We start from the raw sequence: 57,671 nt of genomic DNA on the forward strand, positions 1-57,671 counted from the left end.
CAGACACTATTGCGGTGCTTGACTTCGGCGCGTGCCGCAGCTTAGAAAACAGCATTTCGAATGCTTACAAGAATATAGCGCACGCTATGCTAGACCAAGACACTGGCGCTATTCACAAGGCTTTAAAGGAGCTTGGTTTAGTCTACGAAAAAATGCCCGACAGCATCACCAATACAATTATAAATGCATGTTTAATAGCAAGTGAGTGCTTGCAAACCGATAGTTATAACTTCAAAGCAAGCGCACTGATACAGCGTCTATTTGATGCAACAAAAGTATTAACCGAAAACCGAAAAGAGATCGAGCCGCCGAATTTCGATGTTGCATTGGTGAACCGAAAAGTCAGCGGCATGGTCTTACTTGCAAATAAATTACAATGCAGCATACCGCTGCGCGCGCTTGTAATGAGCGCTTTGAAAAAAGGTACATAGGCCTTACCTAAATATGCTGACCCTTTACCAAACTTCAAAAGCACTAAATAACTTGAACACACAATTAAATAACGTCTCAAATTTCTTTTTATTCAATGCGCTGAGCGCAAAAGTACTCATCGCTATAGTCGCATGTTTTTTGCTCAGCGCCTGCGCCTCAGACGATTGGCGAAGTGCTTCCAGAGAGCCGGCTGGTATCGCACCATCCCCGCTTGAGAATAAGCAAGCCGTAATCGAGTTCTACGCTGCAGATGCATTTAGCTGGCGCGGCTGGTTTGCGGTCCACACGTGGGTGGCACTTAAAAGTGAAAATGCTGAAGAGTACGAAGTGTATGAAGTTGTTGGTTGGCGTGTAGAAAGCGGCTTGCCTGCCCTTCGTCAGTATTCGACGAGCACGCCCGACCGCTATTGGTATGGCGCAAAGCCACAAAAAGTGCTGTCGATACAAGGGCAAAAAGCATCTAAGCTCATACCAGAGCTAGAAGCCGCCATAGCACGATACCCCTACGCCAACGAATACACGCTGTTTCCTGGTCCTAACAGCAATACTTTTCCAGCTTGGTTAGGTAAACAAGTACCTGAGCTTGAACTTAACTTGCCGTTTAACGCCATTGGCAGTGGATATGCTGACTAGAGCGTGTTGATCTTTTCCAGAGTTGCAGTTAATTAATCCGCTTTGCGTAGCGTCTTTGCTAGCTTTTTATGAATATTTTTGTAGTCCTTGTTCTGAGGGATGTTGATACTGGCGAATGTGGCTCTTGCCCGCTCAATATTTTTCGCGTCCAATAAAAGCTCACTTAAACGCAGTTTTGCCCATGCAGGACTTGGCAAGCCACGAGAAGAATATTCAAAGCGCTCATACGCATGTAAATACTGCTCCAAAAAAGCGATACCTTTAGCTGTTTCTGCATCCGCTAGCAGCGCTACTCGCCCCACATTATATTTTGCATAAAGCTGGCGCCATCGTGCACTCTCATATGCATCTTTTGCCTGCCTTGAATCCGCCGCAGGCGCTTGCAAAAGATTGACTTGCGCGGCTTTTTCAAAATGTGCAATAGAGCGGTCATAATCTTCACTTGAGCGGTAATGGTTACCCAATAAATAATGCGCTCTGAGTAAAGTGCTTGGCTGAGCAGCCGGAGTTTGCTCAATCATGCTCAGTAGCAACGCTTCTCCTTTTTCGCTTTGATCATCAGCAAAGTAAACGCGCGCTTGATTAAATTTCCCTTCGATTTCATCCAGGATTGATATTTGATCCACCAATTGTTGCGCTTTCTCCATGTCGCCACCGGCTATTGAGGGAGCTGCAATGTAAAAGCTAATCAATGCAGATAAGGTCTGAGGATTGTTTGGCTCAATAGATACCGCCTTTTCCAGACTATTAAGTGCTTTTTCAGCGTAACCCAAAGCGCTAAAAATACTGTCAGAGGCTTGTGCTCCCATCACGCTGGCATGGGATAGATACATTCGGTAATCGCTTGGATAAGCATCGATAGCCCGCTGAGCTGCATCTTCGGCATCATCTAAATCAACATTAAGATAAGCATCAATAAGATACTGATAATCTTTCGGTGAGAGAGCGTCACGCGATTCTAAGGTATCTATCGCGCTTTGATACTCAGCATCGCTTAACAGTTTATCAATGGCTTTGTAAGCTTGCTCAATATTGCGCTGAGCATCTCGATGTTGAGATTCTTGAGCAATGGCTGAATTGGCAATAAGCGTGGTCGCAATCACGCTCAGTAAAATAGTGTTAAGTAGCCTCAAAGTAAACATCCCTATCTGATGTCAAAACAGGATTGTAACGTTAGCATGTCGCTTAAGTAATGGAATATGGCAAAAGTAACAAGCTGTGTCAGTTGTAAGTGGGAGCGCTAGTAAGGCTGTTGCATAGAAAACGGCATGGCCATGGCTTTTTCAGCTTTGTTTGGGTTGCCGATCATTTCATCATAGGGGGAGTCGTGCACCATCACAGCCTCTTTCACTTGGCAGCGTTCAAAGGTATCGCGGATGCTTTGTGAGTTGTGAAAGCGCATGGGTTTGTCTTTGTCGTCGTAAACAAAACCCTCTTCGTCTTGGGTGAACAGTTTGACCAAATATACATTCATTTCAAAAGACTGTACTTCTAAGCGCTCAATGATCATCGGCGTCTTTTTTACATCGCTAATGCTAAATTTGTACATGTGCTGAAACTCTCTTACTCACTCATTAACATGCTTACGCGGCTTCTCAAAATTAGTTCAAGCAAACGAGAAGTACCTAAGAAGCTAGGTTCACGTGTTGAATTATTTGATTTTTTTACAGTCAACTCCATGTAGCTTATAGTGATGCAGAAATACTGTTGACGCAGCGGAGAGGGATATGAGCACTAATACGAGTCAAATTCAACAAATGAAACCTTACATTGTGGTTGCGGCCGTTTTGTTTATTCTCTTACTCGTCGTGCTATTTTGGCCAAGCACTGACGACGAAAGCGATGCTGGTAGTGACCCTTCGCTATCAGGTGAAGTGACACTTCCAATCTCAAATGCTCCCACTAGTGAGTCTGACGCGCCGGATGATAGCACCGAGGTTTTCCAACCCCCACAAATGCCAACGTCGGTGGTGATAGGGGAGGAACAGCAGTCTCCCGAGCTACTCGAGCCTGTTACCCAGTTGCCCGATACCATGGTGGATCCCGTGGTAGAAAGCCCCGAAGAAGCGCAACTGGATTTGAGCGACCTTGCGGTAAAGGCGGCCGTTGTGCAAGCAATACGCTCGCCTGAATTGACGCAATTGTTAGTAGATGATGCGTTGCTAGACAAATTCGTGATCAACGTCAGTAACCTTGCCAATGAAGAACTCACACTTAAAGACAATTTGTTATCGCCGCCTGAGCAAAACTTTGCCGTATACAATCAAGCCGAGCGCATGTGGATAGACCGCAGCAGCTTTCAGCGCTACACGCCTTATGTTGATGCCTTTGAAAGCGTTGATACCGAAGAACTGTTAAATTTATTTGAACAGTACAGACCCGTTTTAACAGAAAAGTTTGCCGAGATCTCCAGACCTAATGAAAGCTTAGAAGACGCGATAATCGTCGCAATAGACGAACTTCTTAACACACCGCAAGTGCCTGTTCCCATCGAAGTATATTCCGATAGCGTGATGTACAAGTTTGCTGATCCGAAACTTGAGAGCCTTTCTGCTCCCCAAAAACAAATGATTCGTATGGGACCAAGCAATATGCGTCGTCTGAAGGACGTGTTGCGCGATGTGAAGGCTGAATTGATAAATAGAAGTGAAGACTAGGCAAGCAATTGGATATACGCACGCTGCAGGATCAAATTGCTGAAACAACAGAAGCCGGGGCTATGCCGCCGGTAGAAAAGTGGCACCCTGATTTCTGCGGTGACCTAAATCTTGTTATCAAAAAAAACGGACAGTGGTGGCATGAAGGTACACCATTTACACGCGCCTCATTAATAAAGCTTTTCGCAAGTGTGATTAAAAAAGAAGGCAACGATTACTTTTTGGTAACGCCTGTGGAAAAGTTAGGCATTGTGGTTGAAGATGTACCTTTCATTGCGATTGATGATGATTTTGTTGCTCAGCCCAATGGCGACACTTTCATCGAAATTACGACTAGCTGCGGCGACAAAGTACGCATTGGTAAAGACCATCCCATTGAACTGCGCGAGTTTGATAACAACCCCGTTCCCTATTGTTTAATTCGACGGAACTTGTGGGCGCGCGTGCATCAGAATGTTTTGTATCGATGGGTTGAAAATGCACATGCGCTGACCATAAATCATGAAAATGCGCTCGTACTGAACAGCGGCGATTATGAGTTTGTGATTGGATATTATTAAAGCGCATCAAAAGCTTTGAAATCGTCATGGCTTTAGCCTAATGTTATGGACCTAACGCTACGTTCTCATAAAATCACATATATGCAGGCGAAACCCTCCGGTTTGGCTCACTAGGACTCACGAATGAAGGTATTTACTTCAATGCTCAACACTCCGCTTTTGACGAAACATACTCGCAGCCCATTGGCGATTTCTCTCATAGCCGCTGTAATGATCAGTCTTGGTCATAGCGCATACGCCGCAACCTATGTTTACGCTGGAAAACTCATTACGGCAGAAGACGGCAAGGTAAGGGAAGACAAAACCTTGCTGATAGATAAAGGCCTCATTCAAGACATCATGGATGGTAAGGTTGAAGGCAACGAACAAGATAGCTTTTACGACCTCAGTGAATATACCGTGATGCCTGGCTTTATGGATATGCACACCCACATTACTTATCAAAATGAGGGCACCGCGGGATATTTAAAACGCTTTAGTAACAACGAGGCCGATTATGCTCTTGCTGGTGTGGGCTACGCGGAAAAAACCTTGATGGCTGGCTTTACCACCATTCGCAACCTAGGCGATAGCTACAATGAAACTGTTGCTCTTAGAAATGCCATCAATCGCGGAATCGTTGACGGACCTCGTATTTATACTTCAGGCAAGTCCATCGCTACCACTGGCGGGCACGCTGACCCAACAAACGGGATGCGCCGCGATTTGATGGGCAGCCCGACTCCACGAGATGGCGTGATTAATGGCGTTGCTGAAGCGCGAGAAGCCGTTAGACAACGTTATAAAGATGGCGCAGACTTAATCAAAATAACCGCCACTGGCGGCGTGCTGTCGGTCGCAAAAAGCGGTCGCAATCCTCAGTTTATGACCGACGAACTGGAAGCTATTGTACAAACCGCCCAAGATTATGAAATGACAGTGGCGGTGCACGCCCACGGTAAAGAAGGTATGAAACGCGCCATTTTAGCGGGCGTTGATTCGATTGAGCATGGCACCTATATGGACGATGAGATTTTCCAGCTTATGCGCAAGAACGAAGTCTACTATGTGCCCACCATTTCCGCAGGTAACTTCGTGGCTGAAAAGGCCAAAATCGACGGTTATTTCCCAGCTATTGTACGTCCAAAAGCAGCCGCGATCGGACCATTGATTCAAGATACCTTTTCTAAGGCGCACGGTAATGGTGTGATGATTGCGTTCGGGACGGATTCAGGTGTCTCACCACACGGAGAAAACGCCCTTGAATTTCAGCTGATGGTTGATGCAGGGATGTCTGAAATGGATGCGATAATTAGCGCCACCTACAATACTGCAAAGCTATTAAAAATAGAGGACACGCTTGGTACTTTGCAAAGCGGTAAAATAGCCGACATTGTTGCTGTGAAGGGTGACCCACTAGAGGACATTCGCTTGTTGCAAAACATTGATTTTGTAATGAAAAACGGTGAAGTATACAAGCATAGCGCTGAATAAACACGATTCAATGAAACTGCCGCGCTTGCAATAGGTCAACGCGGCAGTTTTTTTATGTCATATAGGTTCGTTCGCGAAGCGTCTAACGCGTTCCCATTAATTTAACAGATGAGACTATTGCCCAAGTGAAAAAGCGCATCAAAAAACGCTTTAAAAAGATGGTTCGCTCAAAATACATGCTGAGCAGCGTTGGTATCGCCTCGTTTTTGGAATCAACCGTTGTGCCCATCCCCTTGGAGACTTTATTAATACCGCTGATGCAGGCACGGCGAGACAAAATATGGCTGATTGCGCTAATCACGCTGCTTGGATGCGTAGCTGGCGCGCTATGCGGTTACTTTATTGGTATGTTTTTGTTTGAAGCGCTGCGTGAACCCATCATGAATTACATTACAAGCGAGTCGCAGTTTGAGGCCTTGACTCAGCAAATACATGATCATGGCTTTTGGTTTGTATTTAGTACCGGCGTAACACCTATCCCGCTTCAAGTTGCCATGATTGTAGCGGGGGTCAGTCAGTATTCAGTAACGCTGTATATGATTGCAGTGGTAACGAGTCGAACCATCCGCTATTTAGGCTTGGCGCTATTGGTTTACTTTTTTGGCAATAAAACCGAAAAAATCATCCGGCGGTATAAATGGCAAACGATGGGCGTGGTATGTATTGCATTGATTGCAATTGTTAGTTACAAGATATTCGTTGCACCTTAGGCACAAGGGTGAGTTAATGAAATCAGCTACGACAGACCATACATAATAAGTACAAATACGACAGGAGAAAATTATGAAAAGATTAGCAGCACTTAGCATTGCCTTGACCTGCCTTGTTGGTTTTTCGTCTTCACATGCAAATGTGGAAGATAAGCTCAAGTCAGCTATGTCATCGGACTTGCGAACCCAAGCGGAAGTGGAGCGCGATCGCAATCGCAAGCCGGTTGAAACGCTTTCTTTTTTCGGAATAAAAGACGATATGAAAGTGGTTGAGCTTATACCTGGCGGCGGCTGGTATACCAAATTGTTAGTACCGCTGCTTGCAGAAAACGGCGCATACTACGGCGCGATTGGCACCACTCGAATTGAAAATTCACTATCGGATGCGCCCGGTTTTGAGCGCATGAACGTGCTTGCCAAAAATGCGAATTTGTTTAGAGAAGAAGGCTCTCGCTTTTATTCACTTGAGCTTGGCAGCTTAGGCATTGATGATGCCGACATGGTGCTTACCTTCAGAAATTACCATAACTTTGGTGATCAAGGACGCGCTGCCATGAATAAAGCCGCCTTTGATGCATTAAAGCCCGGTGGCATCTACGGCGTAGTTGACCATACAGCCCGCCACATGGAGCCAATGACCCCAAGTAATCGACGCCGCTTTGACCCTGTTAAAGCAATCAAAGAAATTCAGGATGCTGGTTTTGTATTAGTTGACTACAGCACGCTTCACTATAAAGAAGATGACGAGCTTGAATATGAAGTAGGTGCGCGTTCTGTCAGCGGCAATACAGACCGGTGGACGCTTAAGTTTATAAAGCCTGAATAAAGAACAAGTTTCTTATTCGCGATTTGTAAATCGTTTATTGCCTCAAAATATTGGTTAAAAAAGTATGGAGCTGCGGCAAGTGTCAAACAAAGTATGTATTGTTTTTGTATGTCAAGCAGGCGAACTGGAGTTAAAGGCCTTGCTTTTTGCCGCCTCTTTACGGTGCAATGCCGAACTATCCAGTATTGACTTGGTTGCTGCGGTTCCCCAGCCAAGTATGTGGGGCGCACTTTCGAATGACACTGAAGCCTTAATCACTTCTCTATCAATAAGAAAAGTCTATATCGATTCTCCTTTTGGCAAAGCATATCCAATTGGCAATAAACTGGCGGCAATTGGAGTTAAAACAGACGCACCCGTTACCCTATTTGTTGATAGCGACATTCTGTGTTTAGGCAAGGTTCCACTTGAGGAGTTGCTCACTTCCAATATGAAGGCCAAACCAGCAGACTTGGTTAGCTTTACCAGGAATATTGAGCAATGGCGTCATGCATATCGTCAGGTTGGTGCTCAACTTCCCTCTGAACGCGTGCTATCGACGGTATCACATGAATTAATGCCGCCTTACTTTAACGCAGGTTTTGTCGCTGTGCGCGACGGAAAAGCGTTTTCAAAAACCTGGATGCATACTGCTAAAAAAATTGATAACTGCAAAGTGATTCGCAATAAACGCCCTTGGCTTGATCAAATAGCGCTTCCAGTTAGCGCCAAGGCCATAAACTATGCATTCGAAATGTTTGATGAGCGCTTCAATTACCCTGCCCATCTAAAGCGCTTAGCCGTTACGACTCTTCCAATGTTTTGTCATTACCATTCGCCTGATATTATTGCACAAGAGCCCGTATTGAGTCTCGAAGTGGATAAGCTTTGCCATCGCTATTCCAGTTTACGGTCACTGTTGGCAAAATTTGCGGCGTGGCAGGATGTATTAACACGTGCCAGCATTGAAAAAACGGCCTTATGTAAACCCGCGCGTGTAGACCAATGTGGCTCGACCGTATCAACCAAATCATATAGCCAGAAACAAAGCAACCCTCGAGACTTTATCATAACGGGTATGCCGCGTTCAGGCACCAGTATGCTGTGTAAGCTCTTGAACAAAGCTTCCGATATCGTAATCGTGAATGAACCAAAAGAAATATTTGGCGCGCTTAAAGACGATCATCAGTGTCACAAGCTGGGCTTGCTTTATCGGGATTTACGGTCCCGCGTCGTGTTAAATCGTGGCATTAACAACAAAGTTGATGATGAAGGTGAAGTGATTGAAGACACGCGTTTTGATGACAAACGACGACCTTATTTTCCAAATACGCACTCGCCGAATTTCGCACTTGCCACGAAAAATCCCTTGGCATACTTAACTCGATTACGGGTGATACTCGACTCATGCCCCAACATGCCTGTGATAGTAATGGTAAGAAACCCATTAGACCTCGTTACTTCATGGAAATCTAGTTTCGAACATCTTCGTGATATTGACTTCAGGCAGTTGCCTTTTACAGATGCAAACGACCCACTGCTCGACGGTACCCAGTTAAGAACCTTAGCCATGATTAGCAATGAACCCAATATTGCCAACAGGCGCGCGCTTTACCTGAGATATTTAGGTTATTTGATAAACCGAGAACGAGATCGTATTCACATGATACGTTATGAAGACTTGATAGCATCACCTCAATCAGTGCTGAGCAAAGTTACTCGCTTAATGAATCAAGCTCCCTTGCCAAATGAGGTATTTGAAAGTATTCGTGCACAAACTAAGCGCAAAACCCATGATAGTGAGGATATGACGGCCATTAAAAATATCTGTGCAGACCTTGCTCTTGAATGGGGCTATGAGGTTTAAAGCCGCTGATTTGTTCATAGCGGCTTATTTAGCGCTGCGTAATCCACAGCGCAAAAATGCTAACTGCTATGTTCGTCTGGATGATCGACGCTGAAGCCGTCAAACGCTTTTAACTTCATGTAATCAGCCATTTCAAAAAGCTGAGACACTTCGTAAATAAATTTTTCTTCATCGTAAATGTCGGTTTTTTGAATGTGTAGCCAATAGGTATCGCCATTAATATCACTCTCTAGAGCGACCGGCCAAAAGCCAAATCTATGAGCTAATTGTGCGAAATTCTCCAACGATGGCATCACCGCGCCTGTGAACCGAAATTCCCATTTGTATTTTTTAGACAAATCTAAGCCATTCGCACTAAGGTCGGCATACTGCTTTTTAAGAGCTGCTTCATCCATATATCCATCGAGCGTGATCACTTGAAGCTCTTGCTTCTCGTCTTTGACTTGCTGTTCTGCAAAGCTCTCGCTAGCACTAAGCGAAACGGAAAGAACTAAAGCTATCAGCGCTAAGGTACGCATTAGAAACCTCCTTTTGAAAATCATGTTAATAAACCTAATTTGATTCTTCTTCATCAGAGTGAAGCGTAAGCTGTTTTTTGAAAGCATCCGTCACAGCGTCTGCATCTTTATCGTCGCTAACGATGTAGGTTGATATTAAGATCATCAGCTCACTACGGGTGCTGCCGCGTGACTGTGACCCAAACAAGCTACCTAAAAACGGAATATCTCCCAGAATGGGAACTTTGCTGTCACTGCTGTTTTCGTTGTTACTAATCACGCCTGCTACCAACACTGAACCACCATCTTTGATGCTCAGCGAAGTAGACACTCTTCGGTTACTGATTGTGGGTGACAGGGTTGGGTCATCCGCATCAGCGGTTGAATTACTCGTTTCTTGCGTAATTTGCAAGTCAACTTCACCACCTGCATAAATGACAGGCTTAACTGACAACAGAATACCTGTATTTCGATAAACAACCTGTTGAATAAGCGCTCCACCCTCCACACTTGATTGAGAAGATGAAAGTAGCGGAATCTCATCACCCACCGTCACAGTCGCTTCTTCTCCGCTTTTCACCAAAATCCGAGGCGTTTGTAAAATTTTGACCTGATTGTCTTCCGCCAGAGTACTCAACACAGCTCGCGTGTATCCTGACGAGCTAAGTGGTGTGAACGTAAAGGCGCCACCTTGAACGTTTATGACGTTTCCAAGCGCTTCGGTAAATAGGTTCGAACTAGAACTGTTATTGGGGTTATTAATAGACCAGTCCACTCCAAATCGGAAAGAATCACTGAGCGTTACATCTGCAACAATCACTTCAATCAATACCTGCAAAGGGCGCTGATCAAGACGCTCAATTGCTGGGAGCATAGTCACCCATTCATTATTGGATCCGTAAAACAGAATAGCGTTTCGGCCTAAATCTACCACCAAGTTACCTCGGCGATTCTGCGTCGTTGCGCTGCCCGGCTGAATTGGCCCAGCGTCGTTTGTGGCTGCCTGATTACCTTGACCTTGTTGCTGAGGTTGCGCCGCTGCGCCGCCCCCTAAGAGTTCATTAATCGCATCAGCCACATCTTGAGCAGAGGTATTTTTTACCTCATAGTAAAACACGCTATCACCTTTAGTCTGTTTTAAAGGCTGATCAAGGTCTTTTACCCATTCTTCAACATACGCGAGTACATCTTCGTCGTTAGCGAACACAATAATGCTGTTAGTTTCTTCAATGGTGAATAAACTCACGGCGCCAGGCCTGCCTATTTGTGCATAATACCCTTGCGCCTGAAGCATTTGAGCCAGTCTTGCAGAAAGCGCGTCTGCACCTAAATATCTCGGCTCAATACGCATGCTCTGTCGACCGCGCATTAAGGGTTGGTCTACGAGTCTAACTACCTCTGCGGCCTGCTTGACGATGTCTAATGAGCCGCGTAACCACACAGCATTTCGCTCAGGATCAGAACTAAATTTTGCGTTTTGTCCTTCAAACGCTTGTGCAAGCCAACCGACGGCTCGTTGCGCTTGAACAACGTTCAAATCCATCAGGAAAAATACCGGGCGATGGGTCGATGGCACAGACGGAAGGGCTTCACCACTTATGAGAATGGGAGGCTCTGTACTTGTGCCTGTAGGAGAAAATTCAACTTGGATTAAGCCATTATCGTTTCGTAACGCTACGCCGTAGGCTTGCAGTACCGTTTGCACCGTTCGATAGAGTTCTTGAGGTGGTAATGGATCATTGATGTTAAGCGTCACTAAATCCTGTTTGTCTTCAAGCCTGGGATCAAGGTAAAAAGAAAGACCCAGTTGATTTCCCAATACCTCGTTAATAAACTGAGGCAGTGGAAGACTCGCTACATTAATCGCAATAGAGTCGCCTTTAAGCTCCATGGCTTCGTCGAAACTCAGCGCTGTATTGCTCTGGTTTTTTTGAGGTGGAGAAGGTAGATCACGTTTAATTCTGGGTGACCCATCATCTGCTTCTTCAGATCCGCCTAATTCAACTGAACCATCATTTGCTAAAGCTTCCTTGTTTACCTCTAAAGGTTGAGGCGTTAGATCGTATTCACGAACCATAGAACATGATGCAAGTGAGGCTATCATTAAAAAGACAAATGAATGTTTAATCCATATTTGTTTCATTTTTCACACTACTTATTAATTTTTATTCGAACTAAGGCGAGTTTAGGCATTAGTCACTGATAAAGGCGTTTTGTTTCTTTCACGCCATCCATTTCATAGTCCACGCTGTCTTTATTAATACTTACTATGGTTGCTCCATCAGGTAATGCTTGCCCCACTGAAAATCTCACAAATCTATCTCTCATGTTTTTTTGTGCGTCAAGGTCAAGCTCAATTAGCGCGATATACGCTCCCCCTTCTATAATAACGCCTTTTAACGACCATGGAATTGAATCTTTATCATTCTGAGCCTGTGTGTCGTCAATACCCCAAAGCAGCGCATAGTTGGTACCATCTTGTGCGCTCGCTTTATAGTTAAAATTAGCCAGTCGCCAGTTTTCAGCGCGTTCATCCAATACCAAAGTATCAGTGGACGGTTTCGCTAGAAGAGTAGCTAAAATAACCACTGTGACGACCAAAATAAGCACCAGCCATAACCATTTGGAACGCAAAACACGTTTTGTTATGACAGCATTAGTCATTATCAATCCTAAAATATGCTGCAATAACCAGTTTGTGGACAGGTCTCACTCTTTGAGAAATTTCCATCTGCTCTACCACGACACGTTGGCCATTGAGTTCTAAATCTTTAATAAACGCCATACTGTTATTTGCATCAAATGTAGCATCGATTTGTCCCGCCACCCTAAACACATTGTTCATACTCTCCACCGCAAGCGGCTCTTCTAACCGAATTTGAACACGCTGTAAATCGTGATTTTGCGCCCAATCAGTTAAGGACTGGTGCAAAGTGGCTTTGGCAATACCGACCGATGGGGCCTCCCAAAACAAACCCTGAAGCTCAGTACTAAATGCAGCAACATTTTCGGCGCGCTCAAGCCATTGCTTTTCACTGGCAGTGCGCAATATTTTAGCCTCACGCTCGAGCTCTCGCACAATATCACTTCTAATGGACTGGTTATAGTCGCTTAGAGCCAGTAATGGATATGCAAGCAGAATACCGATAATCACCCACAGGCTTATTCGTAATCGCGTATTAGATTTTACTTGTTCCGAAGCAAGTTGCCATTGTTGAATAACCTGATCTCTAATGTGATCCATTTATTGCTCCGCCGTCGATAAGGTTAAAACAAATCGGTTTTGCAATGGCCGTCTTGCCGACGAAACCGACACGCTATCAATCCAGCTTAAATTTTCAAAGTCTTGCACCACATTCAGCGTATTCACTTGACCCTCTGAAACGATTTCCAGTGTTGCGCCTTTAAAATTCCACTCTTTTAGGGTGAGATTGAATTTATTAAATACAACCGCGGCGTCGTCAATTAAGGCTCTTTGTAAAGGGTAGTCTATCAGTGACAGAAGCTCGCGAGTTTCAGCGTTGAGCGTTTCGGCAGTTGTTCTGGCTTGCAGAATACTTTCAACACTGTCTGCGATTGAATCAGCTCTTTGATTGACCTCTTTAAGCGCATTGCTGGCTAATACGGTAGCCGTCAGCATCCAAATATAAGCAATCACTAAAACAACACCGAATATGAGCAATACGTTATGCTCCCATGGTAGTTTTTGAATGAGCGATAAGGTTTTGTTCTTTGCTCCCCAAGGCGCGGGCAGCCTTGATAGCTGACCTAGTTTGGGTGCGCCTTCGCAAACTTGAACCAGCTCTTCCCATGCAAGGTTAAGATCATTTGGAAGATTAAGTGAGCGTAAAAACAAATCAAAGCGCGTTGAAGAGGGTTTTGAAGGGAACCATTTTTCTACGGCAAGTGTGCCATCAATCCACAGCTGAAAGATCTCGCCAGAATCCACGGAACTTATCCAACGGGCACACCTGCCCTCTTCTTGTGGATAATAAACAGACTCTGGAAGCACAGAAATCGCTTGGATCCCGACTTCTTCGATAGTTTTGTTGATGCTGTCTAAATCCCATGCCCAAACACACGCTTTACTTGAATTCCAAATAAAGTGAAAACCAACTCTTGAAAATGGCGCCCAGCGCTTCACTTGCAAAGCAAGTGCTTGATCGCGATTTTTTTTTGGCGTATCCGATAGCTCAAAAACGCGATACAGACACTGACTCCTGCCGACTATCCATTGTGCACGCGTCGTTAGACGCTCAGGAAAGAGCACCTCAGAAGATGTTTGCACATACTGACTAGCGGAGAAGGCGTGTTTGAGGTTCGCGGGGTTTAGCACGGGCATCTGATTCAGTTATAGGCACAATAAGGTCTCTGGTGATGATCCACGGAGCATCGGCAGCGTTCACAACAGTCTGAAAGTGTACATCAACTTCTCTTTTAAGTCTTGCCTGAGGATACCAAAAAGAGAAACGCAGTTTAGACGAGGGCATCGTGAGTATTATTTGAGACTGATTGTACAAATTTACTTCTGAGCGCTCTAAAACATCGTTTAGGTTTGTGTATGGTTCAATGTCGCGCTCTCGCACAAACGCTTGTGCATCTGCAGGCGATAAATCAAATGCAATTTGAGCGACTTTGCTCGAAACCGCATTAAGGTTGTATGCATCAAAAGGTGAAGCGACAACCTCAGACAGTAGTTCTTTATTGCGCCATAGCGCCTCAAGCGACTCCCACTCCAACACATTTTGCAACTCATGATATGAAAGTAAACCAGCGTTAGGCGGGGGGGCAAGTCCTCTTTGTGTGTACTGAAAACTCTCGGCGCCGTTGGAGCGAAGTACGTCATCTCGGTCAATATAGTCTTGCAGGGTAGAGGTCAGTCTTGCGCTTCGCGCCTGCCCAACATCTAGATATCTTAATAAGGCTTGTGCATGTCGCGGAGATTTAGAGTTGAGTGGAAGCATTGAGGAGATATCACGTATGGAGAAAAGCGAACCGTCAAGCCCGCTATAGACTGTTCCATCAAGTCTAATCTCATTGCCATCAATGCCCACCGTTCGAAGACCCATATCATCGACATCAGCACCAGCGAAAAAGTCATCTAAGGACATCTCTACGCCATCGCCGATACCAAGAGAGTCGACCGGTACTTTGATGCCTGCGGGTGTCCCGCCTTGAGTTGCTGCTAAATAAAACAAGACGGATTGGGTTGACGCAGCGTTTAGCGCCATTTGAGCACGCTCATTTTGCAGTATTGCCTTATTTAGACTGCTTTCTACCCAAGCAGCAAATGCCCCCACCATGATCACTAATATCGCCATCACCCAAATGGATGCAACTAATACAAAACCCTGCTGCTGACGGTGAAAGAGTTTCAAATTACTCATGGGGTAAAATCCAGATCGGGTAGCGTATTACTAGATATAGACACATACCAAAAAAAATCGGTTTCTTCGCTAGTGTCGATAAGCATGATACCTTTGGGCAAAGGTGGCGAAGGTAATTCAGCAAAAATGTCTTGTTCCTCTTCTTCCACGGGCCATTCGTCTTGAAGCTCACCTGATGAGTTCAAATACCGAAACTCCACTTCGGCATTTAGCCACTCAAAAATAACCACCGGTTCATCCTCAGCTTCATCGTAATAGAGTATTGAATAATCACCCTCTTGCTCAATACGCCATCGAACTTTGGTGGGTAAGCCGGTTCCGCGATTTAAAGGCTGCAGCACCAAGCCAGACATTTCAAATGCGTCAGCGCTAAAGTTGGCGTTATCAGACTGGCGACCTCGTTGAAATGAGCGTGTTACCAACCTAAACCACTGCTCTCTAAGCTCGGTATCTTGGGTTTTTACCAATTGATTTCGAATTCTATCCTGCAGACCGACAACAAAACTGAAACCTTGCATCATCAGTACCGTAATCAGGCTTACAATTACAAGTACCACCATCATCTCAAGTAATGTAAATCCATGAGAACGATTGTGAAGGTTTGGATACAACTTAAAATGGCTCATTTTGTAAGGCTCTATAGCCTACCTGAGTTTGTTCGAATGAGAGCAGTTCTAAATCATCGTTTTCGATATTCACGAAAACGCGATAAAGCCCCAATTCATAGGGGGTGGGACCTATCGCGAGAGATTGTCCTCTGCGAATTGGCTCTATTAATTCTGCGTTCCATGAGATAGACACCCGACCAAATTGTTGCGTTCCCTCGGGTTGCGCCATAACGTTTATATCGGCAAGAAACTCTGTGACGTTTCTTTGAACTTGATTGGAGTAGGCATTTTCTTCAATTTTTCCAACGGAAATCAGCAGGCTGCTTATCCATGAAAATGCGACCATACTGATCATTGTTACCAACAGCAATGCCACAATGGCTTCAAGCAATGAAAAGCCTTTTTGCATCTTAGTCTTCCAACGCTACGGGGCGACAGGTAGGGGGCTCAAGGCTAACCTGAAGTGTTCTTTCGCCCTTCACAAAACTTACCTCGCCACCAGTGCAGTAGCCAAAAGCGTTGTAGATTACTTCACTTGTTTGAAAATCATCAAGCTCCCAACCTTCAGGTAACGATAGGAATTCAGATGACTCGTCATCTTGAATACTTAATAGACTGAATGACTCTCCACTTTGGTAAACCGCAAAAGGTAAGCCCTCAAGCTGAAACAAAATATCGTCTCTTTCCAGCGAAAAATTCACCGACTCGTACATTTGAAGCAGCCGAGGGGTCGCAATGCCTGTTAACAGTCCCATCAACACAAGCACAATCAACAATTCGAGCAGGGTATAACCGCCTGCCGCTATTTTTTGCCTAGTCTTGTTGTGCAATGAATGGTGCAATGAATGACTAATTTTCGGCGATGTAGCCAATGTCTGCATCATATTCTTCGCCGCCTAATTTTCCGTCAGCACCGAATGAATACAGCTCGAAGGGTCGATTTTTAGTTTTCTTAGAAGAATACCTATAAGCTCTGTCCCAAGGATCTAACGGCACTTCGTCATCTAAATACGGGCCATCCCAGTTAGATACTTCAGGGGTGCTATTGCTAATCAATAATGACAGACCTTCTTCAGTCGTTGGGAAACGGTTTATGTCCAAACGCATAGTTTGCAGTGCTCCTTTAAGCATCACAATTTGCGCCTCAGCAGTTTGTACTTTTGCTTTGTCAGCCTGTTTGAATACTCGCGGTCCAACCAACCCCATCAATAGGCCTATGATCACGAGCACCACAATCATCTCAAGCAGTGTGAACCCGTTTAACTTCGATTTGTTCATTTCGTCCTCGTACCTCTAATATCACTTTGTTACTAGCATTTATCAGATGGCGCAACTAAATCGCGATATCGTTTGCGCTTGTAATTGCCAAGATAATTCCGATTATAATAACGCCAATAAGCACACCAATCACCAATATTGCGATTGGTTCAATTAATGACAAGAGGGTTTGCATACGTTTTTTACTTGCTTGCTCATAAAGGTTAGAGACCGACGCGAGCGTTGTCGACAAATCTCCAGACTTTTCTCCTACCTTTACAAGATTTACCGTTGTAGACGACACGACGTCCTCGCGGTGAAGTGCAGCCGATAATGCCAACCCTGATTTCACACCCGATTTTACCTGAGCAAGTCTGGCTTTGCGCCATGGGATCCTGCTGGATTTTGCTGCTAAAGTGAGCGCATCTAACATCGGTACCTTGCTCGCAAGCAAAATACCTAACATTTTTGACCAAACCGCTAAATCAGATTCGTTTAACCACCCTCCAATGACAGGCATTTTGCTTAGAAAGTTCAACAGCGGGATCTTAAAACGCTCTTGAGTCAGGAGAATACCGACGCCCGTAATAAACAGTATCGTAACAATGAGTACCGCAAGCTTATTGTCGTTCACCCAAACACCTGAGGTAATTACCAACCACGCTAAAGTCGGCATTTCTTCGGCACTGCTTAATAAAGAGGAAAACTTTGGCACCACGAATAAGAACATTATCGCCACAGCAACGACGCCTGACAATACGAGAATGCTTGGGTAGATTAATGCACTTTTGGTTTCTGAACGTATCTTAAGGTCATATTCCATCTGGTTCACACCTTGCTCGATGGAATCTGCAAGTCTCCCCGTAATTTCTCCTGACTCAATTAGGTGATACATATAGTCAGGCAGTTTAAGTTGGGTTTTTTTCACCGCTTGTGAAAACGCAGTACCACTCTTTAACTCTTTAAGTAAAAGGTTGAAGACGTTTAGTATGGCGTCAGAGTGGCTTGAATCACACTGCGCTTCTACCGCTTCTTTTAAGCTAACGCCTGCTCTGAGCATGGTTGAAATTTCAAAAAAAATAAGGATGACGTCGTCTTTCGAAATTTTTGTGCTTTTTTGACCTGATGTTCTTAAAACGTCTGCCTCTACTTCATCGATTGAAGTAACGCTTATCTGTCTTTCTTCTAATTGCCGAGCGGCACTACGAAAACTATCGGCATTTATCACACCGCGCATTTCCTCGCCCGTTTTATCGATTCCGCGGTATTCAAACTGGCTCATACGGTTTCTGCTTCCGTGCTTCTACACACGCGAAAGACCTCTTCGACGCTTGTTAGACCCATATAGGCTTTTAACATGCCATCTTCATACAAATTTCGGTAACCTTGAGTTTTAGCAAGGGCGTACATTTCGCTCACCGCTTGCTGCTCCAAAATAAGCGCACGCATTTTATCTTTAATTTCGATAAGCTCATAAATACCCACCCTACCCGAATAGCCCTTACCTTGGCATGCTTCACATCCTTTCGCAACGCGCCAATTAGACGTTTTATTTGGCAGAACCGTCTTCGCGATTTGAGAGATTTCAAGCGCATCTGCAGGAGGCGAAGTTGCTGGCTCACTGCATTGAGTACACAGCTTTCTCAACAATCGCTGAGCCTGAGTAGCAATAACAGGGGTTGCGGCCATAAATGGCTCAATGCCCATATTTATTAAACGCGCAAATGCACTTAGAGAATCGTTAGTATGCAAAGTAGATAACACCAAGTGGCCTGTAATTGCAGCCTGCATCGCAATTTCTGCTGTTTCTAGGTCACGAATTTCTCCAATCATAATTACGTCTGGGTCTTGCCGAAGAATGGTGCGTAAACAAGCAGCAAAGCTTAGGCCTATTTCTTCATTGGTTTGCGTTTGAGTAATACCCTCCAGTTTAAATTCCACCGGATTCTCAACCGTAATGATTTTCTTGTCTTGTTCGTTGGACTCATCCAGTGCGGTGTATAAAGTCGTGGATTTTCCAGACCCTGTTGGCCCGGTAACTAACACAATACCGTGAGGTTGACGCACAAGCCTTGACATCAAAGCCATTTGATCTGGCATCATGCCTAAGCTTTCCATGTTCAGTCGCTCTTTATCTTTTGGTAATAAGCGCAGCACCATCGACTCACCATTAACGCCTGGTAAAGCTGATACCCGTACATCAATCTCTACGCCTCCAGCGCGAGTAGAAATGCTGCCATCTTGAGGTAAGCGGCGCTCCGCAATGTCCATACCTGATATAAGCTTAATTCGAGACACTAAGGCATCAAATTTCTCTTTACCCAAGGTTAAGCGTGTACTCAAAATGCCGTCACCTCGAAAGCGCACGCGAAAGCTGTTCTCCTCTGGTTCAAAGTGTATATCCGACGCATTTGCATCAACCGCTTGAGCAAACAAGTTGTTGACTAACTCTATGGTAGGCGCTTCCTCAGCCAGTTCTTTCAAATAAGACTCACTTTCTGCCATACCATCGGCATAATTGTTTTTTAAAGATTCAACTGCACGAGTAAGTGCGTCGAAATCTTGAGACATAATAAAGGAAGGACTCACTTCAGTATTGGGACATACGATTTCTAAGGAAGACAGCAAGGTTTCAGATAAAGGATCGCGTGATGCGCATATAAGGTGTTGCTCAGAACGATTATCCACCCAAAACAATGCGTGTTGGTCAAGCATCCACTCCACGTCAATCTTTAACGTTCTACAAGTATCCAAAATTTGCCCAGCATCAGCAGATGGTGAATCGTTCCCTATCAGTGGCAAGTTAAGCTGTTCTGATAAGGTTTTGACCACAAACTCTTCTGACGTTGCGCCAATCCTAATCAGAATGGCACCAAGCTTCCCGCCAATCTCCGATTGGATGTTAAGTGCTTTACTTAAGTCCGACTCTGACAGCGCACCTTTGGCTTTTAATAGTGCACCTATTGTTTCACTCATAAAAATACTCGATGTTTGTTAACGCACTTGGTAACTGTATGCTCATAGCGAAGCGTCAGTTTAAAGCATTACCACACGAATTCGAACTTAAACTTCACACGCTGAAGCTTTGACCTATTATTTCTCAAATCCGACGGGATTGTGAAAAAAGCTTATGTTTCACTTTAAGAGCAATATAAATAGGCGAATTCAACATGAATACGTATGAATAATTATACCAGGGTATTGGATTATGAACTGCCTCAATGTATCGACTGGGGCGACTCAACCTCAAAGGGTCCGCCTTTTTCCGCCCATCGAAAGTTGGCGCACACACAGTAATGGCGGGCTTATACGTCAATATTTATATACCTAAGCCAGCGATAGTATGGGCATCAGCAAGAAAAGATTGATCTAAATCGGCTCTAGACCAGATATGTGTTGCTTTTTGCGTATATTTTCTGTTAGGGTACGCGCCGAAACGAGGGGATTGGACAACTATTTAGTTGAAAATCTTACTATATTTAGCGTAGAAGGCCGATCTTAGGGTTGACTTCTGCTATGTTAATACTAGAATCTCGTGTGTGAAGGGCGCATCAGTTAACCGGGTGCCCAATCTCAATTGATGCGTTTAGTAACTTATTTAGGCGTTTGATCTGTGCGCTAAGCGAATTAAAGCGACCTAAATGGCTATAGCTTTATAATTACATTTAAGGATTTAACAAATGAAACTATTTAAAAAGACAGCTCTTGCAGTAGCAGTGTCTGCAATGGCAGTTGCAGTACCTGCGGCGGCAGCTGACCTTGAGTTTACAGGTGACGGTGAAACTATCGTTCTAGCTGACGTAATCTTCGGTAACGGCATGCCAGGTGTTGGCTCTGAAGAGACATTAATTACTGCTCCTGAAGTAACTTTCGATTTAACACGCGGCGGCCTAAACGGCGGTGATATCAGTGTCGCTGGTTCTGAAGTTGCAACGATTAAGTACACTCTTGGCGGCGGGGCTATCTTCGGTGAAGATTTGTCTACAACTGCTCGCGTTGACTCATCTAACGGCGGTGCTGGTGCGTTTAACCTTACAGTAGCTGCTGGTACGGTAACGTACGAGGTAGTTCAAGGTGGTGCAATCGGTGACAACACGATTACATTTGAACTTACTTTTGGTGCAGCGGCGTCTGAACTAGATTCTGCTACTTTCTTGGGTTATGCAGTTAAGAACCTAACTTCAGTACTTAATCCTTCAAGTGACAGCAAGAGAGTTGAGCTTGGCGTAGAGTATGTTGAAGCTGGTACAACTGATGGCGACGCTATCAACCCAACTGAAACTGACCAACCTCTTGTAATTTTTGGTTCGCAAGCACCTATTGATCTAATCGCAGACGCGGTAGATTTCAATACGCCTGATTTCACACGTATTAACGTTGGTAACGCAGAGCGTACATTCACTGGTGGAACTTCCGACGGTCGTTCAGATTTCGATCCTGCTGGTGATATCACAGTAGTGAACCTTGGTACACTTCAACTTCAACGTCAAGAAATCGACACTGACGCATTCCCTGGTTCAGGCGGTGGTCTTGTACGTAAAGAAAATGGCGACGAGTTCGATTTCCAAGGTGGTGATGATCACACTTTGACTATCTCTGTGGGCTCTGGTTCTATGCAGGTTGGTTCAAGCGTTTACTTGAGCGAGTCAGCAATGTGTACTGGTACTGCTTTGTTCGCAAACACAATCAGCGCAGCTGAAGCTACTTCTTTCACCTTAGCTGTAAGTGGTTCTACAACAGACCTTACAACTGAGTACAACCTATGTTACTCAGTATTGACTGGTTCTGATGCTGATACTATCCCTGAAGTAGGTGACATTAACGCAACTTGGGGAATTGACTTCTTCAACGCTCGTTATGACAACATCGACGAAGAAGCAGGTCCATTCGGTGACTTAGTGCGCAACGGCTGTATCGCTAGCTTCTTTAACATTCCAGCGTCTAGCAACTCTGACACTGCATATGTTCGTTTAACTAACACTTCTTCAGTTAATGAAGGTGACATTCGCGGTACGCTTTACGCTCAAGACGGAACAGTTCTTGGCGCAGACGTAGCAATTGCTCCTGACCTAGCTGTAAGCGCAACGCAAATCTTCTCTACAGAAGGTGCTAACCGTACTACAGGTGCTGGTCAAGAAGTTATCGACATCGAAACTGCATTTGGTGTAAGTGGTTCTGACTATAAAGGTCGTGCACGCTTAGTACTTAAAGGTGCATTCGATACTTGTGAAGGCTTAGGTCTAATCCGAAGCGCTTCAACTGGTGCACTTTACAACATGAGTGCAACTACACAAGGTAACGAAGCAGCGCTACCAAACGACGGTAACAACGGTAACTAAGTTACCTGTTACAATCGTTAAACTAAAAAAGGTGGCTTATGCCACCTTTTTTGTTTCCGTTAAAATCTTACTATATGTAATTTCCAAAATTATTCGGCCTTGCTAGTGTTAAAGCCCGTTTAGACTACACTGACGCACGCGCACTATTCTTAATCGACATTCATACATCTCGAACACACAAACACAGTAAATCGTATTTACTTTCCATGACGATAAATCTTATAGCAACAGATGCTATTGTCGCTATAGGCCTTTCCGGATGATATATTTATAAGGACTGTGGCTTGTTTGACAATCCAGCAACGTATGCTGCATAAAACGACAAAAAGAGGGAATGTCACGGGTCGTGGAATGATCATCTGCAACGATGGCAAGGGTTTCACCGTCTTTCATCTTCCGTATTTGCAAACGAACCATCATCACCGGTTCAGGGCAACGTAAACCTAGCCCATCTAAATAGTGATCTGCATCTAAGCCATGCCAAAGGGAGCCGTCGTTACTTGAAGCATCCAAATCGCTCATTGGTCAATCCGCTTTATTGAAGGCTAATACCATATCGTTGTTGATATGCTTTTATGGATGTAACGTTTTCGTCAAAAGCCTTGTTGACCGCCAAATATTCAATCAAATCGCTCAAAGTAACTATGGAATATACTTTAGTTGAATAATCTCGTTCAACCTCCTGAATGGCAGATAGCTCTCCCGTGCCTCTTTCTTGACGGTCAAGCGCAATCAGTACACCGCTTAAATTAGCGTCTTGTTGCTCTATGATTCGCATCGAATCTCGAATGGCAGTACCAGCAGTGATGACATCATCAACAAGCATGACGTTTCCTTTTAAAGGACTTCCTACTAAACTCCCACCTTCTCCATGAGTCTTCGCCTCTTTACGATTGAAACAAATTGGCACATCCCTTTGGTGACTATCATAAAGTGCGATAGCCGTTGCTGATGCAATGGTAATGCCTTTGTAGGCAGGTCCAAAAAGCATGTCATAAGGTGCTTTCTCAGATTCCAAGGCACTTGCGAAGAAACGCCCAAGTTTAGCTAAGTCTCTACCCGTATTAAAAAGGCCCGCGTTAAAAAAATATGGACTAACGCGACCTGACTTTAAAGTAAATTCCCCGAAGCGAAGTACTCCACGTGCAATGGCAAACTCTAAGAACTTATTCTTATATTCCTGCATTAGTATTATCTCTCAGTGCTATGGACGCAAACGCTTGGTTTCCAATAGTTTACGCGCGGCGCGCGGACTATAATAAGCAAAATAATTCTCCAACTAACTGAGCGCCAATCTCTGTGCATCAAATAGCTCTTTGATGCCAGCATGCGCTAAGCTTATCATCTCATTCATCTCTTCAAAGGTGAATGGGTCGCCTTCGGCTGTGCCTTGTACTTCGATGAGCTTTGAGGTGTCGGTCATAACGACATTCATATCGGTCTCGGCATCAGCATCTTCCAAATATTCAAGATCGGCGATTGCATTGCCTTTATAGACGCCTACCGATATAGCAGCAATCATATGCTTAAGCGGATTGGTCTTTAAAATACCTTTAGTGCGCATCCATGTTAAGGCATCAACCATCGCCACACAGGCTCCTGTAATTGAAGCAGTTCGTGTACCGCCATCTGCTTGAATAACGTCGCAATCTACCGTAATCGTGTTCTCACCGAGCATTTTTAAATCGACCGCTGCTCTTAGTGAGCGTGCAATTAAGCGCTGAATTTCGAGTGTTCGACCACCTTGTTTACCGCGCGCAGCTTCTCTGTCGGAGCGCGTATGCGTGGCGCGTGGCAGCATGCTGTATTCTGCCGTGATCCATCCTTTCCCCTGGCCCTTCATAAAGCGCGGCACGCCCTCTTGTACACTTGCGTTGCAAAGTACTTTTGTATTGCCAAACTCAATCAATACGGAGCCCTCGGCGTGACACGTAAAATTACGAGAAATAGTGACTGGACGAATTTGGCTTGCAGTACGGTTACTGGGTCGCATTAAGTGACTCCTGAATGGATAAAGTTAAATGGGATGCTCAATCAACTAGAGTAAGCTGAGGGGACAAGTATAACGCATAGACTATGGCAATGTAACGACATACTACATCACGCGCTATACATCTATCGCAAAGCGCTCTAGACTAGTGGTTTTTAGAGTACCAGCATTGAGAACCACATGATTTTTAGCATGACAGGCTTTGCCCGACACGAAATAAAAGCCGAATGGGGCAGTGCCGTTTGGGAAATCAGAAGCGTAAACCAGCGCTACTTAGAAACCCACTACCGCCTACATGAACAGTTTCGCTCATTAGAGCCCATGTTGCGCGAACGTTTTAGAAAACGTTTGCAGCGCGGAAAAGTAGAGTGCATGCTACGAGTCAGTTTCAGTGACGCAAATCAAGGTTCGTTGACCTTCAACCCTGAACTTGCTTCCCAGCTCATTGATGCCGCCAAGTCGCTCCAACAATCCGGCGCAGACGGCACCATCAACCCCAGCGATATATTGCGCTGGCCTGGTGTTATGGCAACGCAAGAGGCCGACGTAGACGGCATGCAAAAAGTCATCATGGCCGGTTTTGAAGACGCGCTTGAACAGTTTATTGCAGCCAGAGCCAGCGAAGGTGAAAGCATGGGTACGCTTATTCAGCAGCGCCTGGACGGCATTGCACAGCAAGCCGATAACGTTGCCAGCCAAATGCCCACCGTACTCGAATGGCAAAAAGACCGCATTCGCAGCAAGTTTGCCGAAGCGGAGGTAGAGCTTGAAGACACCCGGGTAGAACAAGAAATGGTGTTACTTGCGCAAAAAACGGATGTTGCAGAAGAGCTAGATCGCCTGAAATCTCATGTTCATGAAACACAAAAAATCCTGAAAAAAGGCGGAGCCATTGGCCGTCGTTTGGATTTTATGATGCAAGAGTTTAATCGTGAGGCGAATACGTTAGGCAGTAAGTCGATCAATAAAGATATTACTCAGGCGGCTGTTGAGATTAAGGTTTTGATTGAGCAGATGCGGGAGCAGATCCAAAACATCGAATAGTTTTTCACCCGTTCAAGAATGTCTTAAATGCCCTGTTACTTGCTTGTAAATACAGCGCTTTTTTTTCCCGTCCAAATCGGTTTGCAGATGTCCGTTACCAACTGCCTGTTTAGTGGTGGGCAGTAAGTTACCCAATTTTCGCATTTAACTCGCCACCACAACAGGTTATTGCATACAGCAAAGCCGCCCCAAAAAAATATTCAGATGGTGAAGGGCTATACTTTTGCGTCCGCAAACAGGGCTCGCCTTATTGGATGATCCGCTACACCACAGCCAAAGGAAGACGAGAAGCAACCTTGGGGCAATTTCCTTTAATGTCGTTGGCAGACGCTCGAATTGCCGCTGCTTATTTTCGAAAAGAAGTACGCGACGGCATAGATCCTCTTCTGGAAAAACAAAAAATCGAGTTACCTGACACTGAAACCGTGGATCAACTGTTCCATGACTGGTATCGAACCGATCTGAGTCGACGACTAAAGCACCCAAAGATTCCGTATCGGGTTTACACCAAAGACATAAGCCCAGTCATTGGCATTAAGTGTATTGCTGAGGTGACCGCTCGCGATGTGCGCGAAGTATTAGAGCGCATTCGAGAAAGTAACCGCCCTACCATTGCCAACGATACCTTGATGTACATGAAGCAGCTGTTTCGACATGCGATAAAGCTCGACTTACCGTGGGCAGTTGGGACAATGGGGCAACACTTGACATGCCGAGCTTTAGAGGGTGAATAAGAGGAAATTAAATTGCCCCAAGGAATGGGGCAATCAGGGCTTTGATTGACAAAATAAGTCACTAAACATAATCTTCAAGCCAATATGACCGACGCCTCTGCATTTCTGTACGCGTCGGTTCTCATTTTAGCGTAGCGGTATACTTCGTAAGTGTTTTTCGATTGCTTCAATCATCGACTTGGTAAGTGGTAAATGCGCTTTTTCTTTCGCCCAAATTTCATGAAAGCCTGCCACGGTTTGCTTGGCAGTATCTAACACCAATTTTTCTGGCAACATGGCTTTAGCCGCCAAGTGTGACAGCTCATCCAGCGTGAAATCACTGAATTTCTTGCTACGACTCACCTTCAGCGACGCACTATCATCGGGGATATAAGGAATGGTCGAGACAAAGTCATAGGCAGGCGCAATCGATGCTGTGCGCTTGTCTTTGTAAATCACAGACCAATTCTTCAGATGCATATCCGCATTGCCAATTAGGGTATTGAACACCAATCGACGCGTAAATTCTGCAATGTCTTCGTCTTGACCTTCGATGCCGATAACCTGAGCAATATTGCGCATACTGGCTTTTTTGTATTTATCTTGAGGATAGACACCAAACACTTGCGCAAAATCTTCAATATGTACGGCTTGATCACCTGCACGATCAAAGCGCTTGATCACAAACGCACTGTCTCCAAATTTACCAATACCATCTGGGATATTAGCAATCTGGCTAATCGGGAGTAGCTGCGTTTCTGGCACATCCATTCCCAACATTCGAGCCAGTTCCATCATCGAATATTCATTTTCTGGCACAGCGTCAAAGCGAGACGATGGCAATTTTACAATCCAAGAGCCACCTTGACCGGTTGCTGGAATAGTCAAACCACCGTTTGCCTGTTGTACGGCTGAAAACTTCAACTGTACACCCGCTAATGAAAAACGCATTGGAACATCTATTTTCGTTTCATCGTCAATGTCTTGCTGTACATTAGGCGGGAGCGATTCGCCATCAGCAGGTTCAACCGTGATCGCACCTGCTAAATCTTGTCCTAACACCCACAATAGAAAAAATTCTCGCGCGGGGTTCACTCCGGCACGCTCTGCCAAGTAATGACGCATGGTTTCTTCTGGCAAAAGATTAGAGAAAAACGGAGTTAACTTGGTTTGGGTCGGTTTGAAGTGAGTCAGCAAGCCACCTAGCGAATCTTTAAAACCCAGCCCTAACACGGGCCGTGATTCATGATTAATGTACGAATCCATAAAGGCAAAAAGCGTTCTGTCATTGCCCACGTTGGTGATCGTTGCGATAGGTTCCCCGTAGAGCAACACGTTAAGCGTAGAAACATAATTAGTCATCGTCGTCTTCCTCTAGCTGATATGCGGGCGACATTGCCTCACCTTCATCGCTGATCCCTTGGCTGCTTCGAATGATTGACTTGATGGCAGGAATGGACTTTTTAGGCGCAACCAATAGCTCTAGGTCGAGTACACGGGCAAGTGAAATCAAACTGGATATTCTTAAATCAACGCCGCCAGACTCGATTTTCGAAATATGGCTTTGCGGCACACCCGAACGCGCGCTCAGATCTCTTTGGCTAAACCCCTTACGTACCCGAGCTTCTAGAAGGCTTTGTAGTATCTGCTCTGTTACATAGCTCATTTCGATAGGCCTTAATGCATCATTTGATAAAATTATATATAAAAACATATCACCGCAATCCCACAAACACAAGAATGATTAGCTATTATGTATCAAAAAGTACTTTTTGATATTTAATTACATATAAATCGTAACGCACGAGCTCACTTACCGTGGGCAATTAGGACAATGGGGCAACACTTGATATGCCGAGCTTTAGAAAGTGAATAAGAGGAAATTACACTGCCCCAAGGAATAGGGCAATTGGGGGCCGTGTCAACAACTCCTTTCAGTCAATCAAACTACAAACTCGCAAAAGTCCCAATATGGGACTAGCATCTGTTTATGAGAATTATCGCACTATCAACCTTAAAAACATTTTGGGAAGACAGCCCAGAATACATTGATGCGAAAGAGCCAACTTTAGCGTGGTATAGGCATGCATTAAACGCTGATTGGGGATCACCGGCGGATGTGAAACAGGACTTTAGAAATGCCAGCATCCTCAAAGATGGGCGTGTCGTGTTTAACATTGCCAGTAATAAATACCGGTTAGTTGTTTGGATCAATTATGCCTACAAGGTGGTTTACATACGGTTTATCGGCAGCCATGCACAATACGAAAAATTCGTCGGGAACGAATTTTCATGAGCAACGCGAGCCCAAAGGGTGAGGCTCATGGACGAGCCGAATAAAAAATTGATGTGCAAACGATTTGAAGCCAAAAGGTAGTAACAAGAGGTAAATATAATGGACATCAGACCTATTAAAACAGATGCCGACTACCGCGCGGCATTAAACGACATCGAAAACCTAATGATGGCGGAGCCTGATACCGTCGAAGGCGAAAAGCTGGACATTTTGGTTACGTTAGTTGAAGCCTACGAAGCAAAGCATTTCCCAATGGATTTGCCAGACCCTGTTGAGGCAATAAAGTTTGAGATGGAGCGCAAAGGCTTAACGGTTAAAGATCTTGAACCCATGATAGGTAAAAGCAATCGTGTTTATGAAATCCTAAACCATAAGCGATCACTCACGCTAAAAATGATTTGGAAACTTCATGAAGGGCTAGGTATTCCAGCAGAGTCGCTGATCAAGCCACCGCAAGTTCGCGCTTCATAGCGATGCGAATCAAAATTAGTTTGTTATGAATGACGCTCGCTACCCAAATATTTCGGCTATTGATAACAGGTTAGCTGAGCTTGAAAACGAAAAGCAGCGGCTTCTCGCATTAAGAGAGGCTTTGCGTAGCGCTCAAAACGAGCGTTCAATACAGACATTCACCCCAGAACAAAAGGTCGCCCTATTCAGACAACTATTTCGTGGACGAGAGGATATCTTTGCCAATCGTTGGCAAAACCAACAGGGCCGCAGTGGCTATTCCGTAGCCTGTGATAATGAATGGGTAAGCGGGCTATGCAACAAACCCCGCATTAAATGCCAAGACTGTTCACACCGAAAGTTTAGCGAACTAAACGAGCACATTATTTACAGGCACCTTGCCGGTCATCAAGTGGTGGGGCTGTATCCTTTACTGAAAGATAACTCATGCTATTTGTTGGCAGCAGATTTTGACAAAGGCTGTTGGCAAGAAGAAGTCAAAGCCATGTCTAAAGCGTGCCAAGCATTTGATATTCCACACGCGATAGAAATCTCGCGTTCTGGCAACGGGGCGCACTTATGGATCTTTTTTGAAACCAACATCCCAGCTAACCAAGCTCGGGCACTGGGTTTCGCTTTGCTTGATAAAGCCATGGAAATATTTCCAAATCTATCGTTTGACTCCTATGACAGGCTCTTTCCTAACCAAGATATCCTTCCTGAAGGCGGTTTTGGTAATCTCATTGCGCTACCACTTCAAAAGGAGGCTCGCCTTTCAGGCCGTAGTTGCTTTGTTGACAGTGACCTGAATGCGATTGACGATCAATGGCGGTACCTTGCTGGGCTTAAAACGCTCACTCAGTCGAGTATTGATCAACTCATAACAACTATTTCACCCAACACCCTATTACTGTCTAAGCAAGGTCTAATAGACAACCGCCCTCCTTGGGAAATCACAGCCAAAGCTGCACCAATAAAATTAGAATCTTTGCCGAAAAACGTGACCATTACCTTGGCCAACCATATCTACTTTTTGATGAGCGAGTTACCTGGGCCACTACTGGCAGGACTAAAGCGATTAGCTAGTTTTTCTAATCCTGTGTTTTTTAAAACACAAGCTTTGCGCTTTTCAACCCATGGCATTCCGAGGTTTATTTCCTGTGCTCGTATTGAAAACGGTTATCTAGCACTACCGCGAGGCTGTCTCGATGACGCGATTGCTTTGCTACAAGAGCAAAATATTTCGCCACTGTTTGACGATAAGCGTGAAATCGGCAAACCATTATTAAAACTTACCCCCGAGTTCACTTTGCGAAAGAACCAGCGAGACGCAGTGGCCGCAATATCTAAACATGACTTCGGTATTTTGCATGCACCGACCGCATTTGGAAAAACGGTTACTGCCATTGGTATGATCGTAAAACGCAAAGTAAATACCCTAATACTGGTTCATAGCCGACAACTACTCGAACAATGGCAAGAGCGATTACGCACGTTCCTACCAGAAGTAAACATTGGCAGTATAGGCGGGGGTAAAAGAAAGCCGAGTGGCATTATCGACATTGCCACCTACCAAAGCTTGGTCAATAAAAAAGACAATTCCATCACGCCTCTCATCCAAGACTACGGCCATATTATTGTTGACGAATGCCACCACCTATCTGCACCAAGGTTTGAAATGGTACTCACCGAGGTAAGAGCAAAATATGTATTGGGCCTAACAGCAACACCAGAACGACAAGATGGTCATCAGAAGATCATTTTTATGGCGGCAGGGCCCATTCGCTATAAAGTGAAACAAAGTCCTGATGAGCAATTTACTCAAACCGTGATGATTCATCAGCTCTACGATATACCGCCAGCTGAGCTAATAAAAACAGATGAGCGCCCAAAAATAAGCGATGCCTATCGCTGGCTCGTCGATAATGGACAGCGCACGTCAAAAATAGCCTCAGACGCCTCTCAGTGTGTTCAAAATGGCGGGCACCCGTTAGTCCTTACAGAGCGTAGAGAGCACGCAGAGTACATACACTCACGACTTACCGAGATGGGTATAAGCACTGTCGTACTCAAAGGCGCCATGAAAGCTGCCGAACGCAAGAACGCTGACAATCATCTGCAATCGGCTCAAGTTGTCGTCGCAACAGGAAAATATGTGGGCGAAGGATTTGACCTTCCAAGGCTGGATACGTTGTTGTTGGCCATGCCCATCGCATGGAAAGGTACATTGGCTCAATATGCCGGCCGTATTCATCGTGAATCGGAAGGAAAAACACAAGTCACCATTCACGACTATGTGGACTGCGCCCTCCCTATGCTGCAACGCATGTTTAAAAAACGTGAGAAAAGCTACAAGGCAATGGGGTACGCCCTTGAATACTTTGAGGGTAACAGTGACAAGCAACCTTCATTAAAGCTGGAAGACACCTCTTCATCAAATCCCAAGTCAAATTAGCAAGCCGCTCTTCGTTCGACACTTCCCCATGCTTTTATACCCATACGCCAAAACCACTATCCGTTTGGCTTTTGGATCGAGAAGCCAAACAGGGAAATTAGCCCATTTACTGTTTGGCGTCTCGATTGAAATCCAAGGCTGGTAGGCCATGCCATTACTGGCTCAAAGCAAGGTTTGGCACTTTTCGTGCCCTAAACCAACCTAGAATCCAAAGTACAAACCGTTTGATTTTTTAAACCCAGAATGCAAACGATCGTTTGGCGTCTCGATTTTTTGCACTTGGTGAACGCAGCCAAACAGCGCTGTATTGGACGATGCATTTCAAACAGTTAGCCGCGCACAGGTCATCAGAAAAAAACTGATTTGACTGGTTAATTTGATGGCCAATTCTTTCATCTATTTCAGCACCGAGTCTGTACCCGACCACTGAAAATAGACGGCATGAAAAAACCAACAGGGTGATATGTGACGTGTTATGGGCAAGTGGTAACGATTGGGATAGAGAATGGATACAGCAGCTGGTCGCTTTTCTGGTTGGGCATGGCGCGTTTACTCTCTACCCAGCATTAAGCCAGTGCGACAATGCCGCCGAACGTTTAACCCGCTGGCTAACCTATCAGTTACCGCGCGTTAAACAAGCGCACCCTGGCTGCCCCATTCACCAATGGCTGAATAGCATTGGCGCGCAAGTGATCGTAGAAAAATGGCAAAGCCCCGAGCAATGACCAAACCTGTATTGGCTACCTTTACCTGAGGTTGATGGCAACGCGCAAGGCGGGTTGGTTTTGTTACAGGCATGTGTGGATGACACGAGCCAAACCAGAACATTGCAAGCAAACACACCGGCCAACGCCTGTATTTTTTGGTGCATCACGCCTTTGTCTAAAACAGGAAAGCGCGCTACCTAACACCCCAAACAGCAAAACCGAGCTTTTTGCCTGCCCAGTTCGCCGGAGAAAATGGGAAAATCATGCACGGGGTTATTGCTGAGTGGCTTAAGAAAAGACAAGAGAAAACGAAACGGCAACGTGATCAGCCACCAGATCAACCTAGCGCTGCTGCACCACCTTTGTGGGCCAGAAAATGATGTGTGGATCACTCAAGAGCTTATGGCTTAACGTTGAAAATAATCGCTAATCTTGTCACGGAATAAAGAACCAAACTTTTTATGATCAACACTCTCAAAACGAACTCGTCCAGCCACGATACAAGGTGATATTTGAAGCTCTTTTGCTAGCTCCCTGACTTCTTCAGCGCTCGATAAACTGCTTCTGCACCAAATACTCTGTGGTATCAACGCCTCTCTAGCCATATCATCGGCCTGTTTCTCAATGTCATCAACGCCCTGAGCATCTAAATCATCTAAGTACCAGTTTTCATTACCATCTAAGTGCAATGCGATATGTGCCATTTCATGCATTAGTGAAAACCAAAAGCTATCGAGACGATTGTGCCTTAACGTTAGCGCTATAATCGGGTTGCCATCAATGCCCATGCACACAGCACCATCCAAATAAGTTTTGGGTAGATGAGGCTCTATGATTACATGAATGCCTGACTTATTTAGAAACTCAATCGCTAATAAAGGGCCTGACTCAAGCCAAGATAGCTTGGAAATGTTCTGCATCCATTCCAAATTCACAGTACTAGCGCGATATTGACAGGGTAATTTTTGTTCAGCGGCCTTCTGCAATACTCGAATTTGCCACGCCCACAGAGCATAAGGATCTGTTTCCTTATCATTGGTACGAAGGTGAGAAGACGCTCTCAACAAGGCAGGTTGAAGTTTAAAGCCTGATTTTACGGAACCGATAAAATCAGACAAAGCCTCGGCTGCATATTCCGTTAACTCTTGTAATGAACCATTGAAGCTATCAAAGTAGCCACGCTTTCGCATTTCAGCTATCGGGAAGGCTTGCCAATCTACTTCTCTTTGAATTGCGTGCTTTTGCTCTGGCAATTGAATCAAAACATCAGCTGATATACCTAACCCACTGCTTAGCTTTCGGATCATGTTCAAGCTAAGGCTACGTGTTCCATTCAATATCTCGGAAACTTTTGGAGCTGACCCAATAAAAGGAATAAGGTCTCGATTTTTTAAACCTTGTTGCTCCATTCTAAATTTTATCGCTTCTATTGGATCGGGCTTACTAATTGGAAAATGATCTTCTTCGTACTTTTCAATTAATAATGCCAATACATCCATCTCATCAGATTCGGCTGAACTTGGCTGCGGATCCAAGTCCATTAATGACATTAATCGCATCAATGCTGACTCATGATCTTGTGCTGATTTGATTAATTTAATGTGACTCATCTTCCCCTCCTAAAAGCGTTGCTTATCATACTGAGCATGAGTACCAACCCACTCAATAACAGCAATGCCATTTTGATACCTGACTTTTACAACTAGTCTGTAATGGTTACCTTTGATATTAAATATAACTCTATTACCGTCTAGGAAATCTGCACTGCGGTAACGGTCTTTAATATCCTGAGGAGTTTTCCAACAAGCGCTTTGAGCTTCAGAAACCCATGCCTCTAAAGCTGACTTCACATTAGCGTGTTTTTTATAAAAATCGACAAGTTTGTCTTTACCTAAGACTTGCATATCACCTCAAGGTTCCCTTGGTGGGAATTATAATTAAAGTTACCAAAAAGGGAATTTTTCTTTTCTATATTTCACAATCACACCATTGCCGCTTCGTACACTTTTTCAACCTCGGTAAACTTAGTGACGCTCTCTAGGCGAGTTAAGGTTGTGAGTTTCATCGAGTTTTTAATTGGGCGATGTGGCACGTTGGTCACTGGCATTTGCAGTGACAGTGGTTTGCCTAACTCAAATAAATAATACAAATCAGCAGAACCTGACTTCTTACCCGATTGATCTTCAGTAATGGCGTAGCGTGGTAACACTGTGACTCGTTTAACCGGCCAAAGTTTGTCAATTTGCTTGGTTGAACTTTGAGTGTCTGAGGTAGACGCCAACGCTAAATAGCGAATTTCCTCGGCAATATGCTGCTTAAATTTCTGCAAAAACGTGCTTTGCGGCAGGTGATACCAAAGCGCTATGCCTTGCTCAAATTGTTCAAAGTAGCCATTATCACGGCCACGTTGCCCACCCAATGCCACTGTCATCGTCAAATCAGGGTACTTTGCGTGGCCAGTTCGCCCATTTGTTGAATAAACAGGGAGAGCAACTGCCGCGCTTTGACACTGTTGCTTTGGCGCATTCCTCGGCTGAGTAGGATTCGGCGGTACTCGCTCCCATCTCCGGCCAATAGTTCGGCTGGCATGGCCCAGTAGCGATGGCGATTGTCATCGTCTAACCAGTGCAAGAAATAACCGTAGTTGTCCCCTTGCGGATCGCGGGTACGTGCCGCTACCTGCAGCCAAGAGCAGATTTTGACTGGGCTATCTTGCCCTGCTGGTTGCATTACCAGCCAGTTTTGCGCGTTATAGGCAAAACCAGCCGGTAATGTTGGTGCGTTGCTATGCATATCACTGGCAGGTAACAGGTTTGATGCTGATGGTTTATCCACTGCCATAAGCAGCACCGACACGGCGGGTTTCAATCCACTGGTCGATATCGCTTTCTAACCAGCCCACGGCAAGCGCACCAATACGAATGGAACGGGGAAATTCACCACCGGCCATCAGTACATAAATGGTGCTGCGGCCAAAGCCTGTTTTGGCTTTTACCTCGGGCAAGCGCAAAATCCTCTGCTGACGCGCTGGGTGTACTGAGTTTGTGGGTAATTGTGTGGTTGGGTTCATCGTTTGCTTCCTCACTGATCTGTTAAGTTCAGTTAGGAGTTTGCCAGTACTAAACGGACGCAGTAGGCAAATAAATGCCCAGATCGTGCAGCTTTCTGAGGGTACAGGTAGCTACCTGCCCCAGTATTTACATAATGCCCCAAGTGATAAATACCGAGTGGGCAGGGTTGGCGTGTGACTAAGTGGCGAGAATTAAGGCTTTGCCCATACTGCCCCAAAAGTCCAAGGGATGGCGTACCACTTTGAAGTTTCCTTCTCGAAACTCGGTTTCGATGAGCCGTATGCATTGAGTGTTGATATGTCGAGTGTATCGACACATAAAAAACTTATGTCGAAATAACAGTAAAAAATCGACATAAACTGACCCAATAGTTCATTTATGTCGATATAAACTGGAAGTTTAAACATGACCTGGCAAGCAGAGCAGCCTTACAACCACTTACCCACATTACCGCCAAATCTAAATTCCATAGAAACGAAGGCCGTTCTGAAAGCCTTTATTTCTGCACGCGCCGCTGTAGCAGAATTAAAAAATGAGCAGATCCAGAATATTGAATAACAAGTCATTCATACGAAGTCTAATCGTTTGGGCTCATCAGTAAATGACAAACACTGAAGATTGGAAAACGCCTGCTACAGCTCAACCTTTTCCATATCTATTTGGTAATGCTCTGGCAACGTGGGCTGCACAATCGTAAGCCCAACATTATCATCTGCAAGGTTAATCTCTTTGGGCTGCACATATTTGGTACTCGATATTGAATAAAAGCTTTTGACAACAGGCTTAAGCGCTTTGCCCTTATGATTTTGGGTAACCATAGCAATATGCTGATTGCTAAGAATCACCAAACTTCCCACCGGGTATACGCCAATGCACCTAACAAACTGCAACGCTAGCTTTAAGTCGTAACCAAAATCTTTGTTTGTGATTAATTTAAGCGCGGCCGCCGGGCTGGACTTACGCTGGAATGGACGGTTTGTGGTCATTGCCTCATAGCAGTCGACAATGGCCAACATCCGGCTGAACTTATGTATTTGCTCGCCTTTAAGTCCGTTTGGATAGCCACTGCCGTCTAGTCGCTCATGATGTTGCTCTATCGCTAAGCGCAGCTCTTTATCTAAAGCAAGTGGCTCAAGGAGCTCCAGAGAATGTGCAACATGTTTCTCAATAATCGCTTGTTCGTCTGCGGTGGGCTTGCCTTGTTTGTTGATTATTGATGAAGGCACTTTGACCATACCAATGTCAAAGCAGTAGCCTAGTAGTGCCAAGCGCTGACAGTCATTTTGAGACATGCCTAAATGTTGTGCAAACACGCATAAGAGTATTGAGGTGTGCATAGCATGATTACTGATATACTCGCCTTCATTGCGGATCATACTCAAGCAAAGCAGCGCCTCGGGTTTATCTAGAAGCTGATGATACATGTCTGAAACGAGCGTTTTAGCGGGCGAGAAATCTAGCTCCATGCCTTTTTTTAAATCAACACTTATTTGTTTGTGTAACTTTTTACATTCAATCACTAATTGTTCAGCTTGTTCATAACTTGAACTCGCCTTTTGCTTCGCTGAAGGTGTTGCCCGTTTCGCAGTTGCCACGGGCGCGGGGGTCTGCTGCGATTGCTCTTCAAAAGGCATATCATCTAGCTCTATGAAATCGTCATTCGGACTATCATTATCTGCACTGACTTGTTCACTGCTTGAATGTTGAGCATCGTTTGCTACCGATACAAGGGCTTTAGCGCTTTTATCTTCGACTTTTTGGCGAAGCGGCTTGCGCGTTACTGATATGCTTGGCACTTCAACAATGAGTTCCTCAACACCACAAGCTTGCATCTGCTTTATCACACCTTGATGGCGCACTTTACCTGTACTTTTCACCACAAGTTTGCCACTTTGCCGACTAATGGCATGCACAATCATGCCAGGGCGAAGCTCATTCACAGATACTTTCCTTAATTCTTGCTGTGGCATATAGGTATTTTACTTCTCATCAAAAAACGTAGGTCTTAAAGTGGGATATCGGCAGATGAAGCAAAAACTGGAAAAGAAACTAGGGTGGCGAAGATGTGATGAAAAGAAAAACGCCGAGCTTAGCCCGGCGTTTGCAGTTTGATAACTTAAAATTTTAGTGAATAACTGACAATAGACGCTTATCTGTCACCAACTCACGTACACCATGACCTTCTTTTTCTTCAAATTCATTGCTCTCACACCACTTGGCAATGCTGTTTATATCAAGCTTTGCGCAATGTGGGCGTACAGACCAGCTTACCTGTAAAGGAGAGCACGCTTGTTCCGTAAATGACGGGCCGGTTGTTGAACCTAAAAACTCGACAGGGGCGCCTGTAGTATCAGGGATCATTTTAGGCTGATGATAACCATTTACGGTATTGCCATCGTAATCCATATCATTGAAATCCATTGCGCTTGAATCATTCACTAAGGTGAACACTTGCGTTTCTACACGCAAATTTGGGTTAGCGCACTGATCAGATAAACAGCTGCCTAATCCAGGACCCGGTGCTACGTCGCATGAAGTATGCACCCAGTGCATTTCAATCGTGTCACCTGGCTTGAGGTTTCCGCACACTTCACCTTCCGGTGCTTTAAGCTCTGCTGCAGTTAAGTTTTGGCTCATACCGCACATAAAACCAGCCCCTTCGGTAGCAGGTACAGAGAAGTCTTTGGCTTTATGCTCTGCATTTTTATGAAAGTGGATATTACATAGGTTCATTTGCGATGATGGTGGAGCCATAGAGAAAATAACTTTGTTTTCTCCGTCACGTTGGTCGATATCACGACCTGTTTGTGGACCGTATCCTTCACAGACATCTGCAGCAAGAACGGAAGCGCTAACCATCGTTAACAACCCACTTACCAAAAGCTTTTTCATAAAACACATTCCTTACATCGAGGTTAATAAACTAAAATTTTTGTAACGTGTGCATAGGTTTACGCTAATGTAGTGCGAAAGATTAAAAGCAGATATAACTTGTTTTTATATAAAAATGGAATAAAAACATATAATGTATATATGTTATAGTATAACGTTTTAAAAAGATCTTTTATTTACCATTTTAATAAACCAATAAAATCAATGTGTTAGTGGTTTTCATCAAGTAATGCTGAAATTTTTGTACTAATTAACAGTATTTAACTGACCATATTTTCGGATAAAGCGAGGATTATTAGTTGATCTCATGCATTAACGATACAATTTTTTTAGCCGCATTTGTCTAAGTGTCTGATAGTGCTTTGCTTCTTTACTCACTTTAATTCGGTGGTAAGCTCATTCTTTCTTTTATTGCAAAATAGGATAATAAATCCGTGAGCCGAACTTCTTTTATAACGACAATAAACCGCTATTTAGTATCATCGCTTTTGGTATGCGCCTTCGCCCTTCCAATTGCGATAGCCAATAATAGTGCTGAACGTGATAACGACTCTCAAGATGTAAGTGCATTGCATGCTTATGAGCTCGCCGAGTTAATTGAAGCCCAAAAACTCAGTTCGCAAGCGGTTGTTGAAGCTTTGATTGACCGAATTAAACAATTAGATCGCACAACATCGCCGCCGAAGAACAGCAGCACAGTAGGTATTCAGGCAATCATACAGCTGAATCCGGATGCTTTAGAGCTTGCGAAAACACTCGATGATGAGGCAAAAGAGGGCCGCTTGAGAGGCCCCTTACATGGCGTTCCGGTTGTGGTCAAAGACAATATCGAAACGTCTAATATGCCAACCACCGCTGGCAGCATGGCCCTGATGAACAATGACACCAAACGAGATGCTCCTATAATTGCTCGTTTAAAATCAGCCGGCGCGATTATTCTAGCGAAAACAAATTTATCAGAATGGGCAAATTTTAGAGACGCTGACTCAGTCTCAGGTTGGAGCGGTGTGGGTGGCCAAACCCGAAATCCTCACAGTTTAGATAGAACACCCTGCGGCTCCTCGTCAGGCACCGGCGCTGCTATAGCAGCACAGTATGCCCCTTTGGGTATTGGTACAGAAACTAACGGTAGCATCATTTGCCCGTCTACCATGAACGGTATAGTCGGGTTCAAACCAACCGTAGGTTTGGTATCGCGCTCTGGGATTGTGCCTATCTCTGTCACACAAGACACCGCTGGCCCGATGACTCGAAGCGTAAAAGATGCTGCGCTGATGCTTCACGTCATGTCGGGTACAGACGCAAACGATCCTGCAAGCTTAAAAGCCGACGAATATAAACAAGACTATATTGCTTCCTTGAACACACCATTAAAAGGAAAGCGAATAGGGGTGTTCAGAGCCGTGCAGTCTGAGCACACTCAAATCATAGCGGCGCTAGATGAAGCAGTGGAAACCTTAAAAAATCTAGGAGTTGAAATTGTAGATATAGAAGAATATGAAACCCCGGAAGGATTTTGGCCTCAAGCGTTACAAGTTTTACTCACCGAATTTAAACATGAATTAAACCGCTACTTAGCCAATGCAGCGCCTGAAGTAGAACATCGCGATTTGAAAGCACTGATTGAATATAATCAGTCAACACCGCGAGAGTTAAGTGTGTTTGGGCAGTCGCTATTCATTGATGCGCAGGCAACCGAAGGGTATGACGACTCTTATCAGGAGGCGCTCGCATTTTTACGCAAAACAACGCGAGAAGAAGGAATTGATCGTCTCCTGAACGAACAAAAACTGGATGCGATAATGATGCCGTCTCAGACGCCAGCATTTTTGATTGACCCTGTTTATGGTGACAGCTTTCCAGGAGGATTTGCGGGAGCAGGCTGGATGGCCGCAATCGCTGGTTATCCTCATGTTTCAGTACCGATGGGAAGTATGAAGGGCCTTCCAATTGGCCTAAGTTTCATGGGTGCACAGTGGGACGACGCTAGCTTACTTAACATTGCCTATCAGTATGAACAGGCATCTCAAAAGCGAATAACGCCTCAGATGAGCCTAAACGCCTTCGAGAACGCTCAATTTAAACAGTCAATGAAACCGTTAAACGAGTAAAGCTTGTGAGATCACTCAGAATTGGAGAAATTAGGTCAAGCAATAAGAAATACAGAATCGCACCAAATAAAAAAAACCCTCGATAAACGAGGGTTTCGCTATATTCTTTTGCTTACTTAGCCTTTCTTCATCCAAGCAGAGCACCAACCGTCGGCGGCGACCACTTTGCCTGGGAATATGCCACATGGACGCCATTCTGCGCCGTCTTCGCCCTGAATGTACATACAGTTGGCGCAATTTGCACCTTCCACTTCAGATTTGTGCGTGTACTTAAGCGCGACAGCAGTTGGGTCATCTAGCGCTAATTGCTCTTGTGCGTTTGCACGAAGCGCCACGCCACCAAGCGTTACCCCAATTAGTGTAGAACCTGATAGTTTGAGAAAGTCGCGTCTATTTACGTTTTTCATAGCATTTCCTTTTTAAAAAGCCAATTCAACAAAAATGATAATTATTCTTTTTTACGATAGCTTAAAACTAACAAAGGCCCACCATTTGGTGAGCCTTTGCGAGATGAATCTGTCTTACTTATATACAGTTATACCCTATTTACTGAGATTTACCAAATTACATTAAGTTCACACTCAGTTGTTTCAGGGCGCAGATTCATCATTTTTGCTGGCTTGAGTGTCAGATTGCACGCTGTTAGCTTGATTGTCATTAATGTCACCATCGTCGTGTTCAGGCAATTTAAGTAACAGCCAAGTGATGCCAGCAACAAATGCCAATGCGATGCCGCATACAATCAAAAGTTGGTCTAAATTTGGTATCACCTCAATCCTCCAATAGCGATTTTAGCTTGGTGTCAGGCTTTGCATAGCTATACCTATCTATACGCTGTCCGCGATGATAGCTATCCAGGCCTGACACGGCCAGCGAACCTGCTGCATTGATATCCACATACCCATCTGAGCTTTTATATTCATTTGGACAGATAACTTGAACGATTTCGCCAATCACAAGCTCCGTCAGATTTAGCTGTAATACTTGAATCTCTCGTAATTCCAGCGCTATTTTGATCGTGCTTTGCTCAACAAATGGTGCACTAAATCCACCGGCATATTGCGGCGTTAAGCCAGTCTCTTCAAATTCACTTCGCTGGGGGGCATAGTTAGCAGAACATTGGTGCGCTTGTTCTACAATCACCTCATTGACATGGTTGATAGTGTAGACGCCCGTCTCTTTTATATTTTGAAGCGTGTCGCGAACCACAGTATGAGGGCGCATTATCATTCCAAGCAAAGGCGGGTTAGCTCCCACATGGAAAACGCTGCTAATGAGCGCTAAGTTATCAACGCCACTTTTACTCAGCGTACCAACCAGGTTTGCGCTTTTAAAACCCGACAAACTGTTAATAAAGTTCGCGCGCTCAAATTTTTCCATTGCTTGAATGTCGATGGATTTAATAGTTGACGTCATCTACATATACCCTTCACTCGTCGTCCCGCCTGGCGATGATTTCAAGACCAAAGCCATGGTCGCTGATGAATACTTCAATAGGAGAGCAACAAATTTGGCAGTCAACAATTTGCTGTTGCCCAATATCGTTATCTTCATCAACTTCAATATCGTTAAATGTCATGCAGTAGGGACACTCAAATTTTTCAGCGCGCGTTAAACTCATTCAAATCACTCGTAATCGTCGAGAGCGTGTGGGTAATAGTGCTTACTGAAAATTGACGAGGGTGGTTCTCTAATTCTAAGAATTTCTCAACACATAGACGCTTATGCCTATGATGAGTGAGCGCGCACAAAACACATGTTTCTTGATTGGCTAAGCTTAGCGAAAAAAACGCGCCGAGTAGGGCAAAATCATATTCTGAGGAATGACGACTTAATGTAAATTTTTTGTTAAATTGAAAAATATTACCATGATGGTAGCGAAAAAATCGCCAACACTACGCATTCATTGTTTGAGCTTCTAGATAAATTATCGGACCTAATAACCTAGGGTTACCAGCACAGATAATATTAGGCAAACAAGGCCTAGCTGACCTGCTTTAGTGCAAAAGTTTACCACTACATCTATGATTTCATGTGAGTTTTTATGATCATCTTTCATATTTCTAGCCTTGGTTACTATTTTAAGCTTAACCATCAATTTATGTTTACGCTTAAATACTGCATCGACCATCCTACTTGAAAATTTAGCCTCAGCAAGACGATTCTGAGGGCGTTTGCGACAAGTGACTGTGAAATATAGAAATTTAAATTTTTGTTAATGTTTGTCAATTTTAGATTCATGTAAGCTTTGTTTTACATAAAACGACATCTGGCTGTAAACGCAATGGTGACCAAAAATTATCCGCGTCGAAAACGCCATGGTAAATGCCCTTTGTGCAAGCGCGAATTGGATTTGACCTTTCATCATCTAATCCCCAAAAAAATGCATCGACGCAGCTATTTTAAAAAGCATTTTAGCAAAGCTGAGCTTGCTTGCGGTGTCGATATTTGCCGTCAATGTCATGATGGCCTCCACAAAACGTATACGGAAATGCAATTAGCAAAATCCTTTAGGACGCTAGAGTTATTGTTGAAAGATGACGTCCTTTCAGCGCATTTTGCATGGGTGGGTAAGCAAAAGGTGCGCGCTTAATTGATGTTTCTCATAAAGTAGGGTTTACAAGCACGCTACGCACATTTTGCGTCACGACGTCGCTAATAAGTTTAACATCATCCGTGCTCAATTCTTCAATCCCCAAACCGCGCAGTAATGACTCCCTCGCCAATAAAAACCCTAATGCTTGACCAAAAAGCGCGTGGCTAATCACTTTTAAGCGCTTTTCGTCATAATACTTACCAAGGCAAACGGACAGAAGTTTGACTTTTAAGCTTTGTGCATGTTGGTAGTATCGCTGGTAAAAGATTTCGTAGGCTTGAGTTGGCGTTGCATGTTCCCGCATCACAAACTGTGACCAACGAAGCGTATCGGGGTCTTGCAAGAAAAACTGACAAAAGGCTTCCATGATGGCGAGATAGCGTTGGCTTGCTTGCGCTTGATTTAAATCCTCGATGTTTTGAGATGCATTAGAAAGCTGATCGCCAATTTGGGCCCATATTTCATCCACGATGTAATGCATGCAGGCATTATATAAGCCGTTTTTGCTGCGAAAATAATAGGGAATAGCAGCGATATTTGCGTTCGCATGCTCGGCGACGTTGCGTGTGGTCGCTTTTTGACCGTAAAGTCCAAATTGGTCAATGCCCGCTTCGATTAAAGCAATAGCGGTAGCGCTTCGGCGAATATCATCGCCTATTTCCTGCTTGTTAGTCTCTATCATCGTTGTTGTCACTACATCCACTGCAAGGTTAATATATCAAAATTCACTACGCTTTTGCGCCTGCATCACTAACATGGCCGTCTACTCGACTATTAACGTTGGTATTTGGAACATGTTTAATCGAAAAAAATATGGCGAATAGGACTGGCACTACGCCTAAGGTCAAAAGCGTACCGACCGCAAGACCGAATGCGATGGCGCCCGACATGGCGTAAAACAAAGCGTCTTGACCAATAATCAACGGCATTAAGCCCAAAATGGTGGTGCTGGTTGACATGATAATTGGGCGAAGACGCCTTATGCAAGCGCTGACTAAGGCCTCTACGCGCGCACCTGAGTCCTCAGGATTATCTAAAGCACCCAGTTCAATATCAATGCGGTCAATCAACACAATGGCATTGTTGATAATTATACCTGCAAGTGCATAAAGCCCTAAAATCACCATAAAACCAAAATCGCCCTGCAGTACCAAAAGGCCAATTGATGCGCCGATTATTATGAGCGGAATGGTTGTTATGATGATGGCTGTGCGTCTGAAGGATTTAAATTGTCCAACCAAAAGTATCAGTATTGCGGCCACACATAGCGGTAAATTTTTGTTTAACGATGCTTGAGAATCTTTCGAATCTTGGATAACGCCATCATATTCAATGGTATAACCGTAAGGTAAAGATGCTTGGAGCTCAGCCAGCGGTCCTTGCATAAACGGCACCATATCCTCTGCATTCATCAAGGCATTTTTCGCTTCTACGGTTACGGTTCGAAACATATTCTCTCGTGCGATCCGCGCAAATCCTGTCTCATATTCAACGCTTGCCACTTGCATCAATGGAATATTACGCTCTAGACCAGGTGAATAAATCGTTGCTGTCTCTAGGCGGTCCAAATTAAATCTTTCGTTCTGAGGCGCTCTGATCTTAATGGGGAGAATGTCATCACCCTCGCGAAACTCAGTGACAACCAAGCCACTGAAATAACTCTGCAAAGATTGCGCAATATCTTGGGAGCTTACGCCAGTGCGCCGCGCTTGCTGCTGGTTGACTTGGATTCGAATTTGCGTGACGCGGTTTTCCCAGTCATTGCGCACATCATAGGTGCCCTCAATGCCGCGCAACATCCTCTCAATTTCTAGCGCAGTATTGTAAATATAATTTGCGTCTGGGCCTTTTATCTGTACATCAATTTTGCTCGAATCCGAAGGACCCAAAAACATCTTAGTAACGCGTGCAGCAACGCTTGGATATTCGTTGGCGAACATCTCCCTTATCGCCTCAATGGTAGGGTCGGTGTTTGCTCTGTCGCCAACATCTAATACGAAAAAAGCTTTGTGCGGCTCAGTATCAAGCGGAGTGAGTGATAGTACGAACCTTGGGCCGCCAAATCCACCATAGGCTGCATGTTTTTGGATGTGCTTAAAACGCGTTTTGTCGTCTAAATCCTGCATGACGCGCTGCATCATTTTGCTGGTCTCGCGCATGGAGCTGCCCGCAGGCAAATCGGCGTAAATCAGCACCTGTGAACGATCTGAGTCCGGGAAAAACTTTACCGGCACCTGACTAAGTCCAAGTCCACCGAGAAAAAACAGACCTAGCATGCACAGCAGAAATATAGAGCGGTGCTTTAGAATCTTTCTAAGCGCTTTTTCATAGGTCGGATTGAGATGTTCAAACATCTCATCGATACGCTTTCGCACAGCGCCTTGCTGTTCAGGCGTTTTAATTTTAACGAAGTGATAACACAACAGGGGAGTGACTGATAGCGACAAAAACCAAGATACTAACAGGGATATTAAAATGACTAACGACACGGAGCGTGTATATTCGCCGGAGGCACTTTCTGCTAGCATCAGCGGTAAAAATACCAGAATCGTCGTTAAAGAAGAGGTCAACAGTGGAATGGCAAGCGTTTTTCCGCACTGCACCAGAGCGTCTTTGCGCTGCTCACCCTCTTCTAAACGGCGCATAAAATCCTCGGCTACAACAATGCCGTTGTCGACCAGCACACCTAAAGCGATAATTAAAGTGGCTAAAGACATTCTCTCTAGAGCCATGCCGGAAAACGCCATCACCGACATAGTAATCAAAATAACCGAAGGCACGATCGAGCCGACGATAATACCGGTACGAAGCCCCAAAAATAGGATCACCACTGCTGATACAATGGACAGGGTTTGAAACACATTGAAGCTGACCCCTTGCACTGCCGCTTCAACCACATCTGCTTGTCGGGTAATGGTCTGCAGTTCGTAGCCAGCTGGAATGGACGATTGCAGCTCGGCAATGAGCGCCTCCATTGCTGGCGTAAAACTCAGTACATCGCTGGCATCATCTTTTGCTATGGCAAATACAATAGCAGGCCGACCGTTGAAAAACGCGGTGCGTGTGGGTGGGTCGATGGGCGCACGCTTCACTTGCGCGATGTCTTTAAGCTGAACTGATTGTTCAAGACCTGGCACCGATATTAGCGTATTGGCAATATCCTCAACCGAACCGAAGTTTCCTGTTGGTTGCAAAGTGAAATTGGTGCCATTGGCATCAATTGTCCCGCCGGGGCGGATAACGTTTTGTGCCTGCAGAGCTTGAATAATTAAGTTAGGCGCCACACCGAGCTGCGCTAGTTTGGCATTTGCCACTTCTATATACACTTGCTCAGGCTGAACGCCCAGAATATCCACACGTTTCGTACCAGGCACTTGGAACATAAAGTCGCGTATATGTTGAGCAACATCAAAGCGCTTTCCCCAAGAGATGCCGTCTTGTGCAAGTAGCGCAACCGTGAGCACAGCAACATCGCCAAAGTTGTCGTTGACGCGCACGGCGCTGGTGCCTTGGGGTAATTGATTGATCACCAAATCTATCTCTTGGCGCATATCATCCCAAATTTGGTCAAGTTCAGTGTATTTATCTTGTAACTGCACATGGATAATGGATTGACCCACCAGAGAAATGGAGCGGATCTCCTTCACTTCCGGCAGATTTTGTATCGCCTCTTCTAAGGTTTTCGTGATCAGAAGCTCAACGCGCTCCGCAGGGAAGCCCTCAAGCGTTGCCGTTATTACCGCCTCTCGCACAGTAATTTTTGGATCTTCTTGTGCTGGTAAATGGAAGTAGCTATAGCCACCAAACACCATCAGCGAAAACACGACGGCAAGTAGCAAGCGATTGTAAATAAATGAAAGGGAAGAAATATTCATAGCGTTATTTGCCACATTACTCGTTTATGGTACGAGGATGGCCCGTCATCACGCGAACTTGTTGACCGTCACGTAGGAAATCCAGCCCTGAAGCGACAATCTTGCTGCTACCCACGTTCACAGTATTGCTTGCATACTCAGCACTAAATACGACAGAATCTGAGTGGAAAGCATGAACTTCTACGCTTGCTTTTTGCAGCGTATATGAGTTGTCGTTACCACTTTGAGTGTCGCTTGGCGAGGGTTTTAACACATAAATATAGTGCGTATCCTGCGCACCTGCCGCAACACTCGACAAGGGCGCTGAGTACATTTCATTACTGGCAAAGTATTGATGCTTAGATAAGCTAAAAACAACCTCTGCCGACATACCGGCCTGTAAACTAGATGTAGAAGGCAGCTCTTGCAAGCTAATGGTAACTGGAAAAGCATTCGCCTGCTGAGCCTGCTTACCCCGTTCAAACACCTTTCCTTTTATGGTTTCGCGACTTCGGTCAATGAGCACATCAACAAGGACTTCATCCTCAGCTTGAATATCATTGATCATTGACTCGGGCACTAATACTGACACCTCTAGCGCATCAGAGCCCTGAATGGTTAGTATCGCTGTCGTCGGGGAAATTTGCTGCGAAGGTTCAATGTGCCTTACCGCCACACTGCCGGGAAAAGGTGCTCGCAAACGCGTGTCGTCTAAGTCTTCGCGAGCAAGCGCAACCTGCGTTTGCGCAATATTCACTTGGTCAATCAACGACTCATATCGTGCTTTTGCCACATCAACTTGGGCTTGAGAAACCGCGCCACTTTGTACGAGCGTTGCATTGCGTTCAAAATCAAGTTTGGCTTCGGTAAGCCGTGCTTTTGCCTCAGATAATTGCCCTTCTCTTTGCTGCAGGGCTAAGCGAAAAACTTTGTCGTCAATGCTTGCCAACACATCGCCTGCCTCAAAGCGGTCGCCCAAATTAACATTGACGTCTTGCACTACACCGGGGATTTCGAAACTAAGGATGCTTTGATCAACTGGACGCAATACACCTGAAAGCGTGCGCTTGACTTGCTGGTGCGCTGCCTGTGGCTCAATAGCAATGACCGACTTTACGATTGGTGAATGGTTTTGCTCTTCGTTACACGCACTTATGAAGCAGGTAAGTGCCGCCAATATAAGGATTTTTTGAAATGCGATAGTGTGCTGCGCCATCTCTTTACGCCTTCGTCGTTCAACAATTACGGCGCATAATAGAACAAAATAAGGATGAATTAAATCAAATGATTAAATCTTTTGATTATTTTTTGTAATCCAACGTGAGTGTGCGCACTTGTGCATTCATAGAGTGCTTGTCTATGAAAGATTTATACTGTATTTTTAAACAGTAATTAACCAACCCGATTGCAAGATGCGGCGCTTACCAACCTATTATTATTTGACCCATTTTCATGAGTTTCTGCAGTTCGTAGAAGGACCATGCTCGGATTTGCTGCATAAAGAGCACCTTAGCTTCCTAGAGAGCTTTCATCTCGCCAGTAAAGACCAGCAGTGTGCACTGGTGCGCTGCATTAATCGTAAACACAGCGCAGTTAAAATAAGCTCTCTAAGGTTTGAGGAGCTGCCAAACATTACGCAACTGATAGACCAACTTGTCGCGCTTAACTGGCTTGCGCCTCCTAAGCCAGAGCAGGCACATATTTGGTTAGAGTGTTTAACTAAAGACGAACTATATCGCTTATACTCGGAGCTAAGCGCCAGCTGCCTAGTGCATAGAGCGGATGCCCCCTCAAAAATCACAAAATCCTCACCAAAAGCGGTTTTACTATCTGCATGTAAAACGATACCTGCGAGGGATCTAATTGATTCATCGCAGTGCACCTTGGTGAATGAGTACCGCATGCGCAGCGTCGACGAGCATATTGGATACTTTCTATTTTTATATTTTGGCAATACCAAATCAGCGCTGAATCAGTTTTCATTGCGCGATTTAGGCATTATGAACACAAGGGAAGAGCGCGCTCAAATGCAAGCACGCTTTACTTGCAAACACAGCGCGCTGTTGAGCTACCGTTTGTCTCGCTACCTGTCTGAAGTTCGCCGCAGCGCGCTTGATAGCGAAGATGCGATTGAAGCACGCATAGAACAGTTACCTGGCGACAACAATGAGATTGACGATCCCGCAGTGAAGGAAAAATACGCGGGCGTCATGTTTGAATTAGCAAAGGCAATGCTAGCGTTTAATCGCGACAAAGCCTTAGCGTTGCTAGCCATTATCGACCTGGAGCAGGCTCAGGAGAAATGGTGTAGAGAAGCCCATAAAGCGGGCTATGTAGAATCGGTTAATGCGCAATTGATGAAGATTATTGATGATCCCTTAAGCGATCGAATACTGCATTTTGCACAGGATTTTTTAGCGCGAAAATATCATCAAAAACGCACCAGTGTGTTAACAGACATGCTGCGTGAGGGCAATCAGCACTTGCGCTTAGATGAGGTGCACCGCGGCAGCGTAGAGCGCGCGGTCATTGCACATTATAAGTCTCAATTCACCTGTGCTGCTACGCCAAACCATCAAGGTAGTTTACATGCCATTCGCACTGAAAACATTTTGTGGCGAAGCTTGTTTGGCCTAGTGTTTTGGCAAGAATTATTTGATTTACCGGGTTTAGGCCTGGCGACTCCCTTTGATTTTATGCCTAGCTGTTTAAAGCAAAATAGTTTTTACCGTCTAGCGCAAGAGCACATAGATACCAAGCTTGACGCGCTTTGCACTGCAAACGACATGATGAGCCTACTCTCACGCAATGCTGCCGAAAACTTTGGTAAAGGCCAGGGCATTTTTCATTGGCGCGCTGATTTGCTCGAAAACCTTGATTTGCTCGTTCAACATGCGCCCATTGAAGGCATTAAATGTCAGCTTCTAAGAATGTGCAAAGACTGGCAAGGCTGTCACGATGGATACCCTGATATCATGGTAATAGAGAATAGCGCCCTTCGTTTCGAAGAAATTAAAGCGCAAGGTGACGTACTTCGTCGTAATCAACTAGCCTGTATCCAAAGCTTGCGCGAGCATGGTTTTGACGTGCGTATTACCACCGTCGATTTTATTACCGACCCTATGCAGCCTTATGTCGTGGTGGATATTGAGACCACTGGCGGTCGCGCCCAACATCATAAAATCACCGAAATTGGGATGGTAAAAATGGTGGATGGCCAAATTGTGGATCGTTGGCAAAGTTTACTCAATCCGCAGCGACGCATACCAAAAAACATTACCGCTCTGACGGGAATTACCGACGAAATGGTTGCCGACGCTCCCTTATTTTCAGATGTAGCAGAGGAAATTGACTCTTTCACAGAAGGCTGCATTTTCGTCGCTCATAATGTCAATTTCGACTACGGATTTATCAAACAGGAGTTTGCTCGTTTAGAACGGTTTTGGCGCAGACCTAAACTGTGCACAGTGCAGCAAATGCGGCGCTACTATAAAGGTTTGCCATCCTATTCCCTTGCCAATCTTACGAAGCATTTTTCCATCGATATGCAGCGCCATCACCGCGCAATGTCGGATGCACTTGCAGCAGGTGAGCTACTCAAACTCGTCAATGAAAAACGATTCGCATCTTTAAGTGCTAGTTCTGAAACCGTAAACAAAATTTCATAATTTTTCATCTTCAATATGCTTGAAAATTTGCCGCATCAAGGGTCTAATGCGCTCAGTAAAAAACATAACTTATGCCTTGTGCTTCACGTCGGTTTTGCCGCGTTTCGACTCAAGAATCAGATAAGGATTGATTGATGAAACTGAAGTATTCAATTGTCGCATTTCTCGTCGCAAGCTCATTTTCGAGCTACGCGCAACAAAGCTCAGTGATTGACAATGAAATAGAAAAAATCAGCATCACCGGCACGCGTTTAGGCGATGCACCGGTTGGCGCTCTGAGCGTGCTTTCTCGTGCTGAAATTGAACAAATTAATCCAGCATCCACCATCGACCTTTTGCGCCGAATCCCGCACCTAGACATTGCGGAAAACGGCAACGCTGGCGGATTTTCCTATGTATCCATTCGCGGAGGTGAGTTTAATTTTACCCTAGTCACAATTGATGGCGTCGCGGTGAATGACTCCACTAACAGTCGTGGCGGCGGTTTCGACTTTAATCAAATTAATCCTTCGGCCATTGAACGTATTGAAGTATATCGCGGAGGTATAAACACCATTTACGGGGGAGAAGCCGTCAGTGGCGTAATTAACATTGTTACCAGAGACAGCAGCGAACCGGTACTAACGCTCGAAGCCGGTAATAATAGTCAGTTGAACGCCAGTCTCACCGGCTCCACCGAATTGGCGCCCAATACCTCATTGCTCGCTTCGGTATCTACTCAGAATAAGCGAATTTCTTCATTCGAAGAGCTTAACTCGCATCAAGGTATGGCAAAACTTAGCGCTGATCAGAACAAAGCAAACTATTCGCTGTTAATGACCTACAATCAAACCGATGTCTCGGGTTTTACTGAAGACTCCGGAGGGCCTTTATTTGCTCAACCGCAAGTGGCTGAAACACGCGATAGCGACCAGTGGTTGCTCAGTGCAAACGCAAATTGGACCTTTACGAATAACTTTTCACTCAGTGCAAATGCCTCATGGCTGAATCGGGAAGAAACCATTGATAACCCTGGCATTGCTGAGGGTGTATTTTCAGGTATTCCTGCAAGCGTTGTGACATCTGAGTACGAGCGCGCTGAACTAGATGTGTTTTCAAACTATCAAGTGCATGAGAATACTTTACTGATAGTTGGCGCTAACATACGACAACAAGACGGTAAAAACAGAGGTACGTTAGATTTTGGGTTCCCGCTTCCGGTGGATTACGATTTCTCTCAAGATACCCGCTCTGCTTTTGCCGAAATTCGTCATAGCATAGATGCTTTGACGATAGAGGCTAGCCTTCGATACGATTCGCCCGACGACTTTGACAGCGAAACCAGCTTCCGGCTCGGAGCGTCATGGGAGGTGGCAAGCAATACACGCGTGTTTGCAGTATTTAATCAGGGTTACAAACTCCCTTCATTTTTTGCCCTTGCGCATCCTTTAGTAGGTAACAGCGAACTGCAGCCTGAATTAAGCGATAACTTCGAAGTCGGTTTCGAAAGCGCAGTCAGCGATGACATCCGCTATTCACTTGTCTACTTCGCAAATCAATTCGAAGATTTGGTCGACTTTGACGCGGAACTTTTCACCAATGTGAACAGAAATCAGGTAGATACCTCTGGCTTAGAATTTGATCTAAGCGCTCAGCTTAGTCGCGATCTGAGCTTCATTATCAACGCCCGATACTTAGATATCGATGCAGATGAAGGCGTGACACTTCGAAAACGCCCAAATATTAGCGGGAACGTGCGCTTAGACTGGCGCTACAATGACTTCAACAGCAGTGTATTTGTTGATTTCAGAGATGATTTTTTGGATAGCTCCATCGCCACCGGCTTTGTCAGGCTTGGTGGGCACGCGGTCGTTGGCGCAAGCAGCACCTACCGTTATAACGAGCAAATGCAGTTCACGCTGAATATTGAAAACGTATTCGGGAAAGCGGTTGAAGATGCGGTGGGCTTTGTTCAGGACGATGTTGAGGCGCGAGTAGGTATAGTGTATCAATTTTAGAAGTGGATTCTGGGTGCAAGCAGAGCAAGGTTTACACCTTCAGACTGCACCCTTTAGCGCTCGGTAAACGTAATTTAGCTAACGTGAACTATTTATAACTGTTTATGCATATGAAATTTTTAAATAAGTCAGCTGCGCATTTTTTAATCATCAAAACAGGTCTGATATCAGTTGTTGTATTGCTTAGCCACTCGGCATATTCAATTAGCGGTGCAAACATGGTTGATACTGCGCTCTCTGCGTGTGTTAATTCAGCCTTGGAAGACGCCGGACTAAGTGATATCTCCACGCTTACCAGACTTAAGTGCCACAAAAAAGGCATTTCAGATCTATCTGGCATAGAGGCCCTAAGCGGCCTTGAGCACCTTTCACTATTTGCCAATGACATCACCGAGGCTGATTTAAGCTCACTGGTGCACTTACGTTATCTTAACTTAGCCAAGAATAAAATTGAGAGGCTCAACATTAGCGGGCTACAGCATTTGGAAACCCTGTTTTTGTTCAAAAATGAACTGACCGAGTTAGACTTAAGCGGTTTAAGGTCGGTGCAGAAAATGCGCATGATGGAAAATAAACTGGAGCGATTAGATATTTCTGAACTTGAATCCTTAGAAGAAGCCTATCTTTGGGATAATCAGCTCGAGGATTTGGACATCACTGCCTTAACTAATCTGCGTTTTTTAGACGTAAAACAAAACCCCATGCCCGACGAGCTTTACGATTTTTACGATGAGCAAGAGGGCATTACCATCAGCCATGATGGCAACGCCGATGATTGGAAGTAGCGCGTTTTAGTTAAAAATCATAAGAGACTGACAATATCGTGCTAGTCAAATCCTCTTGAGTCTCTGGCAGCTCTACTAAGCCGTCTTGTGAAAAATACATCGCGCTGATTACACTGACTTCCCAGTCACGCGTGATGCGATAAGCAATTTCGATATCCAGCTCATTACCAACATTGACGCCACTTGAATCGCTCTCAAAGCGATGCGCAACGACTCGCCATCTCAGTTTAGCTTTGCGCCCTCGGTAAGTCACAAAGGTGTCTCGTAAGCCGTCGGCGTTAGTGTAGCCTGAAAATATATCGGCCCAACCTAAAAACAAGTGGTTATTGCCTAAAGAGGTCGCAAAGGCAAATCCATTGTCTTCGCCTAAGCGCTCATAGCCAATGCTTAAACGATGGCTTTGATATTGCGCGCTAAACTCAGCAAAAGCGTAGTAGCCTTCGTAATCCCAAGGGCTAGCGTCGGCCGTTTCCTGGCGAGCAAGCTCTGCACTATAGGCATAGCGAATGGATGAAGGCTTAATTTCGCCTTCAAGACGCAGCCCAAAAGTATCACTTGAGAACTGCTGGGCAGAGCGGTTATCTAGCAAATAGGCATATCCGCTTATGGCAAGATAGCGGTTAAGCTGATAGCTAAGATTAATTAAATGACTGTCATGATCGTGATTGCCCAGTTCGGAAAAGGGTCTATTGGGATTGCTTGGAAATCGCGGGTCATCCACTTGCAAAATAGGCTTGGCATCGTCTGTAAAAATGCGATGTACGCGGTTGACATACGCATACGTAAAATCCCAGTACTGACGGTCATTATACGCAATGGATAGTGCATCATAGCTTTGGTCGTTTTGCCAAAACTCTACCGCACTGACGTGGCGTTCGTTGTTGAAGTTAAACTGCTGACGGCCCAATTTTGCTGACCAGTCATTATCAGCACTGTACTGCACCCATGCTTGATTCAATTCTGCGCCCGGCACATCGGGTATAGGACTGGTGGGGCGGTTCAAGGTAATCGAATTGTATCGACCTTCGTTAAAGGCATGTACATAATCACCCTGCACCAAAGCCGACCAATTATCTGATGCTTCCCAACGTGCGTTAAGTCGCACTAAAATCGTGCTTGCGATGGCATCACCGCGCACCGTATCATCCACCTGTTGATAGCGATATCGTGCAGATGGCTCAAACTCAAAATCACTGGCGAAGGCATGCCCATCAAGACTCAAGACCAAAAGCATAAACAAATAAACGGACTTTGTGCCGCTTAGATGCCGTAATTTTCGTAAATTCATGTTTCGCGCATTTTTCCTTTCAAATGGCTTATGATTCCTGATCCCAAGCTGACAAACGCACGCACAATCCACGCGATACAATCATATCGCTTGGCTCACCTATGGCTGAACCACCCGCCTCTTCCACTGATAATATTAAATCGGCAGAGTCGGTAATTAATCGCCATTCAGCATCGGAAAGCTTACGCTCAAAGCTGGCTAAGTCGGCGGGAACTTCTCCCAAGCTTCGCACTTGTTGATCAGTTTTGGATGTTACCCACAGCTCAAAACTTTCCGAACTATCAATTTCCGGCAGAGAGATAATATCAAGGACTAGATTTTTGGAGCGTCCGTAACTTGCCGCAACCACTTGCGCTTCTTGCTGTTCGTTTTGCAGTACAGCAACGTAACTCAGTGGGTCTGCCTCTTGTGGTTGCTGTAACAACACCACCGCCATCATTAAGCTAAAGGCGATACTAAATCCACCGCCCCAACGCCCAAATAACCAGCTAGAGAACGACCATTTGCCATCTTCACTCACACGATTTGAAGATGCTGCGGCCGCTTTTGAATCAGTTTGTCCTGCTTGTGCATCCAGATGTAAACGTTGTTGAATATGTTCCCACGTTTGAGGTAAAGGTGCCAAATCAATTGCACCATTGTTTAAGGTAGCAAACTTGTTTTCCCAATAATAAATGCGCTCATCAATCAGCGGATAATCGCGACGCAAACTATCCACCCGGGTTCTCACCGAGGGATTGAGCAAACCCATTACGTAGTTTGATGCAAGATGATCTGCGACCTTCGGGTTTTGATAACGCTTCATCTTGCTACTTAACTGCCCAGACATTCTTTTAACCTCTCTGTGCCGCGCCTTAGCCAAGACTTTATGGTGTTGACCGGGCGATTAAAGTGCCCAGAAATTTCCTCGCGGCTAAAACCGAGATAATATGCCATCAAGATAGAGCGGTGCTGATTGGCGTCTAGTACCGATAAGCATCGGTCGAGCTCTTGGTCAATTTCGCACATTAATACACCGCTGGTTTGCGTGCTTTCAATACTGTCAAAATTTTCTAAATCTGCCTTAAATTGCGAACCTTCAATACGACGCTTTTCAAACTTTATCCTGTCATATGCTCGGTAGCGCACAATTGACGCCATCCATGTCATTGGCTCGGCTTTATCCGAACGGTATTCACCCGCATTATTCCAAATTTGCACAAAAGCCTCTTGCAGCACCTCATTTGAGGTCTCAACACTATTTAAAATACGATAGGCAATGCCATTTAGTTTGCTGGCCACTTCTTTATAGAGCTTCGCGAAGGCAACTTGGTCTTTCAAGGCGCACCTTGCCAGTAAGTCTTCGAGTTTCTCAGCCTGTGTTGGGCTCATGATGGATGTCTTCCTTGCAGTTAAAGGCTTACTTATACAAGAAGCTTACGACTGCATTTTTCAATAAGTTGCATATTTGCGATATTTTGCGATGAATTTTTAGCATTTTATATGCTTGGAAAATAAATTCGCCCTTCGCAACTTATCCATATTTTTGGCCTAAGTCTAGATAGCACTAATAGTTTTACAGTAATGGCCTTATCTTAAGAAGAAACAAAGCCTCGGATAATCCAAATCTTCGCTGTCTCGGTACAAATACTTTAGTCAATAACCTGAATCCTGTTTAAGAAACGGCGCTCAGTACCGCTAGAATTGCGAATTACTGCGTTGTAAAAGTAAGTAATAGAATGACTATTACGTGACTTTTACGCCTTGTTCTTCACAATTCTAGCAGCACTGAGTGTTAAAATTAAGTTTAAGCAGGTGAAACAAGCAGTTGCACCATTCCTTAAACAGGATTCAGGTTAAATAGTTTGCCGAGACAATTGAATTTTGCCAAGTAATATCCTCAAAAAGCTCACACTCTCTGAAAGCGATAAAAGCCGCGTCATTGAAATGGCATGGGAAGATAGAACCCCATTTGAAGCCATTGAGCGTCTTTACGGTTTAAGCGAGCCTGAAGTCATCGAAATTATGCGCGCCAGCATTAAACGCAAAACCTTTAATAACTGGCGTGCGCGCGTGTCAGGGCGCAAGACCAAACACAAAAAGCTGCGCTCACCCGATGTCTCACGCGGCTATTGCTCAACCCAGTATAAACCTGTTAGAAAACGCTAGCACTTGCACAATCTGACTTGACTCTTTTTGCAAAGCCGGTATCACTGTGTCATTCTGAGAGAAGAACCATATGGATAGTTTTTACACAAGGAAGGTTTGTGAATCTTTGTTCAGCCCTCATTTCAACTTTATACCGTCGCGGCTTGTTGCTCGCTACTTTTGGCTTAAGCTTTTTTACATGCACCACCATTGCCAATGATGAACAAATTCACGCTGGCGGCAAAATAAGCGCTCAGTCTTTTTCGCGATTACCTGCATATAATTCACCAAAGCTCTCACCCAATGGTTCGCGCATTGTTTTTATTCAAAATCTAGATATTGAAGAACCTGTAGCGTTATTGGCTGTGTACGATTTTGACAAGAAAAAGAGTATTCCGCTGATTAATTCAGACAACCAAAAGACGAAAATCAATTGGTATCGCTGGGCAAATGATGACGTGGTGTTGGTAAGCGTTAGAAACGCTCGCGAGTATCGCGCGCAGCATTTTTTTGAAACTAAGTTGTTCGGTATTGATATTACCCAAGATAAAATTGAACCTAAGGTGCTAATAAGGCCAAAAACCAAGACTCAAAACTGGAGCTTTACACAGTTCAAAGATACGGTTGTCGACGTGTTAAGCGATGACTCGGAGCATATTTTAACCGCAGTAGATTACAACAAACCCGGTATGCCTTCTGTATACAAAGTCAATGTCTATACAGGTGCCAGTACTGCCGTAAAAAGCGGCACGCGGAACATCCGCAGATGGATGAGCGACCGCAGCGGCGCAATACGTATTGGCCTAAGCTTCGACACAGAGCAGCAAAGACAAATCACTTACCATATTCCACACGATAGCAAAGATTTTGAAGTGCTGTTTGAACATCAAATTGACGAGCCGGGTGTTAACATTGTGGGTTTTGATCACGACCCACACATTCTTTATTACACCGCGTATCTCAATGACAAACGTGCATTTTACTCAATGGATTTGCGAGACAAACAAAGCACCTTATTATTGCAACATGAACAATATGATGTTGCGCCTCGTTTGATTTACTCCGAAAAATTAGACCAAGTTATTGGATACACTGACCCTCATATCGACAATGGTAAGTTGTACTTTTCGGACTATTTAGAGAGCTTCTACACCGGCATTAATAAGGCCTTTCCCGATACCTACAATCAAGTCGTGAGTTTTGATGCTGAGGAAAATCGTTACATTTTATATGCTCAAGGCGATGGGATCCCCGGTGCATATTTCTTAGGTGACAGGCAAAACAAGGGAATTGTTCATTTGTTTGACCGTTATCCAGAGTTGTATTCGCACACCTTATCTTCTCATGAAAAAGTGATGTATCTCGCAAGAGATCAACTTCAAATCGAAGCGTATCTAACCTT

The 57,671-nt window shown here is 44.8% G+C and carries 55 protein-coding genes and 3 pseudogenes (2 of these 58 cut by a window edge); 22 read left to right on the forward strand and 36 right to left on the reverse strand.

Features of this window, described 5'->3' with window-relative positions:
* Nucleotides 1–431, forward strand: the 3' end of a protein-coding gene (locus PN836_RS12510) for an ABC1 kinase family protein (RefSeq protein WP_395338785.1). The gene continues 973 nt to the left of window position 1, outside the view; 431 of the gene's 1,404 nt are visible here — the last part of the coding sequence; the start codon falls outside the window, past its left edge; it ends in the stop codon at nucleotides 429–431.
* A 118-nt stretch (nucleotides 432–549) separates the two neighbouring features.
* Nucleotides 550–1,065 (forward strand): DUF3750 domain-containing protein, encoded by a 516-nt coding sequence (locus tag PN836_RS12515; RefSeq protein WP_395345638.1) that lies wholly within the window; start codon nucleotides 550–552, stop codon nucleotides 1,063–1,065.
* Between the two features lie 32 nt (nucleotides 1,066–1,097).
* Here PN836_RS12515 and PN836_RS12520 read toward each other — a convergent pair whose 3' ends face one another.
* Nucleotides 1,098–2,198, reverse strand: coding sequence for a tetratricopeptide repeat protein (locus PN836_RS12520; protein ID WP_395338787.1), 1,101 nt, complete (start codon nucleotides 2,196–2,198; stop codon nucleotides 1,098–1,100).
* Nucleotides 2,199–2,305: 107 nt separating this feature from the next.
* Nucleotides 2,306–2,614, reverse strand: a complete 309-nt coding sequence (locus PN836_RS12525) for a DUF6482 family protein (protein WP_395338789.1) — start codon at nucleotides 2,612–2,614, stop codon at nucleotides 2,306–2,308.
* A gap of 178 nt (nucleotides 2,615–2,792) precedes the next feature.
* Between PN836_RS12525 and PN836_RS12530 the strand changes: the two genes are divergently transcribed.
* The 6 genes from PN836_RS12530 (at nucleotide 2,793) to PN836_RS12555 (ending at nucleotide 9,137) form a co-directional block, all read left to right on the forward strand.
* Nucleotides 2,793–3,722 (forward strand): DUF3014 domain-containing protein, encoded by a 930-nt coding sequence (locus PN836_RS12530; RefSeq protein WP_395338791.1) that lies wholly within the window; start codon nucleotides 2,793–2,795, stop codon nucleotides 3,720–3,722.
* An 8-nt stretch (nucleotides 3,723–3,730) separates the two neighbouring features.
* Nucleotides 3,731–4,282: a DUF1285 domain-containing protein gene (locus PN836_RS12535; protein ID WP_395338793.1), complete on the forward strand. Its 552-nt coding sequence runs from the start codon at nucleotides 3,731–3,733 to the stop codon at nucleotides 4,280–4,282.
* A gap of 123 nt (nucleotides 4,283–4,405) precedes the next feature.
* Nucleotides 4,406–5,755, forward strand: coding sequence for a metal-dependent hydrolase family protein (locus PN836_RS12540; RefSeq protein WP_395338795.1), 1,350 nt, complete (start codon nucleotides 4,406–4,408; stop codon nucleotides 5,753–5,755).
* A 125-nt stretch (nucleotides 5,756–5,880) separates the two neighbouring features.
* Nucleotides 5,881–6,465 (forward strand): YqaA family protein, encoded by a 585-nt coding sequence (locus PN836_RS12545; RefSeq protein WP_395338796.1) that lies wholly within the window; start codon nucleotides 5,881–5,883, stop codon nucleotides 6,463–6,465.
* A 73-nt stretch (nucleotides 6,466–6,538) separates the two neighbouring features.
* On the forward strand, nucleotides 6,539–7,291 hold the full coding sequence (locus PN836_RS12550) for a class I SAM-dependent methyltransferase (protein ID WP_395338798.1): 753 nt from the start codon (nucleotides 6,539–6,541) through the stop codon (nucleotides 7,289–7,291).
* Between the two features lie 79 nt (nucleotides 7,292–7,370).
* Nucleotides 7,371–9,137, forward strand: a complete 1,767-nt coding sequence (locus PN836_RS12555; RefSeq protein WP_395338799.1) for a sulfotransferase family protein — start codon at nucleotides 7,371–7,373, stop codon at nucleotides 9,135–9,137.
* Nucleotides 9,138–9,196: 59 nt separating this feature from the next.
* Here the strand turns inward: PN836_RS12555 and PN836_RS12560 are convergent, their stop codons facing one another.
* Genes PN836_RS12560 through PN836_RS12615 form a run of 12 tightly spaced genes read right to left on the reverse strand, consistent with a single transcriptional unit; the run spans nucleotide 9,197 to nucleotide 19,862 of the window.
* Entirely contained in the window at nucleotides 9,197–9,655 is a 459-nt protein-coding gene (locus PN836_RS12560) for a ribonuclease E inhibitor RraB (protein ID WP_395338801.1), read from the reverse strand.
* Between the two features lie 34 nt (nucleotides 9,656–9,689).
* Nucleotides 9,690–11,777: a hypothetical protein gene (locus tag PN836_RS12565; RefSeq protein WP_395338802.1), complete on the reverse strand. Its 2,088-nt coding sequence runs from the start codon at nucleotides 11,775–11,777 to the stop codon at nucleotides 9,690–9,692.
* A gap of 53 nt (nucleotides 11,778–11,830) precedes the next feature.
* Nucleotides 11,831–12,298, reverse strand: coding sequence for a hypothetical protein (locus PN836_RS12570; protein WP_395338804.1), 468 nt, complete (start codon nucleotides 12,296–12,298; stop codon nucleotides 11,831–11,833).
* Entirely contained in the window at nucleotides 12,291–12,878 is a 588-nt protein-coding gene (locus PN836_RS12575) for a hypothetical protein (protein WP_395338806.1), read from the reverse strand. The genes PN836_RS12570 and PN836_RS12575 overlap by 8 nt, the downstream gene beginning before the upstream one ends.
* Nucleotides 12,879–13,976: a hypothetical protein gene (locus PN836_RS12580; protein WP_395338807.1), complete on the reverse strand. Its 1,098-nt coding sequence runs from the start codon at nucleotides 13,974–13,976 to the stop codon at nucleotides 12,879–12,881.
* Nucleotides 13,930–15,021 carry a hypothetical protein gene (locus PN836_RS12585; protein ID WP_395338809.1) on the reverse strand — a complete coding sequence of 364 codons (1,092 nt, stop codon included), beginning with the start codon at nucleotides 15,019–15,021 and terminating at the stop codon, nucleotides 13,930–13,932. Before PN836_RS12585 ends, PN836_RS12580 begins: the two co-directional genes overlap by 47 nt.
* Nucleotides 15,018–15,647 carry a PulJ/GspJ family protein gene (locus PN836_RS12590; protein ID WP_395338811.1) on the reverse strand — a complete coding sequence of 210 codons (630 nt, stop codon included), beginning with the start codon at nucleotides 15,645–15,647 and terminating at the stop codon, nucleotides 15,018–15,020. The genes PN836_RS12585 and PN836_RS12590 overlap by 4 nt, the downstream gene beginning before the upstream one ends.
* Nucleotides 15,634–16,038: a prepilin-type N-terminal cleavage/methylation domain-containing protein gene (locus PN836_RS12595; RefSeq protein WP_395338813.1), complete on the reverse strand. Its 405-nt coding sequence runs from the start codon at nucleotides 16,036–16,038 to the stop codon at nucleotides 15,634–15,636. Before PN836_RS12595 ends, PN836_RS12590 begins: the two co-directional genes overlap by 14 nt.
* A gap of 1 nt (nucleotide 16,039) precedes the next feature.
* A complete protein-coding gene (locus PN836_RS12600; RefSeq protein WP_395338815.1) occupies nucleotides 16,040–16,513 on the reverse strand; it encodes a prepilin-type N-terminal cleavage/methylation domain-containing protein in 474 nt (157 codons plus the stop codon).
* Nucleotides 16,479–16,907: a type II secretion system major pseudopilin GspG gene (gene gspG, locus PN836_RS12605; protein WP_395338817.1), complete on the reverse strand. Its 429-nt coding sequence runs from the start codon at nucleotides 16,905–16,907 to the stop codon at nucleotides 16,479–16,481. The genes PN836_RS12600 and gspG overlap by 35 nt, the downstream gene beginning before the upstream one ends.
* A gap of 55 nt (nucleotides 16,908–16,962) precedes the next feature.
* On the reverse strand, nucleotides 16,963–18,168 hold the full coding sequence (locus tag PN836_RS12610) for a type II secretion system F family protein (protein WP_395338818.1): 1,206 nt from the start codon (nucleotides 18,166–18,168) through the stop codon (nucleotides 16,963–16,965).
* Nucleotides 18,165–19,862: a GspE/PulE family protein gene (locus tag PN836_RS12615; RefSeq protein ID WP_395338820.1), complete on the reverse strand. Its 1,698-nt coding sequence runs from the start codon at nucleotides 19,860–19,862 to the stop codon at nucleotides 18,165–18,167. The genes PN836_RS12610 and PN836_RS12615 overlap by 4 nt, the downstream gene beginning before the upstream one ends.
* A 704-nt stretch (nucleotides 19,863–20,566) precedes the next feature.
* On the opposite strand from PN836_RS12615, the gene PN836_RS12620 reads away from it, so the two are divergent.
* A complete protein-coding gene (locus PN836_RS12620) occupies nucleotides 20,567–22,225 on the forward strand; it encodes a hypothetical protein (protein WP_395338822.1) in 1,659 nt (552 codons plus the stop codon).
* A 243-nt stretch (nucleotides 22,226–22,468) separates the two neighbouring features.
* On the opposite strand, the gene tusA is transcribed toward PN836_RS12620, so the two are convergent.
* From tusA to rph, 3 genes are all read right to left on the reverse strand, one after another.
* Nucleotides 22,469–22,747, reverse strand: coding sequence for a sulfurtransferase TusA (tusA, locus tag PN836_RS12625; RefSeq protein WP_395338824.1), 279 nt, complete (start codon nucleotides 22,745–22,747; stop codon nucleotides 22,469–22,471).
* A gap of 13 nt (nucleotides 22,748–22,760) precedes the next feature.
* Nucleotides 22,761–23,411: an orotate phosphoribosyltransferase gene (pyrE, locus tag PN836_RS12630; protein WP_395338826.1), complete on the reverse strand. Its 651-nt coding sequence runs from the start codon at nucleotides 23,409–23,411 to the stop codon at nucleotides 22,761–22,763.
* A 93-nt stretch (nucleotides 23,412–23,504) separates the two neighbouring features.
* Entirely contained in the window at nucleotides 23,505–24,218 is a 714-nt protein-coding gene (gene rph, locus PN836_RS12635) for a ribonuclease PH (protein WP_395338828.1), read from the reverse strand.
* Nucleotides 24,219–24,395: 177 nt separating this feature from the next.
* On the opposite strand from rph, the gene PN836_RS12640 reads away from it, so the two are divergent.
* Together PN836_RS12640 and PN836_RS12645 are read left to right on the forward strand one after the other, a co-directional pair.
* Nucleotides 24,396–25,259 (forward strand): YicC/YloC family endoribonuclease, encoded by an 864-nt coding sequence (locus PN836_RS12640; protein ID WP_395338830.1) that lies wholly within the window; start codon nucleotides 24,396–24,398, stop codon nucleotides 25,257–25,259.
* Between the two features lie 134 nt (nucleotides 25,260–25,393).
* Nucleotides 25,394–25,933, forward strand: a pseudogene (locus PN836_RS12645) (Arm DNA-binding domain-containing protein); the annotation flags it as partial.
* A gap of 186 nt (nucleotides 25,934–26,119) precedes the next feature.
* On the opposite strand, the gene PN836_RS12650 reads toward PN836_RS12645, so the two are convergent.
* Complete coding sequence (locus tag PN836_RS12650; RefSeq protein ID WP_395338831.1) at nucleotides 26,120–27,334, reverse strand: type II toxin-antitoxin system HipA family toxin; 1,215 nt, start codon at nucleotides 27,332–27,334, stop codon at nucleotides 26,120–26,122.
* The gene (locus PN836_RS12655) at nucleotides 27,327–27,638 is read right to left on the reverse strand and encodes a helix-turn-helix domain-containing protein (protein WP_395345641.1); all 312 of its coding nucleotides are present in this window, start codon (nucleotides 27,636–27,638) and stop codon (nucleotides 27,327–27,329) included. The genes PN836_RS12650 and PN836_RS12655 overlap by 8 nt, the downstream gene beginning before the upstream one ends.
* A 324-nt stretch (nucleotides 27,639–27,962) precedes the next feature.
* On the opposite strand from PN836_RS12655, the gene PN836_RS12660 reads away from it, so the two are divergent.
* The 4 genes and pseudogenes from PN836_RS12660 to PN836_RS12675 all read left to right on the forward strand — a co-directional run bounded on the left by PN836_RS12660 (nucleotide 27,963) and on the right by PN836_RS12675 (nucleotide 32,291).
* Nucleotides 27,963–28,268, forward strand: a complete 306-nt coding sequence (locus PN836_RS12660) for a type II toxin-antitoxin system HigB family toxin (protein WP_395338832.1) — start codon at nucleotides 27,963–27,965, stop codon at nucleotides 28,266–28,268.
* Nucleotides 28,269–28,367: 99 nt separating this feature from the next.
* The gene (locus tag PN836_RS12665) at nucleotides 28,368–28,739 is read left to right on the forward strand and encodes a helix-turn-helix domain-containing protein (RefSeq protein ID WP_000354815.1); all 372 of its coding nucleotides are present in this window, start codon (nucleotides 28,368–28,370) and stop codon (nucleotides 28,737–28,739) included.
* A 25-nt stretch (nucleotides 28,740–28,764) separates the two neighbouring features.
* Nucleotides 28,765–31,173 carry a TOTE conflict system archaeo-eukaryotic primase domain-containing protein gene (locus PN836_RS12670; RefSeq protein ID WP_395338834.1) on the forward strand — a complete coding sequence of 803 codons (2,409 nt, stop codon included), beginning with the start codon at nucleotides 28,765–28,767 and terminating at the stop codon, nucleotides 31,171–31,173.
* A gap of 470 nt (nucleotides 31,174–31,643) precedes the next feature.
* A pseudogene (locus tag PN836_RS12675) lies at nucleotides 31,644–32,291 on the forward strand (hypothetical protein).
* On the opposite strand, the gene PN836_RS12680 reads toward PN836_RS12675, so the two are convergent.
* The 5 genes and pseudogenes from PN836_RS12680 to PN836_RS12700 form a co-directional block, all read right to left on the reverse strand.
* Nucleotides 32,288–33,490: an ImmA/IrrE family metallo-endopeptidase gene (locus PN836_RS12680; protein ID WP_395338836.1), complete on the reverse strand. Its 1,203-nt coding sequence runs from the start codon at nucleotides 33,488–33,490 to the stop codon at nucleotides 32,288–32,290. The pseudogene PN836_RS12675 and the gene PN836_RS12680 overlap by 4 nt on opposite strands.
* 9 nt (nucleotides 33,491–33,499) lie before the next feature.
* The gene (locus PN836_RS12685) at nucleotides 33,500–33,784 is read right to left on the reverse strand and encodes a type II toxin-antitoxin system HigB family toxin (protein WP_001197622.1); all 285 of its coding nucleotides are present in this window, start codon (nucleotides 33,782–33,784) and stop codon (nucleotides 33,500–33,502) included.
* 77 nt (nucleotides 33,785–33,861) lie between these two features.
* Entirely contained in the window at nucleotides 33,862–34,311 is a 450-nt protein-coding gene (locus PN836_RS12690) for a hypothetical protein (RefSeq protein ID WP_395338838.1), read from the reverse strand.
* An 8-nt stretch (nucleotides 34,312–34,319) separates the two neighbouring features.
* Nucleotides 34,320–34,721: pseudogene (locus PN836_RS12695) on the reverse strand (DUF927 domain-containing protein); the annotation flags it as partial.
* Nucleotides 34,708–34,950: an AlpA family transcriptional regulator gene (locus PN836_RS12700; RefSeq protein ID WP_395338840.1), complete on the reverse strand. Its 243-nt coding sequence runs from the start codon at nucleotides 34,948–34,950 to the stop codon at nucleotides 34,708–34,710. The gene PN836_RS12700 and the pseudogene PN836_RS12695, both read right to left, overlap by 14 nt.
* A gap of 406 nt (nucleotides 34,951–35,356) precedes the next feature.
* On the opposite strand from PN836_RS12700, the gene PN836_RS12705 reads away from it, so the two are divergent.
* Complete coding sequence (locus PN836_RS12705) at nucleotides 35,357–35,509, forward strand: hypothetical protein (protein ID WP_395338842.1); 153 nt, start codon at nucleotides 35,357–35,359, stop codon at nucleotides 35,507–35,509.
* Between the two features lie 74 nt (nucleotides 35,510–35,583).
* On the opposite strand, the gene PN836_RS12710 is transcribed toward PN836_RS12705, so the two are convergent.
* Both PN836_RS12710 and PN836_RS12715 read right to left on the reverse strand, forming a co-directional pair.
* Nucleotides 35,584–36,891, reverse strand: coding sequence for an HD-GYP domain-containing protein (locus tag PN836_RS12710; RefSeq protein ID WP_415926372.1), 1,308 nt, complete (start codon nucleotides 36,889–36,891; stop codon nucleotides 35,584–35,586).
* 184 nt (nucleotides 36,892–37,075) lie between these two features.
* Nucleotides 37,076–37,843, reverse strand: coding sequence for a delta-class carbonic anhydrase (locus PN836_RS12715; protein WP_395338845.1), 768 nt, complete (start codon nucleotides 37,841–37,843; stop codon nucleotides 37,076–37,078).
* A 434-nt stretch (nucleotides 37,844–38,277) separates the two neighbouring features.
* Between PN836_RS12715 and PN836_RS12720 the strand changes: the two genes are divergently transcribed.
* Nucleotides 38,278–39,954, forward strand: a complete 1,677-nt coding sequence (locus PN836_RS12720) for an amidase (RefSeq protein WP_395338847.1) — start codon at nucleotides 38,278–38,280, stop codon at nucleotides 39,952–39,954.
* A 116-nt stretch (nucleotides 39,955–40,070) separates the two neighbouring features.
* On the opposite strand, the gene PN836_RS12725 is transcribed toward PN836_RS12720, so the two are convergent.
* The 7 genes from PN836_RS12725 to PN836_RS12755 all read right to left on the reverse strand — a co-directional run bounded on the left by PN836_RS12725 (nucleotide 40,071) and on the right by PN836_RS12755 (nucleotide 47,620).
* Complete coding sequence (locus PN836_RS12725) at nucleotides 40,071–40,361, reverse strand: high-potential iron-sulfur protein (RefSeq protein ID WP_395338849.1); 291 nt, start codon at nucleotides 40,359–40,361, stop codon at nucleotides 40,071–40,073.
* A gap of 183 nt (nucleotides 40,362–40,544) precedes the next feature.
* Nucleotides 40,545–40,724, reverse strand: coding sequence for a hypothetical protein (locus tag PN836_RS12730; protein WP_395338851.1), 180 nt, complete (start codon nucleotides 40,722–40,724; stop codon nucleotides 40,545–40,547).
* A 1-nt stretch (nucleotide 40,725) separates the two neighbouring features.
* Nucleotides 40,726–41,370, reverse strand: a complete 645-nt coding sequence (locus PN836_RS12735) for a flavin reductase family protein (protein WP_395338852.1) — start codon at nucleotides 41,368–41,370, stop codon at nucleotides 40,726–40,728.
* A 13-nt stretch (nucleotides 41,371–41,383) separates the two neighbouring features.
* Entirely contained in the window at nucleotides 41,384–41,575 is a 192-nt protein-coding gene (locus tag PN836_RS12740; RefSeq protein ID WP_395338854.1) for a CPXCG motif-containing cysteine-rich protein, read from the reverse strand.
* 982 nt (nucleotides 41,576–42,557) lie between these two features.
* The gene (locus PN836_RS12745; RefSeq protein ID WP_415926373.1) at nucleotides 42,558–43,232 is read right to left on the reverse strand and encodes a CerR family C-terminal domain-containing protein; all 675 of its coding nucleotides are present in this window, start codon (nucleotides 43,230–43,232) and stop codon (nucleotides 42,558–42,560) included.
* A 46-nt stretch (nucleotides 43,233–43,278) separates the two neighbouring features.
* Entirely contained in the window at nucleotides 43,279–46,425 is a 3,147-nt protein-coding gene (locus PN836_RS12750) for an efflux RND transporter permease subunit (protein WP_395338858.1), read from the reverse strand.
* Between the two features lie 16 nt (nucleotides 46,426–46,441).
* Nucleotides 46,442–47,620: an efflux RND transporter periplasmic adaptor subunit gene (locus PN836_RS12755; protein WP_395338860.1), complete on the reverse strand. Its 1,179-nt coding sequence runs from the start codon at nucleotides 47,618–47,620 to the stop codon at nucleotides 46,442–46,444.
* 274 nt (nucleotides 47,621–47,894) lie between these two features.
* Here PN836_RS12755 and PN836_RS12760 point away from each other — a divergent pair, with 274 nt between their 5' ends.
* The 3 genes from PN836_RS12760 to PN836_RS12770 all read left to right on the forward strand — a co-directional run bounded on the left by PN836_RS12760 (nucleotide 47,895) and on the right by PN836_RS12770 (nucleotide 52,854).
* The gene (locus PN836_RS12760; protein ID WP_395338862.1) at nucleotides 47,895–50,072 is read left to right on the forward strand and encodes an exonuclease domain-containing protein; all 2,178 of its coding nucleotides are present in this window, start codon (nucleotides 47,895–47,897) and stop codon (nucleotides 50,070–50,072) included.
* 134 nt (nucleotides 50,073–50,206) lie between these two features.
* Nucleotides 50,207–52,069, forward strand: coding sequence for a TonB-dependent receptor plug domain-containing protein (locus PN836_RS12765; RefSeq protein ID WP_395338864.1), 1,863 nt, complete (start codon nucleotides 50,207–50,209; stop codon nucleotides 52,067–52,069).
* Between the two features lie 110 nt (nucleotides 52,070–52,179).
* Nucleotides 52,180–52,854 (forward strand): leucine-rich repeat domain-containing protein, encoded by a 675-nt coding sequence (locus PN836_RS12770; protein ID WP_395338865.1) that lies wholly within the window; start codon nucleotides 52,180–52,182, stop codon nucleotides 52,852–52,854.
* Between the two features lie 10 nt (nucleotides 52,855–52,864).
* Here PN836_RS12770 and PN836_RS12775 read toward each other — a convergent pair whose 3' ends face one another.
* From PN836_RS12775 to PN836_RS12785, 3 genes are read right to left on the reverse strand one after another with little or no spacing between them, the layout of a single operon-like run.
* Nucleotides 52,865–54,142 carry an alginate export family protein gene (locus tag PN836_RS12775; RefSeq protein ID WP_395338867.1) on the reverse strand — a complete coding sequence of 426 codons (1,278 nt, stop codon included), beginning with the start codon at nucleotides 54,140–54,142 and terminating at the stop codon, nucleotides 52,865–52,867.
* 28 nt (nucleotides 54,143–54,170) lie between these two features.
* Complete coding sequence (locus tag PN836_RS12780; protein WP_395338869.1) at nucleotides 54,171–54,971, reverse strand: anti-sigma factor; 801 nt, start codon at nucleotides 54,969–54,971, stop codon at nucleotides 54,171–54,173.
* Nucleotides 54,956–55,513, reverse strand: coding sequence for an RNA polymerase sigma factor (locus tag PN836_RS12785; RefSeq protein WP_395338871.1), 558 nt, complete (start codon nucleotides 55,511–55,513; stop codon nucleotides 54,956–54,958). The genes PN836_RS12780 and PN836_RS12785 overlap by 16 nt, the downstream gene beginning before the upstream one ends.
* Nucleotides 55,514–56,068: 555 nt before the next feature.
* Here PN836_RS12785 and PN836_RS12790 point away from each other — a divergent pair.
* Together PN836_RS12790 and PN836_RS12795 are read left to right on the forward strand one after the other, a co-directional pair.
* Nucleotides 56,069–56,290, forward strand: a complete 222-nt coding sequence (locus PN836_RS12790) for a TIGR03643 family protein (protein WP_395345644.1) — start codon at nucleotides 56,069–56,071, stop codon at nucleotides 56,288–56,290.
* A gap of 98 nt (nucleotides 56,291–56,388) precedes the next feature.
* Nucleotides 56,389–57,671: the 5' portion of an alpha/beta hydrolase family protein gene (locus PN836_RS12795; protein WP_395338873.1), read on the forward strand. The gene runs 703 nt beyond the window's last position; the window shows 1,283 of its 1,986 coding nt (coding positions 1–1,283); it begins with the start codon at nucleotides 56,389–56,391; the stop codon falls past the right edge of the window.

Origin of the sequence: Ningiella algicola, from assembly GCF_028401415.2 — a bacterium.
In the GTDB taxonomy this organism is placed as follows: domain Bacteria; phylum Pseudomonadota; class Gammaproteobacteria; order Enterobacterales; family Alteromonadaceae; genus Glaciecola.

What these genes read in the sequence shown, in the direction of transcription:
- PN836_RS12525 (WP_395338789.1), bottom strand. Translation starts at nt 2,614, where the DNA reads ATGTACAAATTTAGCATTAGCGATGTAAAAAAGACGCCGATGATCATT.
- PN836_RS12530 (WP_395338791.1), top strand. Translation starts at nt 2,793, where the DNA reads ATGAGCACTAATACGAGTCAAATTCAACAAATGAAACCTTACATTGTG.
- PN836_RS12540 (WP_395338795.1), top strand. Translation starts at nt 4,406, where the DNA reads ATGAAGGTATTTACTTCAATGCTCAACACTCCGCTTTTGACGAAACAT.
- PN836_RS12550 (WP_395338798.1), top strand. Translation starts at nt 6,539, where the DNA reads ATGAAAAGATTAGCAGCACTTAGCATTGCCTTGACCTGCCTTGTTGGT.
- PN836_RS12560 (WP_395338801.1), bottom strand. Translation starts at nt 9,655, where the DNA reads ATGCGTACCTTAGCGCTGATAGCTTTAGTTCTTTCCGTTTCGCTTAGT.
- PN836_RS12565 (WP_395338802.1), bottom strand. Translation starts at nt 11,777, where the DNA reads ATGAAACAAATATGGATTAAACATTCATTTGTCTTTTTAATGATAGCC.
- PN836_RS12570 (WP_395338804.1), bottom strand. Translation starts at nt 12,298, where the DNA reads ATGACTAATGCTGTCATAACAAAACGTGTTTTGCGTTCCAAATGGTTA.
- PN836_RS12575 (WP_395338806.1), bottom strand. Translation starts at nt 12,878, where the DNA reads ATGGATCACATTAGAGATCAGGTTATTCAACAATGGCAACTTGCTTCG.
- PN836_RS12580 (WP_395338807.1), bottom strand. Translation starts at nt 13,976, where the DNA reads ATGCCCGTGCTAAACCCCGCGAACCTCAAACACGCCTTCTCCGCTAGT.
- PN836_RS12585 (WP_395338809.1), bottom strand. Translation starts at nt 15,021, where the DNA reads ATGAGTAATTTGAAACTCTTTCACCGTCAGCAGCAGGGTTTTGTATTA.
- PN836_RS12590 (WP_395338811.1), bottom strand. Translation starts at nt 15,647, where the DNA reads ATGAGCCATTTTAAGTTGTATCCAAACCTTCACAATCGTTCTCATGGA.
- PN836_RS12595 (WP_395338813.1), bottom strand. Translation starts at nt 16,038, where the DNA reads ATGCAAAAAGGCTTTTCATTGCTTGAAGCCATTGTGGCATTGCTGTTG.
- PN836_RS12600 (WP_395338815.1), bottom strand. Translation starts at nt 16,513, where the DNA reads ATGATGCAGACATTGGCTACATCGCCGAAAATTAGTCATTCATTGCAC.
- gspG (WP_395338817.1), bottom strand. Translation starts at nt 16,907, where the DNA reads ATGAACAAATCGAAGTTAAACGGGTTCACACTGCTTGAGATGATTGTG.
- PN836_RS12610 (WP_395338818.1), bottom strand. Translation starts at nt 18,168, where the DNA reads ATGAGCCAGTTTGAATACCGCGGAATCGATAAAACGGGCGAGGAAATG.
- PN836_RS12615 (WP_395338820.1), bottom strand. Translation starts at nt 19,862, where the DNA reads ATGAGTGAAACAATAGGTGCACTATTAAAAGCCAAAGGTGCGCTGTCA.
- PN836_RS12620 (WP_395338822.1), top strand. Translation starts at nt 20,567, where the DNA reads ATGAAACTATTTAAAAAGACAGCTCTTGCAGTAGCAGTGTCTGCAATG.
- tusA (WP_395338824.1), bottom strand. Translation starts at nt 22,747, where the DNA reads ATGAGCGATTTGGATGCTTCAAGTAACGACGGCTCCCTTTGGCATGGC.
- pyrE (WP_395338826.1), bottom strand. Translation starts at nt 23,411, where the DNA reads ATGCAGGAATATAAGAATAAGTTCTTAGAGTTTGCCATTGCACGTGGA.
- rph (WP_395338828.1), bottom strand. Translation starts at nt 24,218, where the DNA reads ATGCGACCCAGTAACCGTACTGCAAGCCAAATTCGTCCAGTCACTATT.
- PN836_RS12640 (WP_395338830.1), top strand. Translation starts at nt 24,396, where the DNA reads ATGATTTTTAGCATGACAGGCTTTGCCCGACACGAAATAAAAGCCGAA.
- PN836_RS12650 (WP_395338831.1), bottom strand. Translation starts at nt 27,334, where the DNA reads ATGACTAATTATGTTTCTACGCTTAACGTGTTGCTCTACGGGGAACCT.
- PN836_RS12655 (WP_395345641.1), bottom strand. Translation starts at nt 27,638, where the DNA reads ATGAGCTATGTAACAGAGCAGATACTACAAAGCCTTCTAGAAGCTCGG.
- PN836_RS12660 (WP_395338832.1), top strand. Translation starts at nt 27,963, where the DNA reads ATGAGAATTATCGCACTATCAACCTTAAAAACATTTTGGGAAGACAGC.
- PN836_RS12665 (WP_000354815.1), top strand. Translation starts at nt 28,368, where the DNA reads ATGGACATCAGACCTATTAAAACAGATGCCGACTACCGCGCGGCATTA.
- PN836_RS12670 (WP_395338834.1), top strand. Translation starts at nt 28,765, where the DNA reads ATGAATGACGCTCGCTACCCAAATATTTCGGCTATTGATAACAGGTTA.
- PN836_RS12680 (WP_395338836.1), bottom strand. Translation starts at nt 33,490, where the DNA reads ATGAGTCACATTAAATTAATCAAATCAGCACAAGATCATGAGTCAGCA.
- PN836_RS12685 (WP_001197622.1), bottom strand. Translation starts at nt 33,784, where the DNA reads ATGCAAGTCTTAGGTAAAGACAAACTTGTCGATTTTTATAAAAAACAC.
- PN836_RS12690 (WP_395338838.1), bottom strand. Translation starts at nt 34,311, where the DNA reads ATGACAGTGGCATTGGGTGGGCAACGTGGCCGTGATAATGGCTACTTT.
- PN836_RS12700 (WP_395338840.1), bottom strand. Translation starts at nt 34,950, where the DNA reads ATGAACCCAACCACACAATTACCCACAAACTCAGTACACCCAGCGCGT.
- PN836_RS12705 (WP_395338842.1), top strand. Translation starts at nt 35,357, where the DNA reads ATGACCTGGCAAGCAGAGCAGCCTTACAACCACTTACCCACATTACCG.
- PN836_RS12715 (WP_395338845.1), bottom strand. Translation starts at nt 37,843, where the DNA reads ATGAAAAAGCTTTTGGTAAGTGGGTTGTTAACGATGGTTAGCGCTTCC.
- PN836_RS12725 (WP_395338849.1), bottom strand. Translation starts at nt 40,361, where the DNA reads ATGAAAAACGTAAATAGACGCGACTTTCTCAAACTATCAGGTTCTACA.
- PN836_RS12735 (WP_395338852.1), bottom strand. Translation starts at nt 41,370, where the DNA reads ATGACGTCAACTATTAAATCCATCGACATTCAAGCAATGGAAAAATTT.
- PN836_RS12740 (WP_395338854.1), bottom strand. Translation starts at nt 41,575, where the DNA reads ATGAGTTTAACGCGCGCTGAAAAATTTGAGTGTCCCTACTGCATGACA.
- PN836_RS12745 (WP_415926373.1), bottom strand. Translation starts at nt 43,232, where the DNA reads ATGATAGAGACTAACAAGCAGGAAATAGGCGATGATATTCGCCGAAGC.
- PN836_RS12750 (WP_395338858.1), bottom strand. Translation starts at nt 46,425, where the DNA reads ATGAATATTTCTTCCCTTTCATTTATTTACAATCGCTTGCTACTTGCC.
- PN836_RS12755 (WP_395338860.1), bottom strand. Translation starts at nt 47,620, where the DNA reads ATGGCGCAGCACACTATCGCATTTCAAAAAATCCTTATATTGGCGGCA.
- PN836_RS12765 (WP_395338864.1), top strand. Translation starts at nt 50,207, where the DNA reads ATGAAACTGAAGTATTCAATTGTCGCATTTCTCGTCGCAAGCTCATTT.
- PN836_RS12770 (WP_395338865.1), top strand. Translation starts at nt 52,180, where the DNA reads ATGAAATTTTTAAATAAGTCAGCTGCGCATTTTTTAATCATCAAAACA.
- PN836_RS12775 (WP_395338867.1), bottom strand. Translation starts at nt 54,142, where the DNA reads ATGAATTTACGAAAATTACGGCATCTAAGCGGCACAAAGTCCGTTTAT.
- PN836_RS12780 (WP_395338869.1), bottom strand. Translation starts at nt 54,971, where the DNA reads ATGTCTGGGCAGTTAAGTAGCAAGATGAAGCGTTATCAAAACCCGAAG.
- PN836_RS12785 (WP_395338871.1), bottom strand. Translation starts at nt 55,513, where the DNA reads ATGAGCCCAACACAGGCTGAGAAACTCGAAGACTTACTGGCAAGGTGC.
- PN836_RS12790 (WP_395345644.1), top strand. Translation starts at nt 56,069, where the DNA reads ATGGCATGGGAAGATAGAACCCCATTTGAAGCCATTGAGCGTCTTTAC.